54 protein-coding genes, 1 tRNA gene, 1 pseudogene and 1 riboswitch (1 of these 57 running past the window's edge) are annotated in these 57,407 nt (G+C 57.2%); of the genes and pseudogenes, 6 read left to right on the top strand and 50 right to left on the bottom strand.

All coding sequences use genetic code 11. From position 1 onward, the window contains the following. The 12 genes and pseudogenes from ACI5FR_RS28985 to ACI5FR_RS28930 all read right to left on the bottom strand — a co-directional run. Positions 1-1,412: the 5' portion of a hypothetical protein gene (locus tag ACI5FR_RS28985; protein WP_405460996.1), read on the bottom strand. 313 nt of this gene lie to the left of the window's left edge; only the first 1,412 of its 1,725 coding nucleotides appear in the window; it begins with the start codon at positions 1,410-1,412; the stop codon falls past the left edge of the window. A gap of 30 nt (positions 1,413-1,442) precedes the next feature. Beyond that, positions 1,443-2,708: an efflux RND transporter periplasmic adaptor subunit gene (locus ACI5FR_RS28980; protein ID WP_405460994.1), complete on the bottom strand. Its 1,266-nt coding sequence runs from the start codon at positions 2,706-2,708 to the stop codon at positions 1,443-1,445. A 51-nt stretch (positions 2,709-2,759) separates the two neighbouring features. Further along, positions 2,760-5,864, bottom strand: coding sequence for an efflux RND transporter permease subunit (locus ACI5FR_RS28975; protein ID WP_405460992.1), 3,105 nt, complete (start codon positions 5,862-5,864; stop codon positions 2,760-2,762). 169 nt (positions 5,865-6,033) lie between these two features. After that, positions 6,034-6,555: a GbsR/MarR family transcriptional regulator gene (locus tag ACI5FR_RS28970; RefSeq protein ID WP_405460990.1), complete on the bottom strand. Its 522-nt coding sequence runs from the start codon at positions 6,553-6,555 to the stop codon at positions 6,034-6,036. Between the two features lie 184 nt (positions 6,556-6,739). Beyond that, positions 6,740-8,695, bottom strand: coding sequence for an ATP-dependent zinc metalloprotease FtsH (gene ftsH, locus ACI5FR_RS28965; protein WP_405460988.1), 1,956 nt, complete (start codon positions 8,693-8,695; stop codon positions 6,740-6,742). Positions 8,696-8,782: 87 nt separating this feature from the next. Continuing rightward, positions 8,783-9,322 (bottom strand): hypoxanthine phosphoribosyltransferase, encoded by a 540-nt coding sequence (gene hpt, locus ACI5FR_RS28960; RefSeq protein WP_405460986.1) that lies wholly within the window; start codon positions 9,320-9,322, stop codon positions 8,783-8,785. A 90-nt stretch (positions 9,323-9,412) separates the two neighbouring features. Then, positions 9,413-10,933: a tRNA lysidine(34) synthetase TilS gene (gene tilS / locus ACI5FR_RS28955; protein WP_405460984.1), complete on the bottom strand. Its 1,521-nt coding sequence runs from the start codon at positions 10,931-10,933 to the stop codon at positions 9,413-9,415. Between the two features lie 21 nt (positions 10,934-10,954). Beyond that, on the bottom strand, positions 10,955-11,869 hold the full coding sequence (locus ACI5FR_RS28950; RefSeq protein WP_405460982.1) for a protein kinase domain-containing protein: 915 nt from the start codon (positions 11,867-11,869) through the stop codon (positions 10,955-10,957). After that, a pseudogene (locus ACI5FR_RS28945) lies at positions 11,853-12,608 on the bottom strand (VWA domain-containing protein); the annotation flags it as partial. The pseudogene ACI5FR_RS28945 and the gene ACI5FR_RS28950, both read right to left, overlap by 17 nt. 810 nt (positions 12,609-13,418) lie before the next feature. Then, the gene (gene spoIIE / locus ACI5FR_RS28940) at positions 13,419-15,911 is read right to left on the bottom strand and encodes a stage II sporulation protein E (protein ID WP_405460980.1); all 2,493 of its coding nucleotides are present in this window, start codon (positions 15,909-15,911) and stop codon (positions 13,419-13,421) included. A 325-nt stretch (positions 15,912-16,236) separates the two neighbouring features. Continuing rightward, the gene (locus ACI5FR_RS28935) at positions 16,237-17,757 is read right to left on the bottom strand and encodes an oligosaccharide flippase family protein (protein ID WP_405460979.1); all 1,521 of its coding nucleotides are present in this window, start codon (positions 17,755-17,757) and stop codon (positions 16,237-16,239) included. Between the two features lie 79 nt (positions 17,758-17,836). Next, the gene (locus ACI5FR_RS28930) at positions 17,837-18,949 is read right to left on the bottom strand and encodes an amidase domain-containing protein (RefSeq protein WP_405460977.1); all 1,113 of its coding nucleotides are present in this window, start codon (positions 18,947-18,949) and stop codon (positions 17,837-17,839) included. 146 nt (positions 18,950-19,095) lie between these two features. Here ACI5FR_RS28930 and pdaA point away from each other — a divergent pair, with 146 nt between their 5' ends. Further along, positions 19,096-19,884: a delta-lactam-biosynthetic de-N-acetylase gene (pdaA, locus tag ACI5FR_RS28925; protein ID WP_405460976.1), complete on the top strand. Its 789-nt coding sequence runs from the start codon at positions 19,096-19,098 to the stop codon at positions 19,882-19,884. 57 nt (positions 19,885-19,941) lie between these two features. Here pdaA and ACI5FR_RS28920 read toward each other — a convergent pair. From ACI5FR_RS28920 to pth, 14 genes are all read right to left on the bottom strand, one after another. Next, positions 19,942-20,015 (bottom strand) — tRNA-Met (locus ACI5FR_RS28920). 126 nt (positions 20,016-20,141) lie between these two features. Then, the gene (locus tag ACI5FR_RS28915) at positions 20,142-20,615 is read right to left on the bottom strand and encodes a S1 domain-containing RNA-binding protein (RefSeq protein ID WP_405460974.1); all 474 of its coding nucleotides are present in this window, start codon (positions 20,613-20,615) and stop codon (positions 20,142-20,144) included. Positions 20,616-20,805: 190 nt separating this feature from the next. Continuing rightward, positions 20,806-21,126: an FtsB family cell division protein gene (locus ACI5FR_RS28910; RefSeq protein WP_405460973.1), complete on the bottom strand. Its 321-nt coding sequence runs from the start codon at positions 21,124-21,126 to the stop codon at positions 20,806-20,808. Between the two features lie 63 nt (positions 21,127-21,189). Continuing rightward, positions 21,190-21,786 (bottom strand): spore cortex biosynthesis protein YabQ, encoded by a 597-nt coding sequence (gene yabQ, locus ACI5FR_RS28905; RefSeq protein ID WP_405460971.1) that lies wholly within the window; start codon positions 21,784-21,786, stop codon positions 21,190-21,192. Next, positions 21,783-22,064, bottom strand: coding sequence for a sporulation protein YabP (gene yabP, locus ACI5FR_RS28900; protein WP_405461027.1), 282 nt, complete (start codon positions 22,062-22,064; stop codon positions 21,783-21,785). Before yabP ends, yabQ begins: the two co-directional genes overlap by 4 nt. A gap of 178 nt (positions 22,065-22,242) precedes the next feature. After that, entirely contained in the window at positions 22,243-22,506 is a 264-nt protein-coding gene (locus ACI5FR_RS28895) for an RNA-binding S4 domain-containing protein (RefSeq protein WP_405460969.1), read from the bottom strand. Continuing rightward, positions 22,506-22,778 carry an HU family DNA-binding protein gene (locus ACI5FR_RS28890; protein WP_405460967.1) on the bottom strand — a complete coding sequence of 91 codons (273 nt, stop codon included), beginning with the start codon at positions 22,776-22,778 and terminating at the stop codon, positions 22,506-22,508. The genes ACI5FR_RS28895 and ACI5FR_RS28890 overlap by 1 nt, the downstream gene beginning before the upstream one ends. 88 nt (positions 22,779-22,866) lie before the next feature. Then, the gene (gene yabN, locus ACI5FR_RS28885; RefSeq protein WP_405460965.1) at positions 22,867-24,351 is read right to left on the bottom strand and encodes a bifunctional methyltransferase/pyrophosphohydrolase YabN; all 1,485 of its coding nucleotides are present in this window, start codon (positions 24,349-24,351) and stop codon (positions 22,867-22,869) included. Further along, positions 24,348-26,114, bottom strand: coding sequence for a putative polysaccharide biosynthesis protein (locus tag ACI5FR_RS28880; RefSeq protein ID WP_405460963.1), 1,767 nt, complete (start codon positions 26,112-26,114; stop codon positions 24,348-24,350). Before ACI5FR_RS28880 ends, yabN begins: the two co-directional genes overlap by 4 nt. A 157-nt stretch (positions 26,115-26,271) precedes the next feature. After that, complete coding sequence (gene spoVT / locus ACI5FR_RS28875; protein WP_405460961.1) at positions 26,272-26,814, bottom strand: stage V sporulation protein T; 543 nt, start codon at positions 26,812-26,814, stop codon at positions 26,272-26,274. Between the two features lie 198 nt (positions 26,815-27,012). Continuing rightward, a complete protein-coding gene (locus ACI5FR_RS28870) occupies positions 27,013-28,092 on the bottom strand; it encodes a peptidylprolyl isomerase (RefSeq protein ID WP_405460960.1) in 1,080 nt (359 codons plus the stop codon). Continuing rightward, a complete protein-coding gene (gene mfd / locus ACI5FR_RS28865) occupies positions 28,076-31,600 on the bottom strand; it encodes a transcription-repair coupling factor (RefSeq protein WP_405460958.1) in 3,525 nt (1,174 codons plus the stop codon). Before mfd ends, ACI5FR_RS28870 begins: the two co-directional genes overlap by 17 nt. 164 nt (positions 31,601-31,764) lie before the next feature. Next, complete coding sequence (gene fin, locus ACI5FR_RS28860; RefSeq protein ID WP_405461025.1) at positions 31,765-31,998, bottom strand: anti-sigma-F factor Fin; 234 nt, start codon at positions 31,996-31,998, stop codon at positions 31,765-31,767. Positions 31,999-32,103: 105 nt separating this feature from the next. Continuing rightward, positions 32,104-32,667 carry an aminoacyl-tRNA hydrolase gene (gene pth / locus ACI5FR_RS28855; RefSeq protein ID WP_405460956.1) on the bottom strand — a complete coding sequence of 188 codons (564 nt, stop codon included), beginning with the start codon at positions 32,665-32,667 and terminating at the stop codon, positions 32,104-32,106. Between the two features lie 100 nt (positions 32,668-32,767). On the opposite strand from pth, the gene ACI5FR_RS28850 reads away from it, so the two are divergent. Then, on the top strand, positions 32,768-32,968 hold the full coding sequence (locus tag ACI5FR_RS28850; RefSeq protein ID WP_405460954.1) for a hypothetical protein: 201 nt from the start codon (positions 32,768-32,770) through the stop codon (positions 32,966-32,968). Positions 32,969-33,186: 218 nt separating this feature from the next. Here the strand turns inward: ACI5FR_RS28850 and ACI5FR_RS28845 are convergent, their stop codons facing one another. From ACI5FR_RS28845 to ACI5FR_RS28790, 12 genes are all read right to left on the bottom strand, one after another. Continuing rightward, entirely contained in the window at positions 33,187-33,828 is a 642-nt protein-coding gene (locus ACI5FR_RS28845) for a 50S ribosomal protein L25 (RefSeq protein WP_405460952.1), read from the bottom strand. 67 nt (positions 33,829-33,895) lie between these two features. Continuing rightward, positions 33,896-35,290 carry a bifunctional UDP-N-acetylglucosamine diphosphorylase/glucosamine-1-phosphate N-acetyltransferase GlmU gene (gene glmU / locus ACI5FR_RS28840; protein ID WP_405460951.1) on the bottom strand — a complete coding sequence of 465 codons (1,395 nt, stop codon included), beginning with the start codon at positions 35,288-35,290 and terminating at the stop codon, positions 33,896-33,898. Between the two features lie 130 nt (positions 35,291-35,420). Then, positions 35,421-35,705, bottom strand: coding sequence for a septation regulator SpoVG (gene spoVG / locus ACI5FR_RS28835; RefSeq protein ID WP_405460949.1), 285 nt, complete (start codon positions 35,703-35,705; stop codon positions 35,421-35,423). Positions 35,706-35,819: 114 nt separating this feature from the next. After that, complete coding sequence (locus ACI5FR_RS28830) at positions 35,820-36,230, bottom strand: RidA family protein (protein WP_405460947.1); 411 nt, start codon at positions 36,228-36,230, stop codon at positions 35,820-35,822. Continuing rightward, entirely contained in the window at positions 36,227-37,063 is an 837-nt protein-coding gene (gene purR, locus ACI5FR_RS28825) for a pur operon repressor (protein ID WP_405460946.1), read from the bottom strand. The genes ACI5FR_RS28830 and purR overlap by 4 nt, the downstream gene beginning before the upstream one ends. Before the next feature lie 88 nt (positions 37,064-37,151). Further along, positions 37,152-38,006 (bottom strand): 4-(cytidine 5'-diphospho)-2-C-methyl-D-erythritol kinase, encoded by an 855-nt coding sequence (gene ispE, locus ACI5FR_RS28820; RefSeq protein ID WP_405460944.1) that lies wholly within the window; start codon positions 38,004-38,006, stop codon positions 37,152-37,154. Positions 38,007-38,141: 135 nt separating this feature from the next. After that, positions 38,142-38,324 carry a small, acid-soluble spore protein, alpha/beta type gene (locus tag ACI5FR_RS28815; protein ID WP_405460943.1) on the bottom strand — a complete coding sequence of 61 codons (183 nt, stop codon included), beginning with the start codon at positions 38,322-38,324 and terminating at the stop codon, positions 38,142-38,144. Between the two features lie 89 nt (positions 38,325-38,413). Continuing rightward, on the bottom strand, positions 38,414-38,689 hold the full coding sequence (gene veg, locus ACI5FR_RS28810; RefSeq protein WP_405460942.1) for a biofilm formation stimulator Veg: 276 nt from the start codon (positions 38,687-38,689) through the stop codon (positions 38,414-38,416). A gap of 288 nt (positions 38,690-38,977) precedes the next feature. Continuing rightward, positions 38,978-39,889 carry a sporulation peptidase YabG gene (gene yabG / locus ACI5FR_RS28805; RefSeq protein ID WP_405460941.1) on the bottom strand — a complete coding sequence of 304 codons (912 nt, stop codon included), beginning with the start codon at positions 39,887-39,889 and terminating at the stop codon, positions 38,978-38,980. Positions 39,890-40,486: 597 nt separating this feature from the next. Then, positions 40,487-41,359, bottom strand: coding sequence for a 16S rRNA (adenine(1518)-N(6)/adenine(1519)-N(6))-dimethyltransferase RsmA (rsmA, locus tag ACI5FR_RS28800; protein ID WP_405460939.1), 873 nt, complete (start codon positions 41,357-41,359; stop codon positions 40,487-40,489). Between the two features lie 7 nt (positions 41,360-41,366). Continuing rightward, positions 41,367-41,939, bottom strand: a complete 573-nt coding sequence (rnmV, locus tag ACI5FR_RS28795) for a ribonuclease M5 (RefSeq protein WP_405460938.1) — start codon at positions 41,937-41,939, stop codon at positions 41,367-41,369. A gap of 123 nt (positions 41,940-42,062) precedes the next feature. After that, the gene (locus ACI5FR_RS28790) at positions 42,063-43,193 is read right to left on the bottom strand and encodes a resuscitation-promoting factor (protein WP_405460936.1); all 1,131 of its coding nucleotides are present in this window, start codon (positions 43,191-43,193) and stop codon (positions 42,063-42,065) included. 280 nt (positions 43,194-43,473) lie between these two features. Beyond that, a riboswitch (cyclic di-AMP (ydaO/yuaA leader) is annotated at positions 43,474-43,635 on the bottom strand. A 275-nt stretch (positions 43,636-43,910) separates the two neighbouring features. On the opposite strand from ACI5FR_RS28790, the gene ACI5FR_RS28785 reads away from it, so the two are divergent. Together ACI5FR_RS28785 and ACI5FR_RS28780 are read left to right on the top strand one after the other, a co-directional pair. Next, positions 43,911-44,657, top strand: a complete 747-nt coding sequence (locus ACI5FR_RS28785) for an ABC transporter ATP-binding protein (RefSeq protein WP_405460935.1) — start codon at positions 43,911-43,913, stop codon at positions 44,655-44,657. Next, positions 44,654-45,850 carry an ABC transporter permease gene (locus ACI5FR_RS28780; RefSeq protein ID WP_405460934.1) on the top strand — a complete coding sequence of 399 codons (1,197 nt, stop codon included), beginning with the start codon at positions 44,654-44,656 and terminating at the stop codon, positions 45,848-45,850. Before ACI5FR_RS28785 ends, ACI5FR_RS28780 begins: the two co-directional genes overlap by 4 nt. A 61-nt stretch (positions 45,851-45,911) precedes the next feature. Here ACI5FR_RS28780 and ACI5FR_RS28775 read toward each other — a convergent pair whose 3' ends face one another. Together ACI5FR_RS28775 and ACI5FR_RS28770 are read right to left on the bottom strand one after the other, a co-directional pair. Further along, complete coding sequence (locus ACI5FR_RS28775) at positions 45,912-46,679, bottom strand: TatD family hydrolase (RefSeq protein ID WP_405460933.1); 768 nt, start codon at positions 46,677-46,679, stop codon at positions 45,912-45,914. A gap of 37 nt (positions 46,680-46,716) precedes the next feature. Then, a complete protein-coding gene (locus ACI5FR_RS28770; RefSeq protein ID WP_405460932.1) occupies positions 46,717-48,006 on the bottom strand; it encodes an HD domain-containing protein in 1,290 nt (429 codons plus the stop codon). A gap of 425 nt (positions 48,007-48,431) precedes the next feature. On the opposite strand from ACI5FR_RS28770, the gene ACI5FR_RS28765 reads away from it, so the two are divergent. Further along, the gene (locus ACI5FR_RS28765) at positions 48,432-48,695 is read left to right on the top strand and encodes an AbrB/MazE/SpoVT family DNA-binding domain-containing protein (protein ID WP_405460931.1); all 264 of its coding nucleotides are present in this window, start codon (positions 48,432-48,434) and stop codon (positions 48,693-48,695) included. Positions 48,696-48,863: 168 nt separating this feature from the next. Here ACI5FR_RS28765 and rsmI read toward each other — a convergent pair whose 3' ends face one another. The 10 genes from rsmI to ACI5FR_RS28715 all read right to left on the bottom strand — a co-directional run bounded on the left by rsmI (position 48,864) and on the right by ACI5FR_RS28715 (position 56,519). Continuing rightward, positions 48,864-49,751, bottom strand: a complete 888-nt coding sequence (rsmI, locus tag ACI5FR_RS28760; RefSeq protein ID WP_405460930.1) for a 16S rRNA (cytidine(1402)-2'-O)-methyltransferase — start codon at positions 49,749-49,751, stop codon at positions 48,864-48,866. Between the two features lie 6 nt (positions 49,752-49,757). After that, a complete protein-coding gene (locus ACI5FR_RS28755; RefSeq protein WP_405460928.1) occupies positions 49,758-50,525 on the bottom strand; it encodes a tRNA1(Val) (adenine(37)-N6)-methyltransferase in 768 nt (255 codons plus the stop codon). Between the two features lie 113 nt (positions 50,526-50,638). After that, positions 50,639-51,007, bottom strand: coding sequence for a DNA replication initiation control protein YabA (yabA, locus tag ACI5FR_RS28750; protein WP_405460927.1), 369 nt, complete (start codon positions 51,005-51,007; stop codon positions 50,639-50,641). A gap of 25 nt (positions 51,008-51,032) precedes the next feature. Then, positions 51,033-51,836, bottom strand: coding sequence for a PSP1 domain-containing protein (locus ACI5FR_RS28745; protein WP_405460925.1), 804 nt, complete (start codon positions 51,834-51,836; stop codon positions 51,033-51,035). A gap of 89 nt (positions 51,837-51,925) precedes the next feature. Continuing rightward, entirely contained in the window at positions 51,926-52,900 is a 975-nt protein-coding gene (holB, locus tag ACI5FR_RS28740) for a DNA polymerase III subunit delta' (protein WP_405460924.1), read from the bottom strand. A gap of 15 nt (positions 52,901-52,915) precedes the next feature. After that, a complete protein-coding gene (locus ACI5FR_RS28735) occupies positions 52,916-53,362 on the bottom strand; it encodes a YaaR family protein (RefSeq protein WP_405460922.1) in 447 nt (148 codons plus the stop codon). A gap of 90 nt (positions 53,363-53,452) precedes the next feature. Continuing rightward, complete coding sequence (locus ACI5FR_RS28730) at positions 53,453-53,782, bottom strand: cyclic-di-AMP receptor (protein WP_405460920.1); 330 nt, start codon at positions 53,780-53,782, stop codon at positions 53,453-53,455. 143 nt (positions 53,783-53,925) lie between these two features. Then, positions 53,926-54,585, bottom strand: a complete 660-nt coding sequence (tmk, locus tag ACI5FR_RS28725; RefSeq protein WP_405460919.1) for a dTMP kinase — start codon at positions 54,583-54,585, stop codon at positions 53,926-53,928. A 120-nt stretch (positions 54,586-54,705) separates the two neighbouring features. After that, the gene (locus ACI5FR_RS28720) at positions 54,706-56,199 is read right to left on the bottom strand and encodes an aminotransferase class I/II-fold pyridoxal phosphate-dependent enzyme (protein WP_405460917.1); all 1,494 of its coding nucleotides are present in this window, start codon (positions 56,197-56,199) and stop codon (positions 54,706-54,708) included. A gap of 131 nt (positions 56,200-56,330) precedes the next feature. After that, positions 56,331-56,519, bottom strand: a complete 189-nt coding sequence (locus tag ACI5FR_RS28715) for a sigma factor G inhibitor Gin (protein WP_405460916.1) — start codon at positions 56,517-56,519, stop codon at positions 56,331-56,333. 245 nt (positions 56,520-56,764) lie between these two features. Between ACI5FR_RS28715 and ACI5FR_RS28710 the strand changes: the two genes are divergently transcribed. Beyond that, complete coding sequence (locus ACI5FR_RS28710; protein WP_405460914.1) at positions 56,765-57,286, top strand: hypothetical protein; 522 nt, start codon at positions 56,765-56,767, stop codon at positions 57,284-57,286. The last annotated feature ends 121 nt before the right edge of the window (positions 57,287-57,407 follow it).

The raw sequence follows: 57,407 nt of genomic DNA, 5'->3' as shown, positions 1-57,407 counted from the left end.
GCCAGATCCCACAAATTCAGCTTGACGGTGTAAGGATAGAACAACAATGTGTCGTCGTCCGTCTCGTCGGTGGCGACCGCCGTCTTGAAGCCGCCGATCGGAATGTTGTACGGGGCCACGGTTTGGTTGTCGAGCAGCTTCAGGACCAGATCTTCGCCCTTTTCCGAAGAAGGTACCGCGAAGGCATAATTGACGACGTAGCTGAGCTTCGGCTCCAGCTGCTGCACGGTCGTCGCCTGACGGCTGCCCGTATAGCGGAAGCCGTCCGCGTTCGTCAGCTCCGTCTGGAAGGCCGGCAGCGGCACAGGCCGCTCGCCCGTGTTCCGGACGAGGAATTTCGCCACGATCGTGTTGTAGCCGGCGGAATCGGATTCGTTCAAGCTCAGGTCCACGAGCGAGATCGCGGTTTCCTTATCGATCAGCTTACTCATCGGGTCGAAGGCGACCCGGTCCCCAAGCTTGTAGGCCGGAAGCGAGGCGAGGTCGATGGTGTCTTGCTGCGGCAAGGCGACGTTCAGCCGCCCTACATTATAGTTCACTACAACCGGACTGTTGTTCTCGATGTCCGCGAACGTCTCGGGTGTCAGGACATTCAGGCTGTTCAGCGTCACGTTGTTGTCGGTTAAGATGCCGTAATGGACGTACTTCTTCTCGTCAGGCTTTAATTGTACGTTCGTCTGCACCCGCTGGCCGGTATAGGCGCGGCTGTCCGACTTGCCGTCGATCCGGAAGTCCGGCACCGTCTCGGTGCGCGTCCCTTGATTCTCCGCGATCAAGGTGACGACCGTCACCGGACCTTGCGGCGTCTTCTCCCGGATGAGCGTAACCGGCGTATATACAATTCCGCTGGTTAAGCCTGGGATCGCGAACGGTTCGCCCCAGCGCTTCATCGCGGCCGGATCGGCGAGCACCGATTCCGGGCCGCCCCACGCCAGCCCCGCTACCGGTACGGTCAGAATCGCGGTTTCCGTCTTCGGGTATACATATTCGTCCACCTCGACCCAGCTCAGCTCGGTCAAGTCCAGAGCCGCGCCGTAGTCCAGCGTCAGCATGTAGCTGAGCTCGGCCTTCTCCCGGGGCTGGATCGCCTTCGCGTTCGAGACGCTCGGTCGCAGCGTATACTCGGTCCCGTCGGCCGTCTTGACCCGCAGCTCGTAGTCCGGTACCCGGGTAACCCGGCTGCCTCCATTATAGAGCTGGACGACGGCGGCGATTCGCGTCTCCTCGCCCACGAGCTCGCTGACTACACTTTTCACATCGGCTCTGATGGAAGCGGTAAGCGAATATTGTCCGCGCCCTTCCAGGGCGATCGCGGTGCCGTCCGCCGCCAGGATCACGGCCGGGGCCGACGTCAGGGCGAGCGAGACGGTCAGTACGGCGGCGGTCAACGATTTTTTCCATGTCGGTTTCACTGCATTTCCTCCGTTTCGTTGAAGCTTCATTTATTTAGACTCCGCGAGCTGCACTTTTTCTTTGTCCTTCAGCTGATTCTGGCCGGAGACGACGAGCTGCTCGCCTTCCTTGATCCCGGACAACACTTCCTGATTCAATTCGTTCAGACGGCCGAGCTGCACCTTGCGTTTCTCTACCGTGTCGCCCACTAGCACGAACACGAACGAATCGCCGCCTTCGCGGACGATACTGAGCGTCGGGACTGCAACGACCATTTGCTCGTCTTCCGTTGTCAGCTGGATCTGCACCTTCGTGCCCGGCTTAAGCGCGCCGTTCGCGTTCGCCGTCTCCAGCTCCAGCTCGTACGTCTTGCTCTGGGTGTCCATGGAGCCGGACAAATATTTGATCTTCGCCTTCGCTTTATCGGGGCTCCCCGGCACATAGTAGACGAGCTCTTGCTTCCCGCTCACGAGCTTGGCGGAGTTCTCCGTCAGCTTCGCCTTGATCACAATCGGATCGAGCTGCTCCACGTGGCCGATCTTGGCGCCCGGCTGGACGGTCATGCCTACCACGACCGGCAGCTCGGTCAAGATGCCGCTGACCGGCGTTTTGACCTCCAGGTTGGACAGGCTGCGATCCAGCTCCTGCATGGATAGGGAAGCCGACTGGATTTGATTGGTCAATGAGGATAAGTTGTCGGACGTCTCCAGTGTCTTTTGTTTTTGCTTCAGCAAATCGAGATCCATCGTTTGGTTTTTCCACAGCGTTTCCGCTTGGTCCAGTTGCGATTTCGTAATGAGTCCTTGGTCATAATCGTTTCTAGCTTTATTGTAGGATTTGGTCACGTCTAGCAGCGCCTGCTCCATCTTTTTGACGCTGTTGGCCATCTCGGTTTTGCTGTTAGCCAGATCCTGCTGCGCCTTGACCAGGGCATCCTGGCTGCTCCGCAGCTGGAGGGAGGCTTTCTCCTTTTGCAAGTTCATATCGGCCGGATCGAGCTTCAAGATCACGTCGCCCGCATTCACTTGGTCTCCGCGCTTTTTCAAAATTTCTTTCACGTCTCCGCTCGACTTGGCCATGACGTCCAATTGCATCACGGGGGCCACATCGGCCACTTGCTCGAGCGGATCGCCGATTTTTTGCTTGGCTAACTTCTGTACCTTCACCGCCTTGATCGCCTGCTCTTGCGTCGCCGCCGGAACCGTCGGACCAGCCTCCGCCGAACACCCCGCCGCGACGGCGACGGTCAGGACGACGGCCGCGGCCAGCTTGACGCCGCCGATCATTGTTTTGCTTTTCAGCCTGTTAGGTCTCATCTTCGCCTTAACTCCTTTATTGAAAGTTTCGTACTTTGTGGGGGCCTAGTTTTAAGCGGACATGGTGTCCAGGGCGGCTTCCGCCTGCTTCGACTTGCGGTGGAACAAGCGGGACACGCGCTTCTTGAACGAATGGATGAGGTCGTAGACGACCGGCACGACGAGCAGCGTTAGCAGCGTCGAAGTGGTCAATCCGCCGATTACGACGACAGCCAACCCTTTGGAAATAATCGTGCCCTTGGACAGCCCGAGCGCCAGCGGCATCAGAGCGAATACGGTCGCGCCGGCGGTCATGATGATCGGCCGCATCCGGGTCATGCTGCCTTCGATCAGCGCGTCATGGACCGAGTAATTCATCTCGCGCAGCTGCTGCACGCGATCGATGAGGACGATGGCGTTCGTGACCACGATGCCGATCAGCATCAGGAAGCCGATGAGCGACGTGATGTTTAGCGATTCGCCCGTCACGAGCAGGCCGATCAGACCGCCGATGGCGGCAAGCGGCAGCGAGAACAGGATGGCGAACGGCGCGCTGGCGTTGCCGAAGGCGAGCACCATGACGAGATAGACGATGAAGATCGAAGCGGCCATCGCCATGAACATTTGCCCGAAGCTTTCGTCGATATCGTCGGAGACGCCCTTCACTTGCCGGCTTACTCCTGAAGGCAGCTCGACCTTGTCGAGTTCCGCCGAAACCTTGGCCGATACGCCGCCTTTGTCGGGATTGTTGATCTTGGCCGTAACTTGCACCACCTGCGTTTGCTTCTCCCGACTGATCGAGATCGGAGCGTCGAGCTCGCTCACTTTGGCGATGTCCTTCAGGTTAATCGTACCCACCTGCGTCTGGATCGGAATGTTCGCGATATCCTGCATCGAGTCTTTGAACGATCGGTCGATCTCCAGCTTTGTCTCGTATGTAACATTGTCTAGCTTGATGTCGCCGAGCTCTTCCTTGCGGATCCAGGCATTGACGGTGCCCATCACTTGCGCGGGGCTGAGACCGTAGACGCGAGCTTTCTCGGCATCGACCGCCACGTCGACCTCCATCTTCTTCTCGCCGAGCGTGTCCTTGATATCGAGCAGCTCTGGGAAGGTCGTCATCTTTTCCTTGATGAGTCCTGCCGCATATTCGAGGCTTTGGAGATCGTCGCCCTTCAGCATGTAGGAGAAGTCGACCCCACCGCCACCGTCTCCGGCGAAGGTGATCAGCTGCGCTTCCACCCGCGAGCCCTTCGGCATATCGCTGAGGAACAGCTTCTTGTACTCCTCCAGCGCTTCCTTCGCATTCGTATTGACGCTGACTTCCGTGAACAGAGATGCCCGGTAGGGGACGCGTTCGCTCCCGAAGTCATAGCCGATCATCGATTCGATATATGTAAATTTCGGTGCGCCTGTCTGGTCTTTCTCGCCTTGCATGAATTTCTCGATCTCGGCCACTTTGGCATTCATCGTTTCCATCGAGGTTTCACGCGGCATTTGCAGGCTGAACAGCATTTGGCGGTCCGCTTCGCTCTCCGGCATGAAGGTCATGGCGAGCTGCGGGACGATCAGAATAATAGAAACCACGAATAGGACGAACGCGAGCAGCAGCGTCTTGATCCGATTTTTGAGCGACCAGACGAGCATGCCTTTGTAGGCCTTGAGCAGCTTCCCGACCTTCGTCTCGTCGTGCACCGGGATGTTCTTCTGCTTCATGACCATCAGCTTGGCCAGCATTGGGATGACCGTCAGCGCGACGACCAGCGAGGACAACAGCGCGCAAGCGAGCGTCAGTGCGAACGGGCGGAATACTTCACCCAGAATCCCGCTGACAAACGCGATAGGAGCGAAAACCCCAACGGTCGTAATTGTGGAGGACGTGATGGCAGACGAGACTTGCTTGGTCGCGAGCTTAATGACCGACTCGTTGCGCTCTTGCGCTTTTTGCAGCTGGCTGTAGATGTTCTCGATCACGACGATACTGTCGTCCACGACGCGTCCTACCGCGATCGCCATCCCGCCGAGCGTCATGATATTGAGCGAGATGCCCAGCCCCTGCATGAACAAAAGTGTGATTAAGATGGAGAGCGGAATTGAGACTAAAACGATCAGGGTCATGCGAATATTTCTAAGGAAAATTAAAATCATAAGCGAAGCCAGGATGGCGCCGAGCCCGCCCTCGCGGACCATTCCGTCGATGGAATGCTTGATGTCCGTCGCGGCATTGTACACCGAGTGGAACTTCACAGAAGGCAATGTGGTCGACCAATCTTTCATCAGCGCGTCGGCGGCGTTCCCGAACTCCACCGCATTCGCTTCCTTCGTCTTATACAGATGAATCCCGATGGCCGGCTGTCCGTCGAGTCTCGTGATAAACGGCGATTCGCTGACTGAAGTGACTTTGGCGATTTGCTTCAGCAGGATCGTCCCGCCTTGCATAGTTTGTAGAGGCAAGTTGTCGAGATTATATACGGTGTCGATCTCGCCTCTCACCCGCACCATCTGCGTGCGGCCTTCGAAGTCGACGGTGCCGGCCGGACTCGATAAGAGTGCCGCGCGGATCATGTCCGTCACTGTGGATGGGGACAAGCCGTACTGATTCAGGGCGTTCGCGTCCAGACGGATCGACATCTGCGCTTCGTTATTCCCTACAGAGTCTACATGGTCCACGCCCTGGATGCCGTTGAATCCCGGCAGGATGATGTCTTTATACAGCTTCTCGAGCTCGATCTGGTTCATGTTGTTCGTCCCGGTGACGGCCAGGTAGTAGACCGGCTGCGAGGCGAAGCCGAACGTCGCGACCTTGGGCTTCTCCGCGCTTTGCGGAAGCTTCACGTTCGCTACGAGGCTCTCTATGTCTTTTTTGGCATCGTCCAGCTTGACGCCCTGCTCCAGCTCGATCGAGATCTGCGAGAAATTGTCGCTTGAGCTGGATGTTAAGTTCTTGAGCCCCTTCGTCCCGGTGAGCGCCTTCTCCAGGGGCTTGGTCACTTGATCGAGCACGTCCTTCGGCGGAGCCGTGTACTGGGTCGTGACGAACACGGCCGGGAACGAGATGTCCGGCATGCTCTCTACCTTGAGCTGTCCGGCAGCGAACGTCCCCCCGATGGCTAGCAGCAAAATCAAGATGATGACCGCCGCTATGTTCTTCATGGAAAAATCGGTCAAGCGATTCATTCGGTTCCTTCCCTCCTTACGAGCTGGCACCCTTGCATGCCGCTCGCTTTTTTGGTCATTCGTTGGAACGTAGTTCTCCCATATACATGGTAAAATCTAACGGCTTTCCGCAAAACAGGCTTAGGACGGTGTCCGACCTAGACCTTAGTCGGGGAAACGTAACCGGGGCCTAGATGCGGCGCCTCCCCCGCAAATCGGCAATCAAGCGGGCCGTCTCCTCCTCGATGCCTTCCAATCGGCGAAACATGATCCGGTAAAACGCCAGAAGCTCTGAGTACCTTGTCTCCAGCACCTCCGCCATCGCCTGCTCGTCCGGCTCGAGCGCTCCCGGATCCGGGAGCTTGCGCAAGGTATCCTCAATCGACTCACATTCCGTCCGAAGCCGATGCGTCACCTTGTCCATCATCAACTGCAGATGGTCCTTCGGGATGCTGTAGTAATCTTTACGGTCGTTCCCCCTTGGCAGTTTCTCACAAAATCCATACGTTACGAGCAGCCGAATCTGGATGCTGACCGCCGCTTTGGTCACGCCGATCCGCTCGGCCATCTGCTGCAGGCTGACCGGCCCGGGAGAGCTTTGCAGCAGCGCATAAATCCGCCCGAGAAGCGGGCTGTTGCCCCCTTCTTGAAACAAGCGCGCCATCTTCTCCGTCAACTCGGTTTGAAACCGTTCGAACTCCACGCTGCCCATCTCTTTCGCTCCATTTCACCGTCATTAAAATCGTTAACAATCCTTTTAACGATGCAAATTCATCGTACTCAGATTGCCGGCTCTCCGTCAATTATTGGAAACGGATTCTTTGTGAATTTTTTCTAAACAAGCGAAAAGAACCGGCCCTCCACACGGGAGGGCCGGTTCGATAGCGCCGAAGCGATTATTCGTCCTTCTTGTCTTCCTTCTTGTCGCGGTCGAAGTCGAGCTTGTTCGCATCGCTCGCTCCGTCCTGCGTATTGATGTTCACCTTCAACTGCTCTTCGAAGCTGAGCTCGTCGCCCAGATCCGTAACCTTGCCGCTCTCCAGCAATTGTGCGATCTGCTCCTTGTCGAGCGTCTCCTTCTCGAGGAGCGCTTTGGCAACCAGGTGCACTTGATCGGCATACTTGGTGAGAATGTCTTTGGCGCGGTTGTAGCAACTGCCGATGATGCTCTGCATTTCCTTGTCGATCTCATACGCGATCGCATCGCTGTAGTTCTGCTCATGACCGATATCCCGGCCGAGGAATACCTGGCCTTGCGTCTGGCCGAACTGCATCGGCCCGAGCTTGTCGCTCATCCCGTATTCCATGATCATGCTGCGCGCGATGCCCGTCGCCTTGCGGAAGTCATCGTAAGCGCCGGTGCCGACTTCGCCGATGTACAGCTCCTCGGACACGCGTCCGCCGAGCAACCCGGTGATGCGGTCGAGCAGCTCGGACTTCGTCGCGAGCAAGCGGTCCTCGCCGTCCTTCGGAATGCTGAGCACGTAGCCGCCCGCCCGTCCGCGAGGCACGATCGTGACCTTATGCACGACATCCGCGTGCTTCTCGTAGTACCCGATGATCGCATGGCCGGCCTCGTGGTAAGCGATCGTCCGCTTCTCGCGCTCGCTGATGACGCGGCTCTTCTTCTGCGTCCCTACTATGACGCGGTCGAACGCTTCTTCGATCTCCTCCATGGAGATGTCCTTGCGGCTGCGGCGAGCGGCGATCAGAGCCGCCTCGTTCAGCAGATTCTCCAGGTCGGCGCCGGTGAAGCCGGTCGTATAGCGGGATAGCACGTCGAGCTTGACGTCCTTGGCCAGCGGCTTGTTGCGGGCATGCACCTTCAGCACCGCTTCGCGGCCCTTCACGTCCGGACGGTCCACCGTAATCTGACGGTCGAAGCGGCCAGGACGCAAGAGCGCCGGGTCCAGAATGTCCGGACGGTTCGTCGCGGCGACGATGATGATGCCTTCATTCGCCCCGAAGCCGTCCATCTCGACGAGCAATTGGTTGAGCGTCTGCTCGCGCTCGTCGTGACCGCCGCCCAAGCCGGCGCCGCGTTGGCGGCCGACGGCGTCGATCTCGTCGATGAAGATGATACACGGCGCGTTCTTCTTCGCATTCTCGAACAAGTCGCGGACGCGGGAAGCCCCCACGCCGACGAACATCTCCACGAAGTCGGAACCGCTGATGCTGAAGAACGGAACGCCCGCTTCTCCCGCGACCGCGCGCGCGAGCAGCGTCTTCCCTGTTCCCGGAGGACCGACGAGCAGGACGCCCTTCGGAATCCGTGCGCCCAAGGCGGCAAACTTCCGCGGATCCTTCAAGAACTCTACGACCTCGACCAGCTCTTGCTTCTCTTCGTCTGCGCCGGCCACATCGTCGAACGTAACCCTCTTTTTCTCTTCATTGTATAAGCGGGCCCGGCTTTTGCCGAAATTCATGACTTTTCCGCCGCCGCCCTGCGCCTGATTTAATAAGAAGAAAAACAGGATGAAGATGATGACGAACGGAATGATGGAGGTGAGGAACGTAATCCAGACGTTATCGCCATCCATTTTTTCATAAACTTCTTTGTTGACCTTGCTCTGCTCGAGCAGTTCAACGACCCGTTCACCGAAAGGAGCGTGGGTTTCAAAGAGCTGTTTGTTAACATCTGCGGATTTAATAAGCTTGCCTCGTATCAGATACGTATACCCGTCGAACTTAACCGACACTTCATCGACATTATTATTCTTCAGCTCCTCGCGGAACTGGGTATAGTCGATCGTTTGCTTCGTATCGTTCTGATTGCTGATGAAGTGAACGATTCCTACGGTAACGAGGAATATGAGCAAATAAAATCCGGTGTTGCGGATGATCCGATTCATCCCCTACCTCCTCTCAATGACACACGTAACTTATTTTACCACAGCCGGAGGATGCATCACAATAACGCGGCTTCCCGGCTTCGGCGGTCAGGATGAGTACACCTCGGGTTTCAGAACGCCGATGTACGGCAAGTTCCGATACTTCTCCGCGTAATCAAGCCCATAGCCGACTACGAACGCATCGGGAATCGTGAACCCCTTGTAATCGGGCTCGAGCTCCACCGTGCGACGTGCCGGCTTATCGAACAGAGTGACGACCGAGATCGAGCGGGCATTGCGGCGCTCCAATACATCGATCAAGTAACTCAAGGTAAGGCCGCTGTCAATGATGTCCTCAACGATCAGGACATTGCGCCCCTCCACGGGGACATCCAAATCCTTAATAATTTTCACGACGCCCGACGACTTCGTCGAGGCTCCATAGCTGGATACGGCCATGAAGTCGAGCTCCAGCGGGATGGTCATGCGTTTGACCAGATCAGCCATAAAAATGAAGGCGCCCTTCAACACGCAGATGACGAGCGGATTGCGACCTTCGTAATCCTGGCTTAAGGTCTCTCCCAGCTCGGCCACCTTGCGCTGAATTTGTTCTTCGGTGAATATGATTTCCTGGATGTCGTTCTGCAACTGCTGGCCCCTCCTATTCTAACCTGTTCGCCTTCCTGGGAAGGACAACAAGATCTTACCCTATCTTATGAAGCCGCTATCGGTCTCATTCTATTCCGGTGTCCCTCCGAGCGGAGGAATCGCGCTCAAGTCGAGTCGTAGGGCTAGCACGCGTTCGGTACCGGGGCCGATCAAGGCGTGCCGTGACCGGCGAAGACCCGGGATCCACAGCAATCGGCCCGCGCCGTCTTCGATCAGAGGCAGCCGGTCCCGAAGGCTCGGCGGCACTTTGTGGTCAATGAACATATCTTTTACTTTTTTCGACCCCTTTAAACCAAGCGGCTCCATCCGGTCACCCTCCCGGCGAAGGCGCACCTTCAAAGGGAATTCCACCTGATCGAAGTCAAAAAAAGCCTCCTGAGGGGAGGAACGTATCCATGAAGCGGCACCGTCTGACGGCCGCATCGGCTGCGTCTCTCTTGCTCTGTCCTTCCAATCCGCAAGCGTCCGGATCGTACCGTATAAAGCGCCGCCCCATCTCACTGCGCCCTCCTCGGCCTGCGTCCGCGTCATCCCTTCCTCATCGGAGGCCTGAACTCCGCGTTCCTTCCCGGCAAACTCGGCCTGCCGAAGTACCGACACCCGGTCGTACTCGCGCACCAAGGCTGCGGTTCCCTGGAGTTGAATGGTCACGGACGGCGGCTCCTCTTGCCCGATGGCATGCCGGATTCGCTCTACCCGGTTATAGTCCGAAGCATCCGCTTCTTCACACACATAGTTCAATATTAGATGAATGATCCTCCTTTGTAAAGCAATATGCAAGGTCAGGAAAGCCGTTCTGGAAAAGGCGATTCCGTGTGCGAATTCGGTTACAAGGGTCGGCCAAATCCTAAGCGCTTCCTGCCGGATGAAATCGTCTTCCTCCTGCATCAGATCAGCCAATCGATTGATCGATTCCGGCAGCTGCGGGTTGAAGGGCAGCAAAGCCGGCCACACATCCAGGCGGATCCGGTTGCGGGTATATTTGCGGGAGCGGTTGCTGCTATCCTCTGCGTAAGGCAGCTCCAACATCTCGCAGTAGCGCACCAGCTCTTCCTTGTATATACGGAGGAGGGGGCGCACAAGTTCCAATTCATTCATGCGCCGCCTCATGGGAATGCCTGTCAGGCCGGAAGGCCCGGTCCCCCTCAGCAGGCGCATGAGCACCGTCTCCGCCTGATCGTTCGCATGATGGGCGGTTGCCAGCCGGACGGCGCCCACCCTAGCGGCGACGCCGGCCAAGAACGCGTACCGCTCTTCGCGTGCCGCCGTCTGCGGATTGTCGCCCGACGCCCGGACGATGGCGGGCATGTCGACGGCGCCGAGCTCGCAGCGGATGCCTAGCTTGTGCGCGAACGCCGCGACCCCCTCGGCCTCGGCGACCGATTCCGGCCCGCGGAACCCGTGGTCGAGATGCGCCGCGGTTAGCGTCCAGCCCCACGCCTCGGACAACCGGTGCAGAATATGCAGAAGAGCCGTAGAATCCGGTCCCCCGGATACGGCTGCCACGATGGAGTCGCGGGGCTCCAAGAGACGATGCTCGCGAATGAACCGCTCCACATTCCTTACCAATTCCGTGTCTGGTCGCTGCATAGGGCGTCGGTCCTCCGACAGTCAACGCTGAAAGTAAATATATAAGGTAGAAACAAACAGCAGCACCGACACCGCGAACGCGGTCTGAATCCACAAGCTGCGCTTCCCGGTGTCCGTCCGTCGCGTGCTCTTCAGCATAAGCGACCGCCACTCCTGGGCCGCCTCTTGGGAGGTGCGGTACTGGCCGGTCAACGCCTTCAGCAGCACCGGTCGGAACCGCTGGCACGCCGGGGATTCCTGCGCCGCGGCGATCAGGTCGTCGAGATGCCGGTTCTGCGGGAGGGAGGCGATGAACGAGGCGAAGCGGTTGCGCGTGTCCGCCAGGTGCAAGCTGAGCACAGCGAAGGAGAACAGATCGTACGCTTCGTCCGCCTTGCGCGAGCCGGCGTTCCAATAGCCCCGGTCGTACACTTCCGTGAATTGCTTGACCGAACGGCCCTTCTCCGTTACGCCGCCGTAATCGACGAGATCGGCTTGGCCGAATTCCGACACGATGACGTTGTCCATCTTCAAATCTCCGAATATGTATCCCCGCCGGTGCAGAGCCGACAGCTTCTTCAGCAAGTCGTAGCCGAGCACCTCGAACCAATCCATGCCTTGCTTATGTAAAAACGCTTGCGGGTGAGCACCCCTCACATACCGCATCACATAAAACGGATAATCCCGATCGGTGAGCGTCAAATCGTCGGCTTCCAGCAAATAGCGTGAGCCGGGCGGTACACCCTTGTCGAGCGAACGAAGCACGTTCACTTCCATCTGCAAATCTACCGTATCGAAGCCGACCTTCAGCGCATAAGCCGTCTTGCTCGATCGCACCAAATACACTTGGCCGTTCGCGCCCTCTCCCAACCGGCGGACGACTTCATATTTGTTCTTGTTCCACTTGCCGCTGATCCAAGTTCCCTCGGCCAGCGCCAGCTTAGACGACGTAGTCACTCCAGATCCCGTCCTTCTGGCCGGACCGCAGCTCGGGATGACGAGGCTGCTCGCGGTTCTCTCGGTCTATTGCGACAGAGGCGGCAAAATGCCGGATGACTGCTCGAATTGCCGGTCCGGTTGGAGTCGTTCCCTTTATGTTTAAGTTATAGAACATTTGCCTCATTTTTGCAAGGTCGCGCGTCCAATCAGCCAGCAAATCGGCATCCAGCTTCCCGGGGAAATGAAAAACCGCGATCTCGCTCAGTCCTTGCCGCGCTTGCAGGCTCAGAAGCAAATCTTGGCACGACTCCTCCACCGCGCGGAGCTTGTCGCTCATGCTCGCGCTTGTGTCGATGAGCAGCGCTACGCGAAGCGAGGCGTTCTCGCTCCATTCGTCGATGACGCGGACCACTTCGCCCCGCTTGGCCGGCGGGAGATCTTCGAGCTCCCCCCTGCCCAGGATGGCTCGGAGCTCTTGATTCACCACTTGGTGCATCGTCGACACGACCGTCTTGCGCGTCATCATCTGCACCGTCTGCGACAGCGCGGCCGGTGTGACGATGCGGCTCATGCCGCCGCCTGCCCGCGCGATATCCGCGATCTCGTCGAGCCCGCGTTCATTCTGCCGCGCCGAATCGACCACGCCGATGACATTCACGACGATGCCTTCCTGCTGGGCCAGCGCCGCCGCCGCAACCGGGCTCGAGCCTTCGTTGGAACAACCGTCTGTGATTAGGATGATTTGTTTCATCATACTCCGGGCACCCTCTTTCTTTCATTCTAGTAAGTAGTGTGCCCAAAATCATAGACGGGGATACCGGTAAGTCCGTGGCGCAACGTACAAAAGCAGCCGTTCCAAGTGAAAAAGGGGGCCTTAAGCTCAAACATCTTGTTTGTCCGATGACGACAAGCCAAAACTCGCCGGACCCCTCTTTTTCACTTTCCACTCCCTGTTTCGCTGTAGCCAAGCGAGGGCTTCTGGGTACCCCGGTACGTTGTCTTACGAGAGGGAAATCCTCCCTCACTTTGGCGTGACACCAGCGCTTTGGGGTTGAGAAGAGGGAATTCCTCCCTCATTCTGAGGCGAAACCTGGCCAAATGACACCGGAGGTCAGAAAAGAGAGGGAGCTTTTCCCCCTCCTATCCTCTTTTCCCGCCAATTCGGGCCAAAAAGAGGGAGAAAATCCCTCTTCCCAGGCAGACCGGATTATGCGGCGAGCAGCCGAGATAGTCCCCTTAGGTCACCGCATCCCGCGACACTACAAAACCCGATAAGGGGCCGTCGAATGGGACGGCCCCTCTATGTCAACGTATGGATCAAGCGGCCATCCCTCGGATCCTCCGGAATGTCTGCCAAGATACGCGGCCCCACCGGGCCATCGACCGTGCCGCGGTCTGCCGCCCGAACCTAGCGGCCCGCCTTGCACGCCCCACCTCGCCACGACTACCGCAACCTAAGGCTCGCCTTTCACATCCTACCTCGCCCCGCTGCCCGCAACCCAGCGGCCCAGCCGGGCGATTTCGCGCGCGAGCGGCGGCGGTCGACCGCCAAGGAGAACCGCGCGCCTTAGCTCACGGTCCGCGGACGCTCGATCCGCGTGAGTCCGGGCATGCGGAATGTGGCCCATTCCGGCTGGAACTTGTCGATCCGCGCCACGACGACGGTCATGTCGTCCAGCAGATCGCCGCGATATTGCCGGATGACCCGCTCGAGCAGCTGATCCGCCACCCCCTGCGGATCGTCCGCCTCGAGCTCTTGGATGACCCGGCGCATCCACAGCTCCTTGTTCACTGCGTGCCCCGGTGCATCGAAGACGCCGTCGGTCATCATGATGAGCAGGTCGCCCGGGCGCAGCTGCATGCTGACCAAGTCGACGTCGATGTCCTTCAGAATGCCGATCGGCAAGTTGTTGGCCGAAATCGGGATGACTTCCGTTCCCCGCTTGATGAAGCTGGGCGTCGACCCGATCTTCATGAACGTCGTATTGGCACTGTACAGGTCGATAAGCGCCACATCGACGGTCGCGAACATTTCGTCCGAGGAGCGAAGCATCAGCACCGAGTTGACCGACTTGATCGCGAGCTTCTCCTCCATCCCGGACTGCAGCAGCTGCTGCAGAATATCGAGCGCCGAGCGGCTCTCCGCCCGCGCGCGCTCGCCGTTGCCCATGCCGTCGCTGATCGCGACCGCGAATTTGCCGTTGCCCAGCTCGACGGTGCTGAAGCTGTCCCCGGACAGCAAGTCGCCGTTCTTCGCCACGCCGGCGATGCCGGTCTCGACCTCGTACTCCTTGGCCGAGCCGAACACGACGGTCGAGTACCCTTCTCCGCGCGGCAAGCTCTCCTCATGGCGAACCGCCACCTGCTCGCCCAGAATGTCCGAGAGCAGCGGGGCGATGATCTTCCGGCACTCGTCGAAGCCCTTTGTGTACCGGTGCACGATCTCGATCTCCACATTGCCCTCGTCGAGGCTGATGATGTCGATGCTCTGGATCGACAAGCCAAGCTCCTCCAGCGCTTGGCGAATTTGCTCTTCCTGCAGGAACAGCTCATGCCCTTCCCGCTTGATCTCCTTGGCCAGGTCCTCCATCACCTGGGACACGCCGGTCAGCTGCTCGGCCACGAGCTGACGGCTCTCCTGAATTTGCTTCTTCCAATGCCGGTCGGTGTTGTAACGCTCGTACTGGTGTTTCATCACCTCCAGCACTTGATCGGTACGCACGCACACTTTTTTCCACTCGGCGGGAATTTGCTTCCGGCTGAACGCCGGCTTCGCTTCGATCGCGCTCATCATCTCCGTCATATAAGAGTAGGTGTCGTAGAACCTGGCATCCCAACATTGCTTGCGCTTATAGCAATTCGCGCACGTCTGGTGTGAAACCGCATTCATGAAGTGTCCAATTTCCTCATCTTTTTGCTCCTTCTCATCGGATTGGGTGATTTGCTTGAAGCTGCGGGACAGCTGACGGAATACCTCCGAGAACTGCTCCACGCGCCCGGCGGTAATATCCCGGACCCGCTTCGCGTATTCGTGTTGGGACTTGAGGTTCTCCTGGGTACCCGGCACATATTTGGCGATCGTGCGCAGCGCGGATTTGGGGGTCAGCAGGAAGAGCAGCACCGCTGCGACCGACTCCCACGTAGAATGCAGCACCTCGGTCTGATTGCCGATATAGACGGACAGGATGGACGACCCGAGCAGCATTCCGAGCGCGACCCCCATCCGGTTCGCTTCCTTCAGCAAGCCGGCGAGCATCCCCGCGAACGCGAGCAAGCTCATCTGGTAGATCGCATTCACGTCGGCCAGACTCAGGATGAGGCCCGTAATCACCCCGACCGACGCTCCGAGCGGAGCTCCCCCCACAATCGCGAACAGCAGGATCAGGTAGCGCGACATCACGTGCTCGAGCGACACGTCTTGCACCATCCACCCGACCATCCCGGTCATGACCGAAGCGAGTAATATAATGAGACAAATGATTTCTTCATTTTTGAGGCTGTAATTTTTGCGGGTCAGGGTGAACACCGGAATCGCTTGCGTGAAGACGAGCGTAAGGACGAAGCTGAGTCCCGCCTCTACCGCGGTAAGCATAAGCGTGTACCAGGTGAGCTCCGTATCGACCATATAGCCGAAGAGCTGCACGGTAAACGCCGAGATGAAGACGAGGAACGGGGCGTACGACACTTCCGAGTGCTCGTATTTCTCCAGCCCCTTCTGCAAGAGCAGGAAGACGATCATCTCGGTGACGATATAGCCGGTCTTGATCTCGACGGAGAACAAGCTACCGGCGACAAGGGCAAGTGCCACCCAGCGGATCAAGTCTTTCCGGGCAAAATAGACAACCGCGAAGTAGGCGATTGCAAAGGGAGTGAGCTGCTGCAGGATCATCGCCTTGCCCAAGAGAAACGCCATGGCGAGAAGCAGGATGGCCCACTTCTTGGCCACAAGCGATTGAACGAGCCGATTCTCCGCCAGCGCTTGCTTCGTGCCATTCTTCATCCGCATCGCGGTTCCTGCCAAGGGGGTGGAAGCCGGGTTGAACAAATTCCACTTCTGCATATCGGGAACACTCCTTCATCGGTTTTCGGTGTGTTCCCTATTATAGGGGGAGTCTAGCATAAAGTTTGTCAGAATCAGGAGCTAGAGTAGAAGAATTTTCCGACAAAAACCATTGCGTCGTAAAAAGGGGCGCGAGCCCTTATCGGGAAAGGAAGGGGGAGGATCGTCTCGTAAGACGTGTCAGGCTCGTACCGCCCTAATTCGTCTAGCAAGCTGCTAAACCGCCGTCCAATTCTAGCAGAAATTAGAAGATCCCTGTCGATTGAACAAGCCTCAGGAAGGATACGACAAATAAAATAAGCCCGCTCTGCCTTTCGACTTCGAACTATCGGTTTTTCCTCCAAAAACGAACCAGCAAATAAGGGGCGATGCAACCGGCCAAAAGCAGCACCTCCTGGGCGGACCGGAGGAATCCGGGCTCTGCATCGATACCAATTTGCGGTAAAAGGCTGTTTAGATGGGTAAACAGGAACCCGAGGGCCACGAGGAAAATAAAATCCGCTGCTAACAGCAGCACAGGAACAACTTTTTTATGCCCCCTTTGCAAAACGGCCATATTCCATAACAGCGATGTTGCTTCCAAAGCCAATACACTAAGCGCCACGCCTTCATAACCAAATCCCGGAATAGCCGTAAAAACGTAGGCCACAATGGCCGAGACGATGAGGCCAAGCAGCAACCCGACAAGCGGCGCTTTTTTTTGATCGCTCGCCCAAAGGATTGTGGTTGTCAATTCGCGCATCCCGGCTAGCAAGGGGGAGAGAGCAATTAAGCGAATCGGATCGGCAATCGCTTCATTCCCAAAAATAAGCTTGGAAAGCTCATCCGCTTGAAAAAACAGGATCATCATGACCCCGATCCCCCATAGCCATCCAATTTCCAGAGACATACGAGAGCGTCTAACAAAATCGTTCTTATTGGGGTTCTGCCAATCTCTGGATAATTTCGCGGCGATCGTATAGGAGATGGCGGCCGTTAAGATTGTGGGCAAATAGACAATTGTAGAGGCCATGCCGTTCATTTCCCCGAAAATCGAGATCGCTTTCGATTGGCTGAGGCCGGATTCTTGCAGCCGATTCGGGATGATTAACGCATCTAAAAAATCGGATGTCGGCACAATGATACGCGTTAACGTAATGGCAAAGGACGTTTTAAAAAAGAATAAGAGCCCCGATCCCAAAAATAGGCGACGCAACGTTTCCTTATACTTCCTGTCATCGGTTCGCATGAAAGAGTCTTTACGGTACAGGATGAGCCAAAGAAACCATAAGGCCATGCAAGCGCCTGTAACCGCACCGAAGACAGCGCCTCCGGCCGCTGCGTAAACGCCATGGTCCACCCATAAAACGACAAGCAAAAGCATCGTACCGACCCGAACCGTTTGTTCAAGGAGCTCGGAAGCCGCGATGTACCCATGAAATTCGCGGCCTTGCAGATATCCGCGAAATAGGTGAAGCACGGGAACAATGAACAAAGCCGGCGCCACGCAGCGGATTGAAAACGCCAGACGGCCATCTCCGAGCAAATGGGCCGCAGAGGGGGCAAGTGCATAAAAAACCAAAGCAAGTATCGCTCCGAACACCGTAAGAGGGAGAATTAAGCCTTTTAAAAAGTGCCAGCCCCGCTCCTTGTCTTTGGCCGTCATTAAGGCTAACGATGTAGGGATACCGCCGGTGAGCATAGTAAGCGCAAATCCGTAAATCGAATACACGATTTGGTAAATCCCGGTCCCTTCCGATCCGAGTATCCGAAACAAAGGAATGCGCGCGGCGATTCCGATCAATTTCACAAGAAAAATAGCGCCTGTCCGAAGCGCCGTTTGTTTGAGGAAGGGAGGAAGTCTCATGTGTTCACCCCAAATAAAGCTCGTCCTATATGGATTGTATGAACGAGTTTATCCGGATAGACTTCCCGGTACCTTCCGATTAATCATTAATATGAATGAGCAGATATTTGGTCTTATCATCCCACCCGAGGTCGAACGGCACGCGATACCGGTCTACGGTATGAGAGTTGACCAACGGGTACCCGCCCGCATCATGACCGACGATGACCGAAAAATGATCGACGTCTCCGTGAAGAATATACCCGATCACATCGCCCGGCTGCAATTTCGCTATCGCGCCATCCGGGAATTTGTCGCTGGATTGGGTAATTTCGCCGAAAGTACCTTTTGCAACCTGCCGCCCATATCCGGAATACAGCAGGAAACGTCCGAATGCATCCGTCTGCACCCATGCGCGGCTCCCAGCTCCCGAGTACCTCCATGTGCCGGTCATCTTTAACCCGCCGCCTTCCTTGGGATCACCAAGCACCTGAGATACATAATTGGTGCAGTCTCCGCCAAGCGACGTATAGTCCGTGTACTTCTGGTTGTACCGGTTGTTATTCCCCGCTCCCCAGGCCAAACCCGCGTATTTGTTGGCATATTCCAATGCGCGTTCGCGATTGTATCGGGTTCCCTTATTCGGGGCTTGTTCGGGCCTGCTGACGACAGGATGAGGAAACCCTTGAGGTGAATCCGGAATTAGATCCGGGTTCTCTTCCAGCGGGTCCAAATACCATTCACGCAGCACCTTCCACACCCCGTCCATTTTTTTTACGGTCAGAGCATGTCGTGTACCGACTCCGAACGTTTGTGGCGGCAGATCGGTCGCTTTGTAGGCATATGTGATTTGGGTTGACTGAACTAACGCCAATTTCGCCGTATCCCCCTCCCTTTTGAAACGGGTGATTCGGATTCCGGGTTCCGCCGCTATAAAACGGATGCCGCGCTTTTCCGCCCACAAACTGGTGTACTTCATGCGCCTCATTTCCATCTGAAAGGCGTAGCGGCTTCCGGTTTGCGTTTCGATGTAGTATTTGTCGATGGTTTCCGGACGCTGATTGAGCAGAAATTCGTTGCGATCCTTGAACAGCTGGGTTAAGAAGGCGGCAACTTCCTCTTTGTCCTGATCCTGCTGTGCCGATAAGGCAGACGTACCAGCCGGTGCCATTCCGACTAGAAGCGCGAGTGCGATGATTACAATAAGACGCAAAGCGGCATCCTCCTTTTCATACACCGTATTATATAATGGTTAATTCCCGGCATACTTATACGATGATGCCCACCCGAATATGATATGGCGCTTCGTGGCATATTACTCCCGATTCCAAGCCTATAAGAATGGAGCTATTGAGATTAATGAAACGTTATCCAATCCTGTTGATCCTATTGACCGCCTTCATGCTGCTCCTCCCTTCGATGGCGGAGGCAGCCGGCAGCGCGGATCATCCGTATCACTTCGGGTTTAAAAAGAGCAAGAACGGGCAGCTTCCTTCCATTAACGAGGAAGGCTTTAAGGACATCGTGCGGAAGCACGACGCCATTTTTCTTGGGGATACGAGCAAAAAGGAACTGTATTTAACGTTCGACAACGGATATGAAAACGGGTATACCGTTAAAATCTTGGATGTCCTTAAGGAGAAGCAGGTACCGGCGGTTTTTTTCATTACCGGACATTATGTGAAAGATCAGCCGGAGTTAGTGAAGCGAATGGTAAGCGAAGGGCACCTGATCGGCAATCATTCATGGAGCCATCCGGATATGACCCAAATTTCAAATGAGAAAATGAAGGAAGAATTGGATAAGGTACGCGAAGCCGTCGTGCAATTAACGGATCAAAAGGAGATGCGGTACTTGCGCCCGCCAAGAGGGATATTCAGCGATCGGATGCTGGCGGCCAGCAAGGAGCTGGGGTATACGAACGTGTTCTGGTCCATCGCTTATAAAGATTGGGAAGTGAACGACCAACGCGGTGGGAACTATGCCTATGAGAAGGTCGTGTCTCAGCTCCATCCCGGGGCGGTCATCTTGCTGCACACGATTTCCAAAGATAACGCGGACGCCTTGAGCCGGATCATCGACAATGCCCGAAGTCAAGGGTATGAATTCAAGGGCTTGGATCAACTGACCACTAGGAAATATGAATGAAGAAAAACCGCCTTGCAGAAACAGTTCTGCAAGGCGGTTCTTGCTTCCAGATAACGATAGCGGCGGAGGGGCTCGAACCCCCGACCTTACGGGTATGAACCGAACGCTCTAGCCAGCTGAGCTACGCCGCCATATCCATACGACAGTATAAACGATGCGGGATTGGGTTGTCAACAAAGCCGACAGTGTTAAAAACCGCATCAAGCGGCGAAACCAGCTCGATGCGGATTATGAACAGGCTTATTCGCTTAGGCGAGTTAGACGCGCCGTGCGCCTCTTCCGCCCCGCTTGCCTTCCGTGTTCTTCTTCAGGGACGAAATCTTCTCTTCGCTGTCCTTCAGGAAACGCGACATCTTGTCTTCGAACGACATCTTATTCACAGGAGGTTTGCCTGGGCGGCCACCACGATCGAAACGGCCGGCTCCACCACGGTCATCGCCTCGATCCCGGTTGAAGGGTCTTTCCGGACGCGGAGGTCGCTGTTCCCCGGGGGGCTTATCGACCGCTTGCTTGATCGACAGTCCGATCTTGCCGTCCTTGTCCACATTAATGACCTTCACCAACACTTTGTCCTCAAGCTTCAGATGATCATTCACATCTTTGACATAGTTGTCGGCAATTTCGGAAATGTGAACGAGTCCGGTGACTCCTTCCGACAGTTCGACGAATGCACCAAAATGTGTGATGCCTGTCACCTTGCCTTCTAATTTGGTGCCCACTTCAATTGCCATAGAATGAAACGTTCCTCCCTAAGAATTGTTAAGAGTGGTTCTCTTGATCTAGCTTACGCAGCGGGAGCAGATCTTGCGCATCCGTCGGACAAAATGGTCGTATCCCCAGCGCTAACCGAAAAGAGCAGCTATGCAGATTATACAAGATCGCTAAAATCAGGTCAATACGCGCTGCAAAGCCTCCGGGAGGTTACGACTTCGGCGTGTAGAACAACGTTTCGCCTGGCTTCGTATAGTGATATTCCTTACGAATCTTCTGCAGGATGTACTCCGGATCGTTCAGCCGTTCGACTTCCTTCTTGTAGTCGGCGTTCAGCTTCTTAGTCTCCGTAAGCTTCGTATCCAATTCGCTCGCTTGAGCGGACTTGGCGTCGAGCCGGGCTTGCTGGTTCCAGGCGATCACGCCGGCCCAGGCCAGGAAACCGAACAAAGTGATCAGTAAGAGCCGCACCCGACGACGGGAGCCTTTATGCGGTTGTTCGAGCTTCGTGTCCGTTGCAGGTTGACGCATATCGAAAAGGGACCTCCTAAACGCGTTCTGTAAGTGCGGGAGCCGGGCAAGGAGATAGGCCAGTCATGGCTTCCTGCCGAACAACCGCTTCCATAGCTTGGCCAGCTTGCGCCCAGGCTGGAGGAGCCAGGACGGCTTCAACCACGAGGGGAACTTCAACAGAGGCCGGAACAAGCCGAACAGTTTACGGAATAGAACCCAGAATGGGTACAGTAATTGTAACACAATTTTATAGAGGAAAACAGCAACCGCAATCAAAAATCCGAAAATTACAACAACAAGCCTATAAAGCAGGACAATCGGCTTAATGACCGTCCATTGGAATGTACGGATCGACAATCGAACGAACTGCTTGACCAAGTTGATGCAAAACAAAACGATCCGGACCATTATGGCGCTGAACAGCCGGTAATACAGCCAGCCGCCCGCCAAGAGGCCGATAAAGACGTAGATGCGGACTTGTCCGGAATTGCTGGCGTATAAACCGCGGAAGACGAGAAGGGTCGACAAAATCCAATACACGATGTCGAGGAGCGGTATCATCCAGCGAGGGACACGCAACTGGCTTGACAGCACGCGGTACACGTCGAAGATGGCACCCATGCCCGCTCCGATGGCGATCATCGTCAACAGCGTAATGAATTGCGTCTCGAGCGTCACTTGAACAGCTTACCTAGAAAGCCCTTCGTTTTCTCGTGGGTATTCGAGTCCAGGTAGGTTAGGCCGTTCACCAGTCCCTCAATCGCGACCAACCCTTGCTCCAGGCTCAAATTCTTAATGTGAAGATTTTGTCCCTTCACCGCGAGGAAGCCGCATTCCGTCTCCAGCAGGAACTCTTCGCTGTCGAAGCTCTCCACGTTCAGAACGCCCGAAATCTCCAGCAGCTTCCGGTTCAGCATCTTCACCTCTTGCCGCTTCACTTTCCCATGGTCATTCATCATAGCCTGTACCCCTCCTCTTACCACTAACGTATGGAGGGCTGTCTACTTTTAGAACCGATTATGTTTTCTGGGTCCCGCAAACTACTAGGAATAGGCTGCGAGGGCTAGCATTACTTTGTGGGGATAAAGAAAAGAGGCGCTATCGCTATGGATAGGCCTCTTTTCTGTGACCGGTTCAGTCGGACGCATTCGATTCCTCGCGAAGCACCGTGTACATCTCGGCCGCTTCGTCCTTGCGAGTCGTCTCCACGATTCGATCCACGCGTACGGTGACCCGCTTCTGCCCGAATTGAATCATGAGCTCGTCCCCGACTTTGATCGTCGTGCTCGCTTTCGCTTCCCGTCCGTTCACCCAGATTCGACCTTGGTCGGACACGTCCTTCGCGACGGTGCGGCGTTTGATCAATCGGGAGACTTTCAGGAATTTGTCGAGACGCATTATTTTACCGCTTCTTTAAGCTTGTTGCCGGCTTTGAACGCAGGCACCTTCGAAGAAGGGATTTTGATTTCTTGGCCGGTTTGCGGGTTGCGGCCCGTACGGCCGGAACGCGTGCGAGTCTCGAACGTGCCGAAACCGATCAGTTGAACTTTGTCGCCCGAGGACAGTGCGTCCGTTACTTCACCCAGGAAGCTGTTCAGTACCGATTCTACGTCCTTTTTGGACAATCCGCTTTTTGTAGCGATGTTGTTTACCAAATCTGTTTTGTTCATTAGTAAATTCCTCCTAAAAGAATTAGCGCTAACGCTTTGGTTTGCCTGCACAAGTAGTATGTATTCTGTATGGGTGGGAAAAATCCTTCTAAGAATGCGTAGATTTCGAAAGTTTTTTTGCTTCTTGCCATAAAACTTCCATCTCTTCCAGGTTGGATTGTTCCAAATTCTTCCCCTGAGCGCTTAATTGCTCCTCGATATAGGAAAATCTTTGCACAAATTTGCGGTTCGTGGACGCAAGCGCCTCCTCCGGATCCACCTTCAGGAATCGAGACAAGTTGACGACAGCGAACAGCAAATCTCCCAACTCGTCCGTCTGCTCCTCAGCCGAGGCTTGACGCAGCTCGAGAAGCTCCTCCTCGATCTTCGCGTACACGTCCTCCGCCTCTTTCCAGTCGAAGCCGACTTGCGCCGCCTTCTTCTGCAGCTTGTACGCCTTCATGAGACCCGGCAAATCTCGAGGCACCCCCGCCAGCGCTGACTGCCGCCCGGTGTCGATCCCCTTCGCCCGCTTTTCCTCGAGCTTCATGGCGTTCCAGTGTTTCAGCGCTTCCTCGGCGTCTTGGGCGGCGCGTTCCCCGAAGACGTGCGGATGGCGGCGGATGAGCTTGTCATGCAGCTCCTCCAGCACGTCGTACACGTCGAACGCGCCCGCCTCGGCTTCCATCTGGGCGTGGAGAAGAATTTGGAGCAGCAGGTCGCCGAGCTCCTCGCACATGGCGTCCGGGTCGTCGTCATCGATCGTCTCGAGCACTTCGTACGTTTCTTCGATCAAGTTCTTGCGGATGCTCGCGTGCGTCTGCTCCCGGTCCCACGGACACCCTTCCGGACTGCGGAGAATCTCCACAATCTCGTGCAGCCGGTCGAACGAGCGCTTCCGCATCTCGTCGTCCTCGCTCCGGTGCACCCAGATGAGCGACAAATTCCCGTACCCTTCCAGCCGGTCCAGCTCATACAGCGGCACCCGTTCGATCCGCTCCCGGCCTTGCACGCCGAGCTGGTGCCCCACAACCACCTCGTAGTCGTCCGGGTACGTGTCCATTAGATACAGCTTGACCTCGGACGCTGTGAACGTATCGTACACTTGTCCGATAAGCGTGTGCAGGCGCGGCTGGGGCTTGTGCGCTTCCAGACTGGTCGCGTCGAGCAGCACGAAGCCGTCGATGGGGTCGAAGCCGAGACGCGTGAACGCCTGATCGAGGAAGCTCTCGCCGCCCACAATCGTCAGCTCGATCCCGCCGTGGGGACAAGCCTCGCGCAGCAGCTGCGTCGTCGCCTCTGCGACCATCGGGTGGCCCGGGACCGCATAGACGATCTCGCCGCCCGTCTCCGCCGCCTCCTGCAGCAGGTGCACCGCGATAGTCTCGTACACCTCCGAGAACGAAGCCTGCGCTTCATAGAGCGCGTCAAACGTGCGGTAGGCGATGCCCTCCTGGTCGAGCCAAGCGGTGACGGGATGATCCGCCGTGCGCAAATAGACGGTCCGGGCGGCCTTCAGCCGCTTCCAGACCCCCAGGGTCAGTTGATTCTCGTCTCCGGAGCCGAGTCCGACGACTACTATGGAGCCGTTCATCGAGATCGCTTCCTCTCTTCGATAGGTATGAGGCGCAGCCGGGCGGCCAGCCGTGCCAGCTTCGGCCCGACCTCGGGCAGGGCCGCGAGCTCTGCGGCCGAGATCGCGCGGACGCGGAACAACGCGGCCGCATAGAGCAGGCCGCCTCCCGCTACGGCGCTGAGCGCCACGACGGTCTGCGCCGCCCGCTCCGGCGGCGCGACCGGCAGGGCGTGCAGCGCCAGCGCTGCGGCGGCGAGCCAGAGCGCGAGGCCGGCGGCCATGATCGCGGCGGCGAGCACGGGCCGCGCGACGGCGCCGGCAGCGCTGACGCCGGCAGGCTCGGCGGCACGCGCTGCGGCAGCGGCTGGCGGGCGCGCGGGCCGCTCGAGCGCGGCTGGGCCGAGCAAGCGGCGCAGCCGCAGGCAGCTGAGCGCGGCCGCCGTCGCGTAGGCCGCCACCGCCGCAACCGCGGCGCCATGAATGCCCCAGCGGGGCATGAGCAGCAGGTTGAGGCCGATCTTGACGCCGGCGGCGGCGAGCAAGTAGTAGGCCGGGGCGCGCTCCGCCCCGAGCCCCTGCAGCAGCGTGCCGGCAACGATCTGCACGACGGCGAACGCCGCGGTCGCGCCCAGGATCGCCATGACGCCGGCGCCTTCGCTTGCGCCGTACAGCATGAGGTCGAGCGGCCGCGCCAGCACGGCCAAGCCGACCGAAGCCGCGAGGCCGACGAGCCAGCCGAAGCGCAGGAACACGCCCGCCATGCGCCGGATGGCCGTGTTGTCGCCGCACTGCCTGGCCGCGGTCAACGCGGGGATGAGCGCGACCGACATCGACGTCACGATCATCGAGACGAGCTGCACGAGCGGCAGCCCATGGTTGTACAGGCCGAAGGCCGCCATCGCGGCGGCTTCGTCCAAGCCCCCTCCGTGCTGCAGCAGCCGCGGCATCGTGAAGGTGTCTACGAGCGTGAGCAGCGGCAGCACGACGGCGCCGAGGCACACCGGCAGCGCATACGCCACGAACCGCCGCAGCAGCGCCGCGGTCGGTTCGGGCTCGCGCTTGCGGGCGCCGTCGCCCGGCGCCTCCGCCGCGAGTGCGCGGCCGGCGGCCACATGGCGGGCGCGGTGCGCCCGCCAGAACCCGAGCGCCGCTAGCAGCGCGGCGCCCGCCCCCGCCGTCGAGCCGAAGGTCGCGCCGGCGGCAATGGTCGCGTCGGACGCCCCGCGGCCGACGAGCACGAGCAGCAGCGTGAGCATCACGCCCACGCGCACGACCTGCTCGGCCACCTGGGACACCGCGGTGGGCACCATGTCGTGCAGCCCTTGGAAATACCCGCGCAACCCAGCCGTCACGGGCATAACCAAGAGCGCGAACGAAATGCTGCGGATCGCCGGTGCCGTGTCGGCGCCCCCGATCCAACCGGCGATCGTCTCGGCCCCGCCGTACAGCAGCCCGAACCCTAAGAGGCCCGTCCCGGCCATCAGTGCGTTCGTCAGCTTCAAGAGACGACGGGCTTCCAAGGGCCGTCCCTCCGCCACGGCCTCGGAAACGAATTTCGATACCGCGATCGGGATACCCGCTGTCGCCAGCACGAGCAGGAACGTATAAAGCGGATACACCGCATTATAAATGCCGAATACGGCGTCGCCCGCTAAGTTCTGCAGCGGAATTTTCTGAATCGTGCCGAGCACCTTGGAGATGACGGCGGCCAGACCCAGAATGGCGGCGCCTTGCCACAGCCGACCGGCCGGTTTAGGGATAGAGCGGCTCCGGTCGTTCACGATCTTGGCCTCCTCAGCGGTTGTACTGACGTCCCATCATGCATACTTGCTTATTATAAGCGCTTGGCTTCGACGGACGCAAACCCACCCCGCCCAACAAAAAAAGCTTCCCGGCGAAGAACGATCTCTCCTCCCGCGAAAGCTTTTCTGCGCACCCTTACTGCTCCATCTGTTTGGCCAGAAACCCCGCAGCCGTCTCGGCCATCTTCAGCTCCATCTGCCCCATCTTGACCGACTCGTCCTTCGACAGCAGGATGACCGCGCCGATCGGGTCACCGCCCGCTACGATAGGGGCGATAACGAAAGAGCTGTAGGTCTCGCTCAGATCCTTCGCCAGATCGTATTGCCCGCCGTTCGTCTCCAGCGTCGACCGGCGATTCTCCATACAAGTCTCGACGGCTTGGCCGATTTGCTTCTCCATGTAATCCTTCTTCGATCCTCCGGCGACCGCGATGAACGTGTCCCGGTCCGAGATGATCGTCACATGGTTCGTGCTTTCGTACAGCGACTCCGCATACTCCTTGGCGAAATCGCCCAGCTCTCCGATCGGAGAGTACTTCTTCAGGATGACCTCGCCGTCCCGGTCCACGAATATTTCGAGCGGGTCTCCTTCGCGAATGCGCAACGTGCGGCGAATTTCCTTGGGAATGACCACCCTGCCTAAATCATCAATCCGACGTACGATTCCAGTAGCTTTCATATCTCGATCGTGCCTCTCTTTCCAAAGATGTTGGATATGACGGTTGGTTTTTATCGAAACTGGAGTTGACTTTGTTGTCTGCCCATAGTATGTTTCTGCTCCCAATTTCTTATACATTCCCGAAGGCCCCGGACAACTCCGAACGAACAACAACAGACCCTGCTATTATAGCAGGGTCTGCGGAGAGAACCAAACGGATTACTTCGCCGGTGTCGGCGTGGAGGCCGGTGTCCCCGTAGCCGTAGGGGTCGCCGTCGCGGCAGGCGTCGCCGAAGGCGCCACGGAGGCCGCCGGCGTAGGTGTAGCCGTGGCCAGGCCGGTAATCTTAATGTCGTAGGTCGGCAAGTCCTTGTCCATGAAGTTCGTAATGACGGTCTCGGCGAGCTCCGACTTGATGTCGGCCTTCGTCTCGTCGAGCGTCTTGGTCTTGCGCGATTCGACCTTCATGACGTGGTAGCCGTATTCGGTCTCGATCGGTTCGCTGATTTGGTTCAGCGGCAAGGTCAGGGCCGCGTTCTTGAAGTTCTCGACCCATTGGTTCGGATCGGCGTCGGCGTATTGCCCGCCGTTGTCCTTGGACCCGCCGTCGTCGGAATATTCCTTCGCGAGCGCCGCGAAGTCGCCTCCCGCCTTAAGCTTGTCCTTCACTTCATTGGCACGCTTCAGCGCTTCATCCTTCGTGCGCAGATCTTTGCCGGACTCATCCTGCAGCATGACGAGAACGTGGCGGACCGTCACGACGTCCAGCGCCTTGGCCGCCAGCTTTTCATCATAGTTGGTTTTCACTTGATCGTCGGTCACTTGCTTCTCGGCCGAGCCCAGGACGACCATGCTCATTTTCACGTAGTCCTTCAGATCGTCCTGCGTGATGGCATATTCCTTGAGCTGGGTGGTCAAGGCGTCCTTACCCTGTTGATTGAAGTAATCCGTAATCTGCTTCATCTGTTCCGTGGTCTTCGTGTCGGCATCCTTCTTCGTCGCGTCGTCGGCCTTGTTCGAGAGCAGACGGAAAGCGATCAGCTGGTTCATCATATGCTCTTGGAACGCGGGATCCGCTTCGTATTGGGCATACATCGGGTAGAAGAACTTCGTGGCGCCGACATATTTGTCGAACTCGCCTCTCGTTACTTTCCCCCCGTCCTTATACGTGGCTACTACGGAGCCGGTTTCTTTGGAGCCGTCTTTCTTGCCGCATCCGCTTAAGACCGTCATCGTCAGGACAACTGCAATTAAGCCGAGCATCAGTCTGCGTGTCAATTTGCTATTGGTTTGCAACATCTTGCAACTCCCCTTTCGATTTGATGGCCTCTTTATATTGCTCCAAAAACCGCTCCACGAGTTCCACAGATTGGACTCCGTTCAAGTTTCGGCATTTGACCTGGATGAGAATCTGGGCGCCTGCGATCAGCTTGATACGGCCTTCGAATTGAGTGGACAGCGAATGCAGCTTTTGGCCGTTCAGCTTGCCGTTCTCCCGTGGATCGATCTTGAGGTGGATATCCTCTCCTTTTTGCACAATCGATTCGATGGCGTACTGCGCTCCATACACCTTGAGTCTCGCTACGGTCAACAGATTCAATACCGCCGTAGGCAAATCGCCGAACCGGTCTTCAATCTCCTCGTGCAAATCGGCGGCTTCCTGTAAGGTACGGATATTGGCCACTTTCTTGTACAACTCGATCTTCTGCATACTATCATAAATATAGTCGGAAGGTAAGTAGGCGTCGATCGCCAAATCGAGCTGCGTGCTGACCGGCTTCGCCTGTTCCACTTTCGTGCCGGACATTTCGGCCTTGCGCTTGGCGATTTCTTCCCCCAACATTTGGGAGTACAAATCGAAGCCGACGGAGGCGATAAACCCGTGCTGCTCCGCGCCGAGCAAATTGCCGGCTCCCCGAATGGCCAAGTCCCTCATCGCAATTTTAAACCCCGAGCCTAGTTCTGTAAACTCTTTTATTGCCTGGAGCCGCTTCTCCGCCACCTCGGTGAGCACTTTATCGCGCTGATACGTGAAATAGGCATAAGCGATCCGATTCGAGCGCCCTACCCGCCCTCGGAGCTGATAGAGCTGGGACAGCCCCATCTTGTCGGCATCGTGCACGATTAGCGTATTGACGTTCGGGATGTCGACCCCGGTCTCGATAATGCTCGTGCTGACCAGCACGTCGTATTCGCCGTCGAGGAAGTCGAGAATGGTGCGCTCGAGCTCCTGCTCGGACATCTGCCCATGGGCCACGCCGACCTTAGCGTCCGGGACGAGCATCGAGATTTGCTCGGCCATCTGGTTAATCCCCTGCACCCGATTGTACAGATAGTACACCTGGCCTTCGCGCGCCAGCTCCCGCTCGATCGCCTCCCGGGTGAGCGCATTGCTGTGCTCGACGACGTACGTCTGCACCGGGAACCGGTTCTCCGGCGGCGTCTCGATGACGGACAAGTCCCGCACCCCGAGCATGGACATGTGCAGCGTCCGCGGAATCGGGGTCGCCGTCAGCGTGAGCACGTCCACGTTCATCTTCAGCCGCTTCAGCTTCTCCTTGTGCGACACGCCGAACCGCTGCTCCTCGTCGACGATGAGCAGGCCCAAGTCCTTGAACGTAATGTCGGAGGAGAGCAGCCGGTGCGTCCCGATCACGACGTCGACCGTTCCGGCCTTGATGCCCTTGATCGTATCGTTCTGCTCCTTCTTGGAGCGGAATCGGCTGAGGACCTGGATCTGGAACGGGTAGCCGGAAAACCGCTCTCGGAACGTCTCGTAATGCTGCTGCGCGAGAATCGTCGTCGGCACGAGTACCGCTACCTGCTTGCCGTCGATCGCCGCCTTGAACGCCGCACGGATCGCCACCTCGGTCTTGCCGTAGCCGACGTCGCCGCACAAGAGCCGGTCCATCGGCTGAGGCTCCTCCATATCCTTCTTGATCTCCTCGATCGCCCGCAGCTGGTCGGTCGTCTCTTCGTACGGGAACATGCCCTCGAATTCGTGCTGGTATGGTGAGTCTTTGTTGAACGCGTACCCGGACGTCATCTGCCGTTCCGCATACAACTTGATCAGATCGTCCGCGATGTCCTGCACCGTGCTGCGGACCTTGTTCTTCACCTTCGTCCAATCCGCGCCGCCCAGCTTGTAGACCTTCGGCTCCTTGTCCTCCGAGCCTACGTACTTCTGGATCAGATCGATCTGCTCGATCGGCACGGACAGCTTGTCGCCGCCCGCATACAGGATGTGCATGTAGTCTTTGTGCAGTCCATTGATCTCGAGCGTCCCGATGCCCATATATTTGCCGATGCCGTGATTGACGTGAACGACGTAGTCGCCCACCTTCAGCTCGCTGTAGCTCTTGATCCGCTCGGCGTTGTCGAGCTTCTTGTCGACCTTGCGCACCTTGCGGTTTTTCTGCGTGAACATCTCGCCTTCCGTTACGACGACGAGGCGGACGGACGGCAGCTCGAAGCCGAGCTGCAAATTGCCGTTCACGAGCAGCGGCTCTTCGATGTCGTAGTCGTGCAGCACCCGGCGCATCCGCTCGATCCGGTCTTCGCCGTTCGCGAGCAGGATGACCTTAGTACCGGTCTTCTTCCACCGCTCCATCTCCGCCTTCAGCACGTGCATCTGGCCATGGAAGTTCTGCATGCCGCGACACATGAAGTTGACGATATTTTGCGGCTGGGTCTGCGGCACTTGGCGGAGGAACAAGCTCATGTACAGCGTCGGGAAGGCGGTCCGGTGCAGCAGGGACTCGTAAGTCTTCGACAATACGAAGCCGGGCAGAGTCTTGCCCTCCTGGAGGAGGCTCGTCGTCCACTCCGCCTCGTCCCGGTCCAGCTGCTTGGCCGTTTCCTGCAGCCGCGCCGGCTCGTCGATGATCAGCACCGTTTCCTTGCCGATGTAGTTCATGAGCGTATGCCGCTCGGGATACAGCAGGGAGACGTACTTGTAGATCCCTTGAAAATGCTGGCCCTCCCGCAGCAGCTCGATATCGTGCTGGATTTCGGATCGGAGCCGGTCCCGGACCGTGCGGTCGGACATTTTGGCCAGCTGCTCCTGCAGCAGCTCGGATGCATGCTGCGCCGCATTCTGCAAGCGCTTACTATCCGCGATGATCTCCTTGCACGGCGAGATGTCTATGTGCTCATATTTGTCGATCGAGCGCTGATCGGCCACGTCGAAGCTGCGGATCGAGTCGACCTCTACATCGAACAGCTCGATCCGGTAAGGCGTCTCGGACGTTAAGGGGAATACGTCCAGAATGCCGCCGCGCACGCTCATCTGTCCCTTGGCGTCGACACGGTCCACCCGTTCGTAGCCAAGGCTGACGAGACGGAGCAACAGCCGCTCCAGCTCGACGGTATCGCCTACGCGGAGCGTGAGCCGGCCCTCCTCGAACACGCTGGCCGGCGGAATCAGCCTCCGCACCCCTGCGAATGGCGTGACCAGCACGCCTCGGAAGCCGTTCGCCAGCCGCATCAGAGCGTCGATCCGCTGCGCCGACGTCTCGGGGCTCGCAACCGCCGCTTCCGTGACGAGCAGCTCGCCCGCCGGGTACAGGATCACCTGGTCCGGGGGCAAGCATTCTAGCAGGTCCTCCGTAATTTTTTGCGCGGAGAACATGTTGTGCGTCACGACGAAGAGCGGCTGCTCCAGCTGGCCGGCCAGCGCCGCGATCATCACTTGCCGCGAGGAGCCGGTCAGTCCGGAGATGAGCTGCTCCCGCATGCCGGACTTGATGCCGGCTACGATCGTTTGAAAATCCATATCTTCGGAGAAGCTCCGAACAATTGTTTGCATAATGCCGCTCCTCTCTTCACCCCACAAAGGGACGAAACGCCTTCGAAGCCTATTCCTGTTCCTATGCGGAAACCCCGAACTTCTTATGTCCATAAGACCACCAAAAAGAAGACCTAGGCGGGCCTGCCAAGGTCTTGTTCACCGATACTAGCACACAAGAACCGCTACTGCAGCGGACTGGTTATGAGATTCAGCTCGGGATTGCGTTCGAGCGCTTGCGCGCAATAGTCGCAAGTCAGCTTTACGGTTATATCGCCGTTGCCGGTATTATAAGTAATTATATCGCTGCGCTCCTCGGGGGTCAAGAAATGGAACCCCAGCTGGTATTCGCTCACTTCCCGGCCCCCGATGCTCCCCATCGAAGCCCCGCAGTGCCGGCATACATAATTGACGTTCATGTTCATCTCCCATCCCTTCCTAGACTACCCTTGGGCCGTGTTACGACCCTGTGATTCTGTTTCTAGTATGGACGGGAATCGGCCGTTTTAGCCTTCTCGGCCCCTTTATTTGTTGAACTTGGCCATCGTGCGTTCGAACGTATTCTCCAGCCTGTATTCCATCGCTTCCAGCGTTGTCGCTAGAATGCCGGGCAGCTCTTTCTCCTCTTCCTTGCGAAAATCGGCCAGCACGTAATTGGCTATATCGAAGCCGGGTTGGGGTCTCGAGATGCCGACCCGAATGCGGTCGAACGTCTGGGTCCCGGTATGCTGGATGATCGACTTGATGCCGTTATGCCCGCCTGGGCTGCCCTGATAGCGAAGGCGAATTTGCCCGAAGGGCGTGTCCAGGTCGTCATAGACGATGAGCCCGTCTTCCAAGCTCGCTTTATAGAAGTCCAGGAACGCGCGGACGGATTCGCCGGACAAATTCATGTACGTCATCGGCTTGATCAAAAATACCTTTTGCCCCTTTACATGCCCTTCGCCCACAACCGCCTTGAACTTGGCCTGCGGGGTCATCGAGATGCCCCAAGCTTTCGCCGCCTCATCGATCGCCATGAAGCCTATGTTATGCCGGGTCTTCGCGTATTGCGTGCCGGGGTTGCCTAATCCTACGATCCACTTCATCGAAATATTTCCTCCAAAACGTATGAGTGCGTGCAACAAAACGGAACGCTGCATTGTCATAGCTAATATCTTAGGGGTAAGTGTAGGTGAACGTATGCGTATGTATACCAACGGTCAAATCATTACTGACGACCGCCATTTTCAAGACCATATCGAGCACGGAGTTCCCATTCAGGTGTACTTGGACGACCTCCACAAGGATATCGGCATCGTGGAACGGTATACGCAAACCTTCATCAAAATCAATCAGACTTACTATCACCGGGAGTGCTTCACGTTCATCTCCAGACCCGGTTACTAATTTCTACCCCACAAAGTGAAGATGGCCTTCGCAGTGAATTCCTAGTACTTTGCGGGGACCCCGGGTTTATTTCTACCCCACAAAGTGAAGATGGCCTTCGAAGTCTAGTCCTAGTACTTTGGTGGGACCCCGGATTTTTCATCAGGTTTAACTCTGATTGTACGGCAAAAGGGTTACGATTCCAAGCGGATCGTAACCCTTCTTTGTCGCCCATCCGATCAGGTAGTCTCCGCCGCTTCCGGCAAACCCGCCTCGGCCCGGCCTTCTCCGGCCGTCTCTTCCTCGTCGTCCTGACGGTCGTCTCCCGCCTTCTGCGGGATGAGGATCGTCACGATGACCGCGTGCGGATCCGTCTTCAGCTCGACGCCTTCCGGCAGGCTCAGGTCACCGGCGAGCAAGCTGTCTCCCGTCCCCAGTGCGCTGATGTCGACCTTCAGGTCAGCCGGCAGCTTGTCCGGCAGGCAGCGTACCTCGATCTCGTGCAAGAGCGCCGTGAGCACCCCGCCTTCGCGGACGCCCGGTGAATCGCCCTCCAAGTCGATCGGTACTTTCGCCAGCACCGGCTCGCTCATGTTGATCTGGTGAAAATCGACATGCAGCACGTCCCGGCTGAGCTTATGCCGATCCACGCCGCCCACCATAACCGGCTGCGAGCCCTGTCCGGGTACCTCGAGCGTCAGTACGCCGTTATGATGACCCCTCAGCAGGGCGCTCATCTGCTTCTCATCCACGCTGATCGGCACACTGCCGATCGACTTGCCGTAGACGACGGCCGGCACGCGTCCGCCCGCCCGCATCGCCTTCAGTTCGGATTTGGTCGCTTCCATGCTCCTCAATTCCGCTTTCAAACTTGCTTGCATGCTCGTTCCTCCTTCAACAAGGTATTCTCTGTTACTTTACCCAATTGCAGGAGGTCTGAAACACTTATTACGATTTTTTCGCCTTATTAGCTTTGAACCTCTGGCGCAGCTTCTCGGCGTAGCCCGGCTTGTTCGTCTGCCGTTCACGTGCGATTGCCACGTCGCCCGGCTCCACTTCGTGCGTAATCGTAGAGCCGGCCACCACGTAAGCCCCTTCGCCGATCTTCACCGGAGCGATCAGGTTGACGTTGCTGCCGATGAACGCGTCGTCTCCGATCACCGTCAGGTTTTTGTTGAAGCCGTCGTAGTTGACGGTGATCGCGCCGCAGCCCACGTTGACGTTCTTACCGACCTGGGCGTCGCCCACATAGCTCAGATGCGACACCTTTGTGCCTTCCCCGAGCGTGGCGTTCTTGATCTCCACGAAGTCGCCGATCTTCACCTGCCGGCCCAACCGGGCGCCCGGGCGCAGGTACGCATAAGGGCCGACCGTCGTCTCTTCCCCTACTTCCGCCTCGAGCAGCACCGAATGCTGGATCGCGACCCGGTCACTCACGGTCGAATCCGTAATATCCGCATGGGGGCCGATCTGGCACTCCTCGCCGATCACCGTGCGGCCCTTCAGCACCGTTCCCGGATACACGACCGTGTCGGAGCCGATCCGGACCTCCTTCTCGATATACGTATGGCTCGGATCGATGATCGTGACGCCGTTCAGCATATGGCGGCGGTTGATCCGCGCGCGCATCGCCTGCTCGGCCTCGGACAGCTGTACGCGATCGTTGATGCCCATGCCCTCCGTGGCATCGGCCGTGATATAGCCGACGACCTTGTCGCCCTGTCCGTTCAGAATGCCGATGACGTCGGTCAAATAATACTCTTGCTGTGCATTGTCGTTCTTCACCTGCTTGAGCGCCTCGAACAGCTTGCGCTTGTCGAAGCAGCAAATCCCGGTGTTGATCTCGTTAATCCGCTTCTGGTCTTCCGTGCAGTCCTTCTGCTCCACGATCCCCACCACATCGCCATCCGCATTGCGAATAATGCGCCCGTACCCGAACGGATTGTCCAGCTTCGCGCTCATGACCGTCGCCGCCGCTCCGCTCTCGCTGTGCAGACGGATCATCTCCTTGAGCGAGTCGCCGCTAATAAGCGGCGTGTCTCCGAAGGTGATGATCGCGATGCCGTCATCGCCTTCCAGCAGCGCCTCCGCTTGAATTGCGGCATGCCCCGTGCCGAGCTGCTGCGCTTGCAGTGCATATTCCGCCCGGTCGCCCAAGTAGGCTTTGACCGTCTCCGCGCCGTGACCCACCACGACGATCTTCCGGTCGGCCTGGATTTCATCCAACACGTCCACTACATGGCCGACCAGCGGTTTGCCGCAGACCGGGTGCATCACTTTATATAATTTCGATTTCATTCGTTTCCCTTGTCCGCCCGCCAATACAATCCCCAAAATCCTCATGCGTTTGCTTCCCCTCCACACGTGCCGGTCCCTCGGAACGGGAAGGCCGGCGTAAGATTTTCATTCTGACTATATCCCAATTCCGCCAAAAAGAAAAGAGAGCCTCTCGGCTCTCTGACATGCGTTTAAGTTACGCACCTTCTTCAATCATCTCTTCTTCGCTGGAAACTTTTTCATATTCCGCCAGAACGGCGGCTTGGATTTTCTCCCGCGTCGTTGAAGAAATAGGATGCGCTATATCCCGGAATTCTCCATCCGGCGTTCGCTTGCTAGGCATAGCGACGAACATACCATTATTCCCGTCAATGACGCGGATATCGTGCACCACGAATTCATTGTCAATCGTAATGGAAGCAATCGCTTTCATTCTGCCTTCGGAATTCACCCGACGAAGTCGTACATCCGTGATTTGCAATGTGTTCACCACCTTTTACCTTATGCAAGACTTGGTGTATACTTCCACATTGCGAATCAAATTCCTTCTAATTTTTTCCGGCTAATCGGGGATTTTCTAAACTTTTTTTTATTTTTAATCGTTTTCGACAAGTTTCGTTGCAATCAGTTCGATTTCGACAAGCACGTCCTTCGGAAGTCGCGCGACTTCCACGGTGGAGCGAGCCGGTTTGTGTTCGCCGAAGTAGCTCGCATAGATCTCATTCACGACGCCGAATTGGCTCATGTCCTTCAAAAATACGGTCGCCTTCAAGACGGTTTGAAACGCCGCGCCGCCCGCTTCCAAAACGGCCGCCAAATTGCGAAACACTTGATGCGTCTGCTCCGCAATCCCGCCCTCTACGAGCTGGCCTTCCGCGTTCAGCGGGATTTGGCCGGACGTGAATACGAGAGAGCCGAACTGGATCGCCTGGGAATAAGGGCCTATGGCTGCCGGTGCGGCGCTCGTGGCGATCGGTTGCAACTTCGGCGTGGATGGTTGTGTCATTGAACTGCCCCTCTTTCCTCAAAATAGTTGCCGGGCACGACCGAAATCTGCTTCGTTTTCGGATCGGCGGCGGTCAATTTCGCTACGGAAATATAATCCTCAATTAGGTGCTCGTCCACCTCGGCAGATTCGATCAGGACGCCCACGCCCTCTACGGAAGCCTTGAACTCCCGCAGCAGGTCGATCATGCCCTGGATCGTGCCGCCCGCCCGCATGAAGTCGTCGATGATCAGCACCTTGGACTGCTCCTTCAACGCTCTACGGCCGAGCGTCATTGTCTGGATGCGCTTCGTGGAGCCGGACACATAGTTGATGCTCACGGCCGACCCTTCGGTCACCCGGTTGTCTCGGCGGACGATCACGACCGGCAGATTCAGGAACGAGGCCGTCGCATAAGCGAGCGGGATCCCCTTCGTCTCTACGGTCATCACGACATCCAGCTCCCGGTCCGCGAATGCGGTTGCAAAAAGCTTGCCGACTTCATTGATCAGATTCGGCTGCCCGAGAATGTCGCTCATATACAAATACCCGCCGGGGAGCAAACGGTCAGGCTGCTCCAGCACTTGGCGGATTTCTTCCAGAATGTGCATCGAGGCGGCCTTCGGCACCTTCGGCGTGAACTTCACACCACCCGCCGCGCCGGCTAGCGTGTGCAATTCGCCCAAGCCTTCCTCTTCGAATACTTCCTTAATGATCGCCAGATCTTCGCTGATCGAAGACTTGGCGGAGCCGTAACGTTCGGCGAACGTGGTGAGCGGGATTAGCGAGTGGGGGCGGACTAGCAAATATTGCGTCATTTCTACTAATCGTGCGCTGCGTTTGAGCTTTTTCATGGCGTTACCCCCGATGATTCCGAATATTATATAAGAAATATAACACGAATATACGGGTTCAATCAACTGACCGTCAGACCCATGACAGCTAAGTTAACATCCTCACGGCATACACGTCCTTGCAAAACCCGCGCAGTCCGTTATAGATCCGCGGGACCTTCGCCTCCTTGGATACCAGGCCGAATACCGTGGGCCCGCTGCCCGACATCAGAACCCCGTCCGCGCCCAGCCTCATCATGCATTCCTTGATCTGCCTCACTTCCGGATGCACCCTCACCGTTACGTCCTCGAGCACATTACCCATCGCTTGGCACATTTCGCCGAACTGCTGGTCCTCAATGGCCTGCAGCATTCTCGGTACCGACGGGTGTCGCTCGATCTCCCGGACGTTCAGTTTGCCGTAGATCTCCTGAGTCGACACATGGATCGGAGGCTTGGCCAGAATAACCCAGCATTGCGGAGGCGCCCCGATCGGCTGCAGCTTCTCTCCGCGCCCCGTAGCGAGCGCCGTCCCGCCCGAGACGCAGAACGGCACGTCCGAGCCCAGCTCCGCCCCTAAGGCCTGCAGCTCCTCCATCGGGATGTTCAGCTTCCACAGCCGGTTCAAGCCGCGCAGCGTCGCCGCCGCATCGCTGCTCCCGCCGGCCAGCCCTGCCGCCACCGGAATTCGCTTGTCGAGATGGATATAGACTCCCGTGCGCACGTCGTACTGGTCCTTGATCAGCCTCGCCGCCTGGAACGCCAAATTTTTCTCATCGAGCGGGATATAGCCCGCCTGGCTGGAGATGATGATGGTGTCGCGCGGCAGCTCCGTCATCTCGAGCCGGTCGGCCAGGTCGACCATCGTCATGATCATTTCGACTTCGTGGTATCCGTCGTCCCGCTTGCGCAGCACGTCCAATAGCAAATTGATCTTCGCCGGGGCTTTCTCGTATACTTTCATAGGCCACCTTCTTCTTCTCCGGGCTGAACTAAAACTTCCCACATTATATCAAACCCCCAAAAGAAAAGCTAAAGCGGATTGCCGCTTTAGCCTGTGGTCGATCGTATCTGCTTGTTTGGACTGTATGGTGGTCGCTTAAAGCTTCGGCGTATTGGCTAACTTTTGCTCCGCCAGCTGGATGGCCCGTTTCACCATGTTCCCGGCATCTTTCGCCTTAATTCCGCCCCAACCCTCGGTCTGGACGGTGTTGTAAAACCCTAGCTCCTTCGCCAGCTCGTTCTTGAACTCTTCGGACATGACGCCTCTTCTGCGGCTCATCGCACTACCTCCTCCATGTGAGATAGAGCTTAGTATGTCCAAAAGAAAAACGACAAAGCGTCTTTGTCGTTAGTAATTGTTCCCGGTTCTTAATGTTGAATATATGTGATTCGAACTTGTCCATCATCCTGGCACACCATGACTTCTACGGACTCGGTCAGTATATCCGCATAGCTGTACGAAACGCGCTTAAATGCGTGCTGCTCTTGATCGAGCTTCACGATAAACACTGATGGGTACGTTTCCTCCAATACACCCGTTCTTTCGATGGTCTTACGCCGACCACCGTTTGCACGCAGCATAATCTTCTGACCCACGTGGGCTTCAAGGCTTCGTTTGATTTCCAACAGCGCATTTTTAGCCATTGCGTACTACCACCTCTTTCCTTTATAATTATACCCCTTTCGGACGTGCCTGTCAAACGAAACCAAATATTATAGCAGTCAACTAAATGCATTGTCAACGGCTTTGCAAGTGCCATTCATGAATTTCATGCCCAAATATCATAGTTAGAATTCACAAAATGTTCATTAAATATTCATGGCTCTTTTTCTTGTCCGCCTTGCTCATAAAAAAACAGCACCCAATGAGCGGCAACCGCTCCAGTGCTGTTTGTTCTTTGTTGTGCCGTGGTGCTCGTCAGCTCGCGTTCCTTAGTGCGACTGGGACTCCGCTTGTTCCTGTTGCGGTTTGGCCTCCTTCACCAGCTTCAGCTTCGGCAGTCCGATGCGGTAGCTTCCGCGCGTCTCCACTCCCCCTACCCCCTGAATCCCGCTTATCGTGTTGTTGATGATGTCGATCAGGTTGATCGTCTCTTTGACCGACGTGTAAGCCGTCTTGATCGCGATGCAGGCCGGGTCGAGGGCATGGATGAGGATGCGGGCCGGCGAGCTGGCGAAGTTCGCTCCCGCCTGCAGCAATGCCTCGAAATGCGACTGGCACGCGCCCGCGATGACCGTCATCGTATCGAGGCTGCGCTCGTAGTCGCGAGCCCTTCGGACGCAGTCGACGAAGTGATGCGAGTGCTTGTAGCTCGCCAGACTGCCGATGTCCTGCTCCTTTGCGTTCTTCACGATGGCGTCGTGGCCGGTCACGACTACAATGTTCGGCTTCACCTGCGGCAGCAGCCGCTGCAGCGCGCGCGGCATTTCGCTCTCCGTGACGTAGAAACCTTCGGCCGGCACCCGGAATTCCCCGTACAGCATCATGCTTTTGCGCAAGTAGTTCGGGTCCCCATCGAGATGCAGCACTTTGCCCGGCATCTCGAAGAACGCCGGCTGCCCCGTCCCTGGCTGCTGGTTGCCGGACCAACTCGCTTGATTCCGTTCCCGCTGCCACACCCGGAAGCGGGCCAGCTCGCGCAGCGATTCGTTGACCTTCCGTTGCGTCTGCGCCTGCTGGGCGGGTCTCGCTTCTCTCATTGGCATGAGGTCCTGGATCGGGGAGTCGGCCACCAGCCGATAGTCTACACCCGACAGAACGGCCCTCCGGCTTTCCATGCTGTGGATTTTGAAGATGACATCGCCGCCATACGATTTCCGCACCACCAAATCTCCTTGCTTCATTCCGAATCGCCTCCTCGACTATCCTATGGTGGGAATAGGCAAATGGTGCGGTGTTGGGTGGGAGGAGGCGCATGTAAGGCAGGCAGAGACGTATTGGGCAATGGCAGACTGTTCGCTCCCGCGGTCAACCTGGCTTCTGGCTCGGTTATAGACGTGTTGCTTGGATCGCACAGGCCTTCGGCATGGTGGCAACACGTCTATAAAGGTCGCTCTCCAGCTCAGCTTGACCGCGTCCGCTCAGGTTTGCCCCTGCCCGTAGCGGGCGCCTCTCCCACTTAGGTGGGAAGGGCAGTAAGGGCGGGTGCGCTATCGTTGCACTTAGCGCCTGGTTTGGGGCATCGCCGGCAGCCTGACCGCCCACAGTTAGGAGGCTTGTGGCATTGAAGGATGCTTCTGCTCTCTCCATGGTCATTTCTACTCTACACATCTCCGGATCCCATCTTTCTCCGCTTTTCAACGCTCCTGGTTCCGACTCCTATATGCCGACGGCCAGCTGCGCCCCCGCCCCGCGCAGCAAAAAGCCCGGCCTAGCTTGACTCCGCAGAGGCGGAGCAAGCTGGGCCGGACTTTTAGGAGCCCGAGCCGCGAGAGGCGGCGTCAGCGCGCGGAGGCGATCGCCCGGCTCAGGCGGGCGAATTCGTCCAGGCTGAGCGTCTCCGCCCGACGCGCGGGATCGATGCCGCAGGAGGCCAGGACGGCCTCCAGGCGGGTGCGGTCGTCGCCACGGAAGAACGCGGCCCGCAGGTTGTTTGCGATCGTCTTCCGCCGCTGGACGAAGCAGGCTTGGACGACTTCGAAGAAGAACGCTTCGTCGTCGGTCTCGACCGCGGGCTTGTCCCGCAGCCTCAAGCGAATGACGGCCGAATCCACATTCGGCTGAGGCACGAACACGGTCGGCGGCACGATCTTGACGATCTCCGGCACGCAATAATACTGCACGGCGATGCTAAGGCTGCCGTAGGCCTTGGTACCGGGAGGGGCCGACATGCGCTCGGCCACTTCCCGCTGGATCATGACGACGATGTTCTCGAGCGGCAGCTTCTCCTCGAGCAGCTTCATGATGATCGCCGTCGTGACGTAATAAGGCAAGTTTGCCACGACGCTGACGCCGGAGCAGTCGCGGAAGCGGGTGTCCCACAGCTCCGCCAGCGACAGCTTCAGCACATCCCCGTGCACGATGTGCGCGTTCGGGTATGGTTCCATGGTCTCCGCCAGCACCGGCAGCAGCCGCTGATCGATCTCGACGGCGACGACGGTCTTCGCCGCTTCTGCCAGCTGCTGGGTCAGCGCGCCGATGCCCGGCCCGATCTCCAGCGCGCCCTTCGTAGCGTTCAGCTCGGCGGCATCGACAATATGGTGCAAAATGTTCAGATCGGTCAGAAAATTTTGCCCCAAGCTTTTCTTAAGCACGAGCGAGTGCTTCTTGATTAACTCCTTCGTCCGTCTGGGGGAAGAGACCCGTTCTATCATCCGGCATTCACAATCCTTCGTTAGGGAATCCTTGCTCTACCGCCGCCCGAAATTCGTCTTTCGTAATGCGAAACATCGCGCACCGCTTCAGAAACTGTTTGCCGTTGCAGCACCCGATGCCGAGCCGCTCTCCGACCAGGAGCCGCCGGCGGGCGGCGTCCGGGTGCACGAGCAGGCCGGCCTCCATTAGGTCGGTCTGCGTGACAGGCTCTCCAGCCGAGGCTCCCGCCGCCAACTCGCCTCCCTCATAGTCGGTCCTCACCTGCTCCAGCGCCTGGCGGATCGCTTCATCCGAGGCGTTCTCCACCCCGATATCGCCCTTCTTGGTCGCCTGCTGCTGAGTGAGGAAGGCATGCTTGCACCCGGGAACGCGGGCGGCGATGATCCGGCGAATGCGTTCCCCGGCATGATCCGGATCGGTGAACACAATCACGCCTCGCCGTTCCTGAGCGAGTGCGATTCGACGGAGGACGGCATCATCGATGGCCGACCCGCCGGTCTCGATCGTCTCGGCCTGCACCGCGCGCTGGATGGCGATCGTATCGTCGCGCCCTTCCACTACAATGACTTCTCGAATCACAAGTGCGAACATCCTTTCCAATAAGCAACAAAAAGAAGAGGGGCGGTTCTCCTCTTCTTCCTGCTCCAATTATTTACACTATACCCGAAAAAGGGCCGTTTCATCAAACCTCAAAAAGGGGAATTAATTCGTAGCCGGCTTATCTTTGCCGATAACATAGACCTTGTATCCCCGCTTCACGCCGAACCGTTTGGCGTAATCGAGGCTGTCGAAGTAGACGTCGATCGTATTGCCTTTAATCGCGCTTCCGGTATCTTCGGCTCGGCGCAGTCCGATGCCTTCGATATACACCCACCAGCCGATCGGAATGACCTTGGGGTCAACGGCAATCGTGCGTCCTTCCGTCACTCGCGTCCCGGAGAACGTCATGCCGTATTGGGGATGCTCACTGGACTTGCCCACATCGACGGTGTACGCCGTAAGGGTCACGTTGTTCAGAATCTGCTTATACGCAAACGTCACCCCATTCTTCGATACTTCATCGATATTGGGCGAAGCGGCGGATAAGACTACCACGGGGTTTTTGGTGCCGAGCGCGACGACTTTGTTGACGCTTTCCTCGGCGACTTTCATATCCACAACGTTCTCGGCGACGAGCACGCCGTCTTCGAATGTCTTCTCTATCTTTTTGGCCAATACGCCTTCTTTGCCCTCGGACACCGTCTGCTCTTTGCCTTTGAGCAGGTTCGGGTCGTTTTGTTTGACCGTCTCGAACGGAATCGCTTCCGTCTGATCCTCAACAATCTTGCTGACTCTGACGACTTGCACCGTATCGTTGCCGGCGAGCGGCGATTCCAGAGCGGGAGTGACCTTATCCAGCTCTCCGAGCGATACGTTCAAGTCCTCCAGAGCGGCAGCAACCGTTCTTCCTGTCGTGTATCGGGTTTCCGTGTTGCCATCGGCCGTCAATTGAATCGGATAGGCATGATCGATCACGACAGTGTCCCCGTGCTTCAACTTCGCCTCGAGAGGCAAGGACAATCGATCATGAGCCCCAACCGGGATGGCCAGTTCATCCAGTAGGCGTTGCAGGACCCATTGCTTGGTGCTCACAACGGTTTCTTGTCCATTCACAACTACGGATACGCTCTTGGTAGCCGTACCGTACATCAACACCATGAACATGAAAGTCATAGCGATCGAAAACAAAGCGACGCCTGAAATCAAACGCAAGTTTTCTCGCTTCCATCGCAATGCGAAGGTCATGCTGGATGATCGCTTTACATGGGGTTCTCCTAGTTGAATACCTCCCACTTCTTCGGTCCTCCTTAAGCCCCGCCGTCGAGTGTTAGCTAGATCGGAATTGACGCGACTCTAGAATATGGTAGTGCCGTCTCTCCTTCACTTGTGTGATTTTGGGCCAAACCGCCCCCTCCCATGTGTATGAGAGGTAGTGACCCGTTATCCCTGGGTGAAGGAAAAAATTTCCTTTGGCGCTTTAACGCTGTACCGGGCAATCAAAACAAAAAAGCCGTAGAAGAGGAACTCTTCTCGGCTCTGCGTACTATGCTGACAAGCATAGCTGCCCGACAAAGTGCCCTCTCTCTTCACGCTTACGAGGTTAGCTGACGGATTCGGACGCGAGAGTCGCCCTATTCGCTGCACCAGGCTTCCGCGCCCAGGCCGCAAAATTCACCCCAATAACCCTTGATGGTTCCCCCGTTTTTCATTTCTGAAAACTCAGCGATTGGAAATTGATAGCAATATGAAGTTAAGTTATTATGAAGGTTAGTTTACGATGTTCCTCCAAAGCTGTAAAGCGAGGTCACCAGGTAAAATTAAACAAATCCCTGAATTTTGTGTGATTAATCACACTTTCTGAATGAAAATGCTCTCTCTCGCTCCTGCATGCTCCTGTTTTCTAAAATATTAGGTCATTACTGTAGAAAAATAGGTAAAAATGTACTTGAAATTCCCGAAAATGATAGGATAAAAGCATCAGAACTCATTTCGTCACCGGAGGCGTGTTTAATGGCAGCGATCTTGCAAGTGGAAAATCTGTATGGGGGCTACTTTCTGGGGAAGCCGATCTTGCACGACTTATCGTTCAGCGTGAACCCGGGAGAGATGATCGGGCTGATCGGCTTGAACGGAGCCGGGAAAAGCACCACGATCAAGCACCTGCTGGGGCTGCTCCAACCGCAGCGGGGAGAGATCCGCATCAGCGGCCGCCGGTCGAGCCGGGAGGAGCCGGCCTACCGTTCGCAGCTGGCGTACGTGCCGGAGGCACCGGAGCTGTACGCGGAGCTCACGATCCGGGAGCATTTGCGGCTGAGCGCGATGGTGTACGGGCTCGAGGAGGCCGAATTCGAGCGCCGGATGCAGAGATTGAGCGAGCAATTCCAGATGAGGGACAAGCTGAACAGTTTCCCGCAGCAATTGTCGAAAGGCATGAAGCAGAAGGTCATGATCATGTGCGCGTTTCTTGTCGAACCGCCTCTCTACATTATAGACGAGCCGTTCCTCGGCCTGGATCCCCTCAGCATGCGCTCGCTTCTGGAGCTGATGGTGGACCGCAAGCAAGAAGGGGCCAGCCTCCTGATCAGTTCGCACATCTTGTCGACGATTGAAAAATATTGCGACCGCTACATCGTGCTGCATCAAGGCCGTTCCATCGCCTCCGGGACGCTGTCCGAGCTGAAAAAGCAAGCGGGAGTCGGATCGGCCGACACGCTGGAGGATACTTTCTTCGCCTTGATTGGGGAGGGCGGGCAATGAACGTGCCTCACGAGCTATGGCGCGAACGGTATAAACGGCATCTCGCGTTAGTCTCCCGCTATACACGCGATATGGGCCGAAGCGGCTTTTTCATGTTCCTGCTTATGGTGCTGATCGGTCTCGGCTACTTCTACCAATACTCGTTGCCTCATTTGTCCGCTGATTTCCCCTATTCGATAGTCCTGATCGTGCTCCTGCTGCCGCTTACGGCCATCAGCCCGCTCCGCACCTTGCTGCGGGACGCGGACACCGTGTTCTTGCTGTCTCTCGAATCCGCCATGGCCTCCTACTTCCGGGCGGCCTTCCGGTACAGCCTGATCGGACAAGCTCTCCTCACAATCGCGGTTGTCCTCGCGGCCAGCCCGTTGTATGTACACGGATTCGGGGATCAGGCGGATCCGGTGTGGGCGCTGCTGCTGCTTGCGCTCGCTCTGAAAGTCGCGAACCTGCTGCATGCGTGGAAGGAGGCGAACCTCGCCGCGCGCGAATATAGGATCGGGGCGTCGCTGTTCAAATGGATCGTCAACGCGGCGGTCTGGCTCCTCTTCCTGAAGGCCGGCTTTCTGATCGCAGGCGCCTTATTCCTGGTCTCCTTCGGGGTAGCGGCTCTTGCGTACCCTCGACTGCCCGCTTACCGCGTGCATTGGACCGAGCTGCTCGCCCGGGAGGCGAAGCATCAATCGTTCTTCTTCCTCTTCTTCAGCTGGTTCACCGATGTAGACGAGCTGCCGCACCAGGTGCGCCGCCGGAGCTGGCTGAAGTTCGCCGCGTCGGGCATCCGGTTCCGCCCGGACCGGGCTTATCTGTATTTATATACGCTCACGCTGATTCGTTCGGAGTTGACCGGTATCGTACTGCGGCTGCTAGTGCTTGCATGTGCATTAATCGTGACGAGCCGGAACCCTTGGCTCGCGAGCGGGCTCTACTTGTTCTTCGCGCTCGTCATCCACGTGCAGCTGTCCGCGCTGCGCGAGCTCCACGCCCACGCCGTCATGCCGGCGTTGTACCCGCTGCCGCCGCAGGCGCGCCGCCACGCCGTCGCCGCGGTCGCGTTTCGCGCGCAGCTCGCGGTGCTCGCGCTGCTGACGGCCGCGCTTGCCGCGAGCCCGGCGCTCACCGCGCCGATGGCGTCGCTGCCGCTCGCGGCGCTCGGCGCCGCAGCCGCGATGCGCGCGCGGATGCGGCGCGCATGAGCGCGCGGCGCGCGTAACAGCCGCCGCGAAGCGGCGCAAAAAAACGGCTGTTCCAGCCTGCCTAGGGCAGCCGGAACAGCCGTTTCGCGTTCGCCGTCGTCACGTCGGCGAACTGCTCGAGCGGCAGCCCGACGATGTCAGCTGCCGATTCGGCGACGAGCCGCACGTAGCTCGTCTCATTGCGTTTGCCGCGCAGCGGATGCGGCGTCAAGTAAGGCGCGTCCGTCTCGATCAAGACGCGATCAAGCGGCACCCGCGCCAGCACCTCCTTCGGCTGGCGTGCGTTCTTGAACGTCACCGGCCCGCCGAAGGAAATGTAGAAATTCATGTCGAGGCACAGCTTGGCCGTCTCCCAGCTGCCGGAGAAGCAGTGCATCACCCCGCCCACATCCTCGGCCTTCTCCTCGCGCAGGATGCGCACGATATCTCCATGCGCCTCGCGGTTGTGGATCGAGATCGGCAGGCCGACCTTGCGGGCGAGCCGGATCTGCCCCCGGAACACCCGGTCCTGCACATCCTTCGGCGACGTGTCCCAGTAATAGTCGAGCCCGATCTCCCCGATCGCCACGACCTTCGGGTGACGGCAGAGCGACTCGATCCAATCCAGGTCACCCGCCTTCATATCTATCGCATCCTGCGGATGCCAGCCGACGGTGGAATAGATCCAATCGTACTGCTCCGCGAGTTGAAGGGAAGTCGGAATCGTCTCCCGGTTGAAGCCGATATTGATCATCCGGGTGACGCCGTTGTCGTACGCCCGTGCGAGCGCCGCCTCCCGATCCTCTGCGAATGCTTGATTATCCATATGCGTATGTGTGTCGGTCAGCATGCGAGTTCACTCCTACTCCTACTTGTCTGTCTCTCTTCTATACCTCGTCCCAGCCGAACCGGGCCCGCCAACCGTCCGGCAGCTCCGTCACGAACTGCTTCAGCAGATCGTCCGGATAATACACCCGACGTTCGCCTTGGTGAATTTCACTGATGGAACGCACGATTTCCGATTTTCGCGAAATTTCCACCAGCTCGTCCTTCCCATCCAGCAGCAGGATCGGCAAACTTTCCTTTTCCCCCGCGCGATACAGATCGTAGGGCAAGGCCGACAGGAAATCGATCTCCATGTAATAGTCCGGGTCGACGCCCTTCGCCTTCATCCAAGTTCGCAGCTCCTCTTCGCAGGGGCTCGGCTCCGAATCAAGCGTAGCATACTTGAACAACTTGCGGTTCAGGAACCGGTCGCACAGATCGGCGAGAATCGGGTCGCGCTCCCGCGTCCATTGCATGAGCGTCATCTGCACGTAGGACTCGTCCAGCTCCAAGTAGTCGTCCAGGGTCAATGTTCCTTTCAGCAAGCTCTCAAAAGCGGCCGGCATGAACCGAAAATCGAACGTCTGTTTGTATAAAAAATTCGCGCGCTCGAATATTTTTCTCAAAACTATTTCCGAACTACGGGTAACTGGGTGAAAATAGATTTGCCAGTACATTTGATACCGCGCCATCAAATAATCTTCGACCGCGTGCATGCCGCTCTCTTTGACGACGATCCGACCCTTGTGCGGACGAATGACCCGGAGGATGCGCTCCAGATCGAACGTACCGTAATTCACGCCGGTGAAATACGCGTCGCGGAGCAAGTAATCCATCCGGTCGGCATCCAGCTGGCTCGAGATCAGGCTGACGACGATCGATTTCCCGTACGACTTGCAGATGACGTCGGAGACGTTCTTCGGCAGCGACGGATCGACCTCGCGCAGCACCCGGTTCACTTCCGTGTCCCCGAGCACCAGCTTGCATGTCCATTCCTCGTGGTCCGTGCCGAAGACACGCTCTATGGAATGAGAGAACGGCCCATGCCCGATGTCGTGCAGCAACGCGGAGCTAAGCGCCAGGATCCGCTCTTCGCGCGGCCATTCGGAATAGTCGTTTCGTTCGAATTGGGAGATGATTTTGCGCGCCACCTCGTACACCCCTAGCGAATGAGAGAAGCGGCTATGCTCGGCGCCGTGAAAGGTCATGAAGGAGGTGCCCAGTTGTCGAATGCGACGCAGTCTTTGAAATTCTCTCGTGTTGATCAAATCCCAAATCGCTTGGTCCTGCACGTATATGTATTTGTGCACCGGATCCTTGAACACTTTTTCTTCGTGCAGCGGAGCGCCCATTGGGTCCTCTCTCCTTTCTTCCCTTCAGTATATACGAAAAAAGGGAAATCAACCGCATCATTTTGCGTTTGTAAGCGCTTGTTGCGACATTCGACAAATTACTGAGTCTTTAGTCCTAAGATAGTCAATTTTTGTCGAATTACCGCGGAAAAGGTCTTCCATTTCTATCCGCAAGTTTTGCAGGATAAGGCTGTTCAAATAATTGTCACAACTCAGAAACGAATTGTAGCCTAATACCCCTGCATTACGAAAATGCCTTGTAGAACGCAGGATTTCCCGGTTTTGGATCTCGTACTCTATAAAATAATTAAGAGAGGGGGGCTCAAAATGAAAGCTGATAGGGTTGACTATTATGGGAATGGTTGGTATCATTAGAAGTGAGAACTATGTCGAATGTTGGCGAATACCATGGGGAGGAATAGATGATGATGAAATCAACAGGGATCGTAAGAAAAGTAGATGAATTGGGCCGCGTGGTTATCCCGATCGAACTTCGACGTACGCTTGGCATTGGGGAGAAGGACGCGTTGGAGATCTACGTCGACGGGGAGCGCATTATGCTGAAGAAGTACGAGCCGGCCTGCATCTTCACGGGCAATGCCGATAATCTCGTCTATTTCAAAGGCAAGATGATCAGCAAAGAATGTTTGGCCGAGCTCTCAGAAATTTATAAATCTATGACAAATTAAAAGACAAAATCAAAAAAATAGGTTATAATAGGAATATGACAATTTGTTAATTCTAACCTTTTATATATCTCCTCTATATCCCTAAGTCATGGCGGCTCTAAGCCTTCATGCTTAGGGATACTTTTTTTGTGCTCGCCCACGATGCGCGTTTCCGACCAAGTATGCGTCTCAGTCCCGCTCCAGGAGCTCGTTGTAGATGTCCCGCTTGGAGACGCCCCGGTCGGCCGCCGCCCGTTTCATCGCCTCTTTTCGCTCCGCGCCCTGCCCTATGTAGTGCCGCACATGCTCCTCGACCGAGAGCGCCTGCCACCAGCTCGTGCCCGCCCGTTCGGCGAGCTCCGCTTCCGTCCCAGCGGAGCCGCCCACTGCGATGACGTACTCGCCTACAGGCTCATGCTCTCGCAGGTGCTGCAGGCAAGCGGATCCTGTACCGCGCACGACTTCCTCATAACGCTTGCTGATCTCCCTCACGAGTGCCACCGGCCGGTCGCCCCAGCTCTCGAGCATCGCTTCCAGCGTCTTCGTCACCCGATGCGGCGATTCATAGAAGAGCAGCGTCGCCTCGGTGTACTGCAGCCGCTCCAGCTCTGCGCGCAGCTCCTTCTTCTCGCGGGGCAGGAAGCCCGCGAACAGGAACCGGTCGGTGGGGAGGCCGGACACGATAAGCGCCGACAGCGCCGCGTTCGCGCCCGGGATCGGCACGACCGGGATGTTCTCCGCGATCGCCAGCTGCACGAGGTCGTACCCCGGATCGGAGATGGCCGGCATCCCGGCATCGCTCACCAGCGCGATCGAGTTTCCCTCCAGCAAGTGGCGGATCAATTCGGGTCCGCTCGCCCGTTTGTTATGCTCATGATAGCTGACGAGCCGCGTCGGGATCTCGTAATGGGTCAGCAGCTTGCGCGTCTGCCTAGTGTCCTCTGCGGCGATCCAGTCGACCTCCTTCAGCACTCGAACTGCACGGAACGTCATGTCCTCCAGATTGCCGATCGGGGTCGCCACGAGATACAACGTACCCCCTATATTAATAGAAGAAAAACTTTTTTGGATCTGCATCGTCCTTTATCCTTCCTCCCTCAGCTCGCCCGTCTGCCCGTGGAAGACCGCCTGCAGCTCGGAGCAATACCCGTCCCCTTCGTGCACGATGAGCGGCGGCAGCAGCCGGACATCCGGCTTCCCGTCTCTCAATGCCTCGATGAGCACCATATTCGCCTCTACCCCTGCGCGCGGGTGGACGAACCGGATCCGCTTCGGCTCCAACTTGACCTGGCGCATGCCTACGATAATCTCAACCAGCCGCGATGGGCGGTGCACCATGGCGACCCGTCCGCCCGTCCGGACGAGCTTGGCGCATGCGGCCAGCACGTCCTCGAGCGTGCAATACAGCTCATGGCGCGCGGCCGCGATGTGCGGGTTGCCGTTCTGCTCGCCTGTTGTCACCGGCATGTAGGGCGGGTTGACCGTCACCAGGTCGAATTCGCCGCGCCCGAGCGAGACGTGCGCTTCCTTCAGATCGCCCTCGAGCATATGCAATTGCGCTCCGAGGCCGTTCAGCTCCACATTCCGCTGCGCCATCCCGGCGAGTCTCGGTTGAATTTCCACCCCGACGATAGAGGCCTGCGTCCGCGTCGACAGCAACAGCGGGATGACGCCGTTCCCCGTGCACAGATCCACGATCTTCCCTCTAGGCGGAACGGAGCAAAATCGCGCGAGCAGCACCGCATCGAGCGAGAAGGCGAACACTTCGTCGCTCTGAATGATGTGCAGGCCGTGCGTCAACAAGTCGTCGATCCGTTCGCCCGGGTTCAAAGTCGTTTCATGCTTTCCCATATCCGCCCTCAGCTTTCTCCTATTGTACGCTTTCCCCATTCAAAAAAACCGTAGAGGCCTTCTCCGTATCCCACAAGATAGTGCGGAATAGGCTGGCTCTCTACGGCGACCGATTATTTATTCAAGAACGACAAGCAGAACAAGCAGTCCTTCTCCGTGCGCAAATGCCCATAATGCACATTGCAGATGTGAAACCCTTCCTGATACAGCCGGGCCAGGTTGTCGTAGCCTTCGCCTACCGGCGCCACCTCTTCCTGGCTGCCCCCGGTGTGCACCGTCATCCCGGCACCGGTCTCCGCGAGCACGGGGACCTGCGTCTCCTTGCGCAGCAGCTTGCGCAGCTGCTGATTCTCGATGCTGAGCCGCTTGTTCTCCTCCAGCAGCCGCATGATCTCGTTCTTCAACGAGCCCGCGCGCTGCTGCATGAGGCCCAGCTGGTCTTCCATTTCATTCATCTGAACAAAGATGTCCTTTTTCTCCACAGTCCCACCTCTGCGCCGATATCCGCTAACCTTGGGTAACAACATCTTCGAACGGGAACGACTCCACTTTCCCGCTCTCGAACAGCTGCACCCGGATGATCCGTTCGTCTACCTTGAGCCCAATGACCTTGCCGTTGCCGAGCGAGGTGATGACACTCGTCCCGATCTTCGGCAGCTCTTCCCGCACGCTCTCGTACTGGTCATGCTCGTACTTCAGGCAGCACATCAGCCTTCCGCACAAGCCCGAGATCTTGGTCGGATTGAGCGACAAGTTCTGATCCTTCGCCATCTTGATCGAGACCGGCTCGAAATCTCCGAGAAACGACGAGCAGCATAGGATCCGGCCGCAAGGTCCGATCCCGCCCAGCATCTTGGCCTCGTCCCGCACCCCGATCTGCCTCAGCTCGATCCGGGTCCGGAAGACGCTGGCCAAGTCCTTGACCAGCTCGCGAAAGTCGATCCGCCCTTCGGCCGTGAAGTAAAAAATGATCTTGTTGCGATCGAATGTATATTCAACGTCCACCAGCTTCATCTTCAGCTGATGCTCCCGGATTTTGTCCTGACAAATGTGCAGCGCATTGTGTGCCGCTTGCTTGTTCTCTTCGACGAGCCGGGCATCGGAGGGATTGGCCACCCGAATGACGCGTTTCAGCGGGAGGACCACGTCGGATTCTTTCACGACGCGCTTGCCGATCACGACTTTGCCGTATTCCACGCCGCGGGCGGTCTCTACGATGACGGCGTCCTCTTTTTCAATGGGGAGCTCGAGCGGATCGAAATAATAGATTTTCCCCGCTTTTTTGAAGCGGACTCCAACTACGTTGTACATGTCTTCCCCCCTTCATTCCCACGGACCGCATAATAGGTTGCGTGACCAAGATCATGCCGATCCTCTATCTTGCAACCTTCCTGATCCTATCAACCTTGCTGTACGGCAAAGAAAAACTGCTCCAGCACCAACTGGGCGTTGGCATTGAACCGGATGCGCTTGCGGGCCTCCACGGCTCTCTCCATGCAGGAGACCCAGAACCCGGCGCTGCGGCTGAAGGCGTGATTCGCCATCCAATCGGCTTGATCGAGATAGACGATTCGCTCTTTATGGCCGGAACATACATGAATCATGTCTTTCAACCACAACAGTATCATATCGAACAGCAAATCCAAGCGATCGCTGACGTCGGTCTTGATTACTTTTTGTTGGATGGCGCCTATTACAGGTACTTTGGACACCGCATCCTTCATCAATTGTAACACCGCGTTTCTGGTTTCTGCAAATTCATTTAACTGGGACAAACTTCTGGCTGCGTCCAGGCCGGAAGTCAGCTGTACCGCGCATCGCACGAGTTCCCTGGACAGTCCCTCCGCGAGCAGCGTTTGCTCCATCTGCTCCGGCGCCATCGGCGTGAACGCGACCCACTGCGCCCTCGACTGAATGGTCGGGAGCAAGGCTTGTCCATTCTCCGTGATCAGAATGGCGACCGCCGGCGATTGCGGCTCTTCCAGAAACTTCAGGAGGCTGTTCGCCGCTTGCACGGTCATCCGGTCCGCATCCTGGATCATATAAATCTTGGTGCCGGCCCCCGCAGACCGATAGGCGAACTGCTGCTGCAGCTCGCGAATCTGATCGATCTTGATGCTGGCCCCGTCCGGCTCCACCCAGAACAGATCGGGATGGTTCCCGTGCTCGACCTTGCGGCAGGCTAGACACGTTCCGCAGGCGTCGTCCTCGAGCGTCTCGCAGAACAGCGCCTGGGCGAACGTGCGGGCCATCTGTTTGCGCCCTGTACCTGAAGGCCCAGCGAATATATAGGCATGCGACACTTTGTTGTGCCGCAAGCCGTTTTGGAGCAGCTGCTTCGCTCGCGCTTGCCCCGGAATCGTTTGAAAACCCATATGCCCTACTTCCTTTTAAAAAAACAAATTGATGAGCAGGCCTCGAATTTCGCCCACTTTCACAAGCAGATCGATCTTGCCCTGTTCGCTCAAGAGCATTTCGTCGGCCATCTCCAGCAGGTGGCGGTCAATTTCGTCGAGCAGCTTGTAGCGCTTGCCTCGACCTCGACGGTCCCAGCCTTTCGTGTCCTTGATGACGACGCCGCGCCGCACCGTTTCTTCGAGGAATTGCTTAACCAGGTGCTTATACAGCCTCAGCTCGCGGACGGTCATCGACTTGGCCAGCCTCTCGCCCTGGAGCTGGATTTGACTCAGCATGCGGTTCAATTGCTCCAGATTCGCCTTCTCGTCTTGCTGAAGCAGCGTATCCGAGAAGCTCTTAGGCGGCGTCGGAGTGGCCATCGAATTGTCCGCCGGTTGGATCAGCTTGCCGGACGGACGCCAGCCCGGGATAATTTTCACACCGCATCCTCGCCTTCTAACCCCACAAAGTGACGTACTGCCTTCGAAAAGTATACCTGCTGCTTTGCAGGGATCTCTATTAGATTTGCCTTAGAAATGCTCGAACCGCTCAACCGGCAAGACGAATACCGCCGCCCCGCCCACCTGGACTTCCACAGGGAACGGAATGTAGGAATCGGTCGTGCCTCCCATCGGAGACACCGGGGTGACGAGCTGTTCGCGCACCTTGCAATTCAATTTGATCACCTGGAGCACTTCCTGAATCCGCTCATTCTCGATCCCGATCATGAACGTCGTGTTGCCGGCCTTCAAGAAACCGCCCGTACTGGCCAGCTTCGTGGCCCGAAACCCTTCCTTGATCAGCGCATTCGATAACCGGTTGCTATCCTTATCTTGTACGACCGCAATGACTAATTTCATCTCGATTCCCTCCTTCTAATTGGTGGGCATCCGCCCGCTGTCTAACGTCATCGTGTCTCGCCTGAAGTATCGGATGCTGCGTTGAATGCGATAGGTTCTGCTCGTAAACGGTTGCATTCATTATCGGGTCTTCCTTCATTATACTACAACTTGCCGCTGGGCGTGTCAGACAACCCGGATAGCCTCGAGTCCAATACCTTCCTGAGCTCCTCGTGGATGGTCGCTTGGTCGCGGTCGGCATCGACGGCTACGATTCGTTGCGGGAATCGCTCCCTCACCAACCGATACCCCTCGCGCACCCGCTGATGGAAGTCTTGCCGTTCCAGATCGAGTCGGTTCACTTCCCGGTCCGTGTTCGCATAGATGCGAGACAAGCCGATCTCCGGAGAGACGTCGAGCCACAAGGTCAAGTCCGGCATCGTCCCATTCACGGCGAACTCATTAATGCGCCATACCTCCTCGATCCCGAGGCCTCGTGCGTACCCTTGATACGCCAAGCTGCTGTCTACGAACCGGTCGCATAGTACGACTGCGCCCGCTTGCAGTGCCGGGATCACCTTCTCTGCGAGATGCTGCCTGCGCGCCGCCGCATAGAGCAAAGCTTCCGTTCTAGCGTCCATCGCGGTGTTGGCTCGGTCCAGGACCACTTGCCGGATTTGCTCCGCGATCGGGATGCCGCCTGGCTCGCGTGTGGAGACTACGTTATAACCCATCTGCTGCAAATGTTGCACAATTACGTCTATGGCCGAAGTTTTGCCGGCCCCTTCTCCGCCTTCTACGGTGATAAAATATCCATTCCGCAACGTTCTCTTCTCCTGCCTTTAATTCACCCATAACCCTGGCTATAAGCAAATCTTATGTCCCCCTTCTAAATTCTAGACAAGGAGTTCATTTTCCTGCTTGATGGAGGGGTGGATGGGAGATCATAGTTGTATGAGCACCGTTCGCATGGTCGGATCGGCCGCCCCCTGGAATCTTGCGCCTGCTTGTGCCAATCTGTGGATATGCTCCGCTGTCGATACCGTTATCGTCTCGCCGGGATACACGATCGGAATGCCTGGTGGGTACGGGACGATCATCTCCGCCGCGGGACGGCCGATCGCTTCCTTGAGGGTCACCCGTTCCTGAGCCGCGACGTGTCGAGAAGATGGCATGCGTATGGTAATCGGCATTGGCGATATTCCCGCCGTCTGCTCCCGAGCCAGCCAGTTTATAGGGGAACCTTCCTTGTGCTCCTGAGCCGGTGTCCCGGTTAGCGCACCGCTCTGTGCGATGTCTTCCAGCGCATCTACGAGTCTCAGCAGTTCTTCCTCGGATGTCATCGGACTAAGTGCGAGCACCACATGGAGCGGATCGGCCATTTCGGGCACGCATTCGCACTGCTCCAACCGCTCCAGCAGTTCGAAGCCGGACACGCCCGCCCCCGCCTGTGCCCGTACAGACAGCTTGAACGGGTCAAGCGTCTCGTAGGCCGCCGTGGGCGCTGGTTGCAACGTTACGATGGGAATGTGGCGCTCATGACATAACTCGTGGAACCGGGATATGTTCCCCAAAGCCCGATCGATCCCGGCCGTTCCCTGTGTATGCATCCAGCGTCGGCTTAGATCTAGCGATGCCATAATGGGATAGGAAGGGCTCGAGCTCTGCAGCATTGCCAGACGCTGCCTTAGGATATCGCGGTTCAGCTGGTCGCCCTGCACATGCAGCATCGCGCCCATCGTCAGGGCCGTGAGCATCTTGTGCGTCGACTGCACCGCCGCGTCCGCCCCACACGATAGCGCGGATGCGGGAACGCCGGGGTGAAACCCATAATGCGCCCCATGCGCCTCATCGATCAGCAGCGGGATCCCGTAGGCATGCACGACATCAGCGATCGTGCGCAAGTCGCTGCCCATCCCATAATAGTTCGGATTCGTGAGGAACACCGCTCGGGTTTGCGGATATCGCTGCAGCGCTTCTCGAACCGTGTCGGCCGATACGACGGAAGCCAGCTTCGATTCCGAATCCCAGCGAGGATTCAGGAAGACGACCTGACACCCGGCCAGCATGCAAGCATGGATCGCGGATTTATGTACATTTCTCTGCATGAGGATGAGCTCCCCAGGTTCGCATGCCGCCAGGATCATCGCGATGTTGCCGGCGGTGCTGCCCCCTACGAGGAAGAACGTCTCCTCAGCGCCAAAGCAATCCGCGGCCAACTGCTGCGCCTCCCTAATCGCTCCTTCCGGGTGATATAGATCATCCAGGCCCGGAATTTCCGTCATATCTATGTCCATGATCGCTTGAAAGTGCTCCCGGCTCCCGCTGTCCCAGTCCAAGCCGCCCCGGCCCTTATGACCCGGAACGTGAAAACGAGCCCGCCGCTTTCTAGCGGTTTCCACCAGCCGTTCGTATAACGGTGCGCGTTCCTTTTGCATCTGTACCCTCTTTCTAGTTCCCCGTCTAGCTTGGATCTGATCTCACAATACCGCATCTATAGGGAAAAAAGCAAAAAAGGCCCACTCCAGCTCGGGAGGCCAACGATACTCTATTAGGGTAACGGTTACGCTTAGGCGTCGACCCGGTACCAAATCTTATTCATTTGATGGATGAAAAAAGGATACCTCGCATCCGATACATCCGTGTTCACCATTTCCGATTCGCACTCGTCACACACGAATTGCGAGCAAATCCGGATGCCGAGCGGCTTTTCCTGTTCGCAGATGATGCATTTGGTGTTCTGAACTTCTTCTTCCATGGCTGGTTCACCTACCCTTTCCTATCAGTATGCCACAAGATTTAGTCTTGTAAACTAGACTAGCATTATTTTCCTCCGACATCTGTAGTCAGCGTATGCCATGCAACCGGAAATGGTGTCTGTACGGGCTCACCGCCTTCGACCCCGACTTCCCTAGACTTACCAAGACCTGTATAATGGGAGAAGCGTCTGTGACTCGGAAACTTTGAAAATATTTGCGCAGCCGCCAGGAGGCCCCCTCAGCCGTGAACCGTTCACAGCGAGACGTGACGATTTACAACTACAAGCTTGTTTTGCGTATACGGCATCGTCTGATTTGGCTCGCCCTATACGGGCTGCTGCCGGTGGGCGTTTTCGCCTCTGTCGCCATTCGCTACGGGCTGCCTCTCGCGCTCTGGACCCCGGCGGGCTTCATCGGCATGATGTGGCTGCATGGGGTTGTCTCTTGGCTCGATCTGCGTTTCAGCGCCGACCGTGTTTCCCGGACGTGGAGGCTGGTCATTCGATTTCCTTGGCTAGGTCTCCTGCCGGACCAGCCTGTTTCGCTTCGAGTCGTTCGCCGGCTCCAATCGACACAGCTCCTCATCGGCACGGCCTGCATCGGCGTGGTCTATCCCTGGGTGGCGGGGGTCGCCGTGCTCCAGCTGCTCGTCACGCACGTGTGGATTCTGCTGCCCACGTTCTGGATGCTGGCCCGGTTCCGGGCGGCGAGTCGGCATGGGCTGCTGAAGATTGGCCCGAAGGAAACGTCGTACTATGTAGAGTAGTGGTAGGCTACGAAATACCTGCATTTTTGCAGCTAAACACAAACAAGAGGCTGCTTCCGGTTCGAATGAACCAGGAGCAGCCTCTTCTTGTGCGCTACGGCCTTTGCTTGGCAACGTCCTA

Source organism: Paenibacillus sp. HJGM_3, assembly GCF_045062745.1.
In the GTDB taxonomy this organism is placed as follows: domain Bacteria; phylum Bacillota; class Bacilli; order Paenibacillales; family NBRC-103111; genus Paenibacillus_AA.
Note: the sequence above shows the minus strand (reverse complement) of the source record. Positions and strands in the feature narration are given on the sequence as shown.

Excerpts from the sequence above, each read along its gene's own strand:
- ACI5FR_RS28980 (WP_405460994.1), bottom strand. The coding sequence starts at position 2,708 with ATGAGACCTAACAGGCTGAAAAGCAAAACAATGATCGGCGGCGTCAAG.
- ACI5FR_RS28975 (WP_405460992.1), bottom strand. The coding sequence starts at position 5,864 with ATGAATCGCTTGACCGATTTTTCCATGAAGAACATAGCGGCGGTCATC.
- ACI5FR_RS28970 (WP_405460990.1), bottom strand. The coding sequence starts at position 6,555 with ATGGGCAGCGTGGAGTTCGAACGGTTTCAAACCGAGTTGACGGAGAAG.
- ftsH (WP_405460988.1), bottom strand. The coding sequence starts at position 8,695 with ATGAATCGGATCATCCGCAACACCGGATTTTATTTGCTCATATTCCTC.
- tilS (WP_405460984.1), bottom strand. The coding sequence starts at position 10,933 with ATGCAGCGACCAGACACGGAATTGGTAAGGAATGTGGAGCGGTTCATT.
- spoIIE (WP_405460980.1), bottom strand. The coding sequence starts at position 15,911 with ATGCAGAAGTGGAATTTGTTCAACCCGGCTTCCACCCCCTTGGCAGGA.
- ACI5FR_RS28935 (WP_405460979.1), bottom strand. The coding sequence starts at position 17,757 with ATGAGACTTCCTCCCTTCCTCAAACAAACGGCGCTTCGGACAGGCGCT.
- pdaA (WP_405460976.1), top strand. The coding sequence starts at position 19,096 with ATGAAACGTTATCCAATCCTGTTGATCCTATTGACCGCCTTCATGCTG.
- ACI5FR_RS28915 (WP_405460974.1), bottom strand. The coding sequence starts at position 20,615 with ATGGCAATTGAAGTGGGCACCAAATTAGAAGGCAAGGTGACAGGCATC.
- ACI5FR_RS28910 (WP_405460973.1), bottom strand. The coding sequence starts at position 21,126 with ATGCGTCAACCTGCAACGGACACGAAGCTCGAACAACCGCATAAAGGC.
- yabP (WP_405461027.1), bottom strand. The coding sequence starts at position 22,064 with ATGAATGACCATGGGAAAGTGAAGCGGCAAGAGGTGAAGATGCTGAAC.
- ACI5FR_RS28895 (WP_405460969.1), bottom strand. The coding sequence starts at position 22,506 with ATGCGTCTCGACAAATTCCTGAAAGTCTCCCGATTGATCAAACGCCGC.
- ACI5FR_RS28890 (WP_405460967.1), bottom strand. The coding sequence starts at position 22,778 with ATGAACAAAACAGATTTGGTAAACAACATCGCTACAAAAAGCGGATTG.
- yabN (WP_405460965.1), bottom strand. The coding sequence starts at position 24,351 with ATGAACGGCTCCATAGTAGTCGTCGGACTCGGCTCCGGAGACGAGAAT.
- spoVT (WP_405460961.1), bottom strand. The coding sequence starts at position 26,814 with ATGAAAGCTACTGGAATCGTACGTCGGATTGATGATTTAGGCAGGGTG.
- ACI5FR_RS28870 (WP_405460960.1), bottom strand. The coding sequence starts at position 28,092 with ATGTTGCAAACCAATAGCAAATTGACACGCAGACTGATGCTCGGCTTA.
- mfd (WP_405460958.1), bottom strand. The coding sequence starts at position 31,600 with ATGCAAACAATTGTTCGGAGCTTCTCCGAAGATATGGATTTTCAAACG.
- fin (WP_405461025.1), bottom strand. The coding sequence starts at position 31,998 with ATGAACGTCAATTATGTATGCCGGCACTGCGGGGCTTCGATGGGGAGC.
- pth (WP_405460956.1), bottom strand. The coding sequence starts at position 32,667 with ATGAAGTGGATCGTAGGATTAGGCAACCCCGGCACGCAATACGCGAAG.
- ACI5FR_RS28850 (WP_405460954.1), top strand. The coding sequence starts at position 32,768 with ATGTATACCAACGGTCAAATCATTACTGACGACCGCCATTTTCAAGAC.
- ACI5FR_RS28845 (WP_405460952.1), bottom strand. The coding sequence starts at position 33,828 with ATGCAAGCAAGTTTGAAAGCGGAATTGAGGAGCATGGAAGCGACCAAA.
- glmU (WP_405460951.1), bottom strand. The coding sequence starts at position 35,290 with ATGAGGATTTTGGGGATTGTATTGGCGGGCGGACAAGGGAAACGAATG.
- ACI5FR_RS28830 (WP_405460947.1), bottom strand. The coding sequence starts at position 36,230 with ATGACACAACCATCCACGCCGAAGTTGCAACCGATCGCCACGAGCGCC.
- purR (WP_405460946.1), bottom strand. The coding sequence starts at position 37,063 with ATGAAAAAGCTCAAACGCAGCGCACGATTAGTAGAAATGACGCAATAT.
- ispE (WP_405460944.1), bottom strand. The coding sequence starts at position 38,006 with ATGAAAGTATACGAGAAAGCCCCGGCGAAGATCAATTTGCTATTGGAC.
- ACI5FR_RS28815 (WP_405460943.1), bottom strand. The coding sequence starts at position 38,324 with ATGAGCCGCAGAAGAGGCGTCATGTCCGAAGAGTTCAAGAACGAGCTG.
- veg (WP_405460942.1), bottom strand. The coding sequence starts at position 38,689 with ATGGCTAAAAATGCGCTGTTGGAAATCAAACGAAGCCTTGAAGCCCAC.
- yabG (WP_405460941.1), bottom strand. The coding sequence starts at position 39,889 with ATGAAGCAAGGAGATTTGGTGGTGCGGAAATCGTATGGCGGCGATGTC.
- rsmA (WP_405460939.1), bottom strand. The coding sequence starts at position 41,359 with ATGATAGAACGGGTCTCTTCCCCCAGACGGACGAAGGAGTTAATCAAG.
- ACI5FR_RS28785 (WP_405460935.1), top strand. The coding sequence starts at position 43,911 with ATGGCAGCGATCTTGCAAGTGGAAAATCTGTATGGGGGCTACTTTCTG.
- ACI5FR_RS28780 (WP_405460934.1), top strand. The coding sequence starts at position 44,654 with ATGAACGTGCCTCACGAGCTATGGCGCGAACGGTATAAACGGCATCTC.
- ACI5FR_RS28775 (WP_405460933.1), bottom strand. The coding sequence starts at position 46,679 with ATGCTGACCGACACACATACGCATATGGATAATCAAGCATTCGCAGAG.
- ACI5FR_RS28770 (WP_405460932.1), bottom strand. The coding sequence starts at position 48,006 with ATGGGCGCTCCGCTGCACGAAGAAAAAGTGTTCAAGGATCCGGTGCAC.
- ACI5FR_RS28765 (WP_405460931.1), top strand. The coding sequence starts at position 48,432 with ATGATGAAATCAACAGGGATCGTAAGAAAAGTAGATGAATTGGGCCGC.
- rsmI (WP_405460930.1), bottom strand. The coding sequence starts at position 49,751 with ATGCAGATCCAAAAAAGTTTTTCTTCTATTAATATAGGGGGTACGTTG.
- ACI5FR_RS28755 (WP_405460928.1), bottom strand. The coding sequence starts at position 50,525 with ATGGGAAAGCATGAAACGACTTTGAACCCGGGCGAACGGATCGACGAC.
- ACI5FR_RS28745 (WP_405460925.1), bottom strand. The coding sequence starts at position 51,836 with ATGTACAACGTAGTTGGAGTCCGCTTCAAAAAAGCGGGGAAAATCTAT.
- holB (WP_405460924.1), bottom strand. The coding sequence starts at position 52,900 with ATGGGTTTTCAAACGATTCCGGGGCAAGCGCGAGCGAAGCAGCTGCTC.
- ACI5FR_RS28730 (WP_405460920.1), bottom strand. The coding sequence starts at position 53,782 with ATGAAATTAGTCATTGCGGTCGTACAAGATAAGGATAGCAACCGGTTA.
- ACI5FR_RS28720 (WP_405460917.1), bottom strand. The coding sequence starts at position 56,199 with ATGCAAAAGGAACGCGCACCGTTATACGAACGGCTGGTGGAAACCGCT.
- ACI5FR_RS28715 (WP_405460916.1), bottom strand. The coding sequence starts at position 56,519 with ATGGAAGAAGAAGTTCAGAACACCAAATGCATCATCTGCGAACAGGAA.